This is a genomic window from Streptomyces sp. NPDC052107, assembly GCF_040680215.1.
GTDB lineage: Bacteria > Actinomycetota > Actinomycetes > Streptomycetales > Streptomycetaceae > Streptomyces.
Genome location: NZ_JBFAWG010000020.1, coordinates 1 through 54,988 on the forward strand (window position 1 = coordinate 1; position 54,988 = coordinate 54,988).

Annotated in this window: 56 protein-coding genes and 3 pseudogenes; 25 read left to right on the plus strand and 34 right to left on the minus strand. The window is 71.8% G+C overall.

Annotated features, from left to right (window positions below; all coding sequences use genetic code 11):
* On the minus strand, positions 1-641 hold a 641-nt coding region (locus AB0M27_RS22495; protein WP_365723643.1), incomplete at its 3' end, for a maltotransferase domain-containing protein.
* 107 nt (positions 642-748) lie between these two features.
* A complete protein-coding gene (locus AB0M27_RS22500) occupies positions 749-1,048 on the minus strand; it encodes a DUF5133 domain-containing protein (RefSeq protein WP_365723644.1) in 300 nt (99 codons plus the stop codon).
* 327 nt (positions 1,049-1,375) lie between these two features.
* On the opposite strand from AB0M27_RS22500, the gene AB0M27_RS22505 reads away from it, so the two are divergent.
* The gene (locus AB0M27_RS22505; RefSeq protein ID WP_365723645.1) at positions 1,376-1,915 is read left to right on the plus strand and encodes a pep a2; all 540 of its coding nucleotides are present in this window, start codon (positions 1,376-1,378) and stop codon (positions 1,913-1,915) included.
* Positions 1,912-4,056 (plus strand): glycogen debranching protein GlgX, encoded by a 2,145-nt coding sequence (glgX, locus tag AB0M27_RS22510; RefSeq protein WP_365723646.1) that lies wholly within the window; start codon positions 1,912-1,914, stop codon positions 4,054-4,056. The genes AB0M27_RS22505 and glgX overlap by 4 nt, the downstream gene beginning before the upstream one ends.
* Before the next feature lie 90 nt (positions 4,057-4,146).
* On the opposite strand, the gene AB0M27_RS22515 is transcribed toward glgX, so the two are convergent.
* The gene (locus AB0M27_RS22515; RefSeq protein ID WP_365723647.1) at positions 4,147-4,956 is read right to left on the minus strand and encodes a VOC family protein; all 810 of its coding nucleotides are present in this window, start codon (positions 4,954-4,956) and stop codon (positions 4,147-4,149) included.
* A gap of 128 nt (positions 4,957-5,084) precedes the next feature.
* On the opposite strand from AB0M27_RS22515, the gene AB0M27_RS22520 reads away from it, so the two are divergent.
* Entirely contained in the window at positions 5,085-5,399 is a 315-nt protein-coding gene (locus AB0M27_RS22520; protein WP_365723648.1) for an ANTAR domain-containing protein, read from the plus strand.
* 48 nt (positions 5,400-5,447) lie between these two features.
* On the opposite strand, the gene AB0M27_RS22525 is transcribed toward AB0M27_RS22520, so the two are convergent.
* Positions 5,448-6,239 carry an RNA polymerase sigma factor SigF gene (locus AB0M27_RS22525; protein ID WP_365723649.1) on the minus strand — a complete coding sequence of 264 codons (792 nt, stop codon included), beginning with the start codon at positions 6,237-6,239 and terminating at the stop codon, positions 5,448-5,450.
* A gap of 251 nt (positions 6,240-6,490) precedes the next feature.
* On the opposite strand from AB0M27_RS22525, the gene AB0M27_RS22530 reads away from it, so the two are divergent.
* From AB0M27_RS22530 to AB0M27_RS22545, 4 genes are all read left to right on the plus strand, one after another.
* Positions 6,491-6,976, plus strand: coding sequence for a MarR family transcriptional regulator (locus AB0M27_RS22530; RefSeq protein WP_365723650.1), 486 nt, complete (start codon positions 6,491-6,493; stop codon positions 6,974-6,976).
* A 782-nt stretch (positions 6,977-7,758) separates the two neighbouring features.
* Positions 7,759-8,613 (plus strand): ATP-binding cassette domain-containing protein, encoded by an 855-nt coding sequence (locus tag AB0M27_RS22535; protein ID WP_365723751.1) that lies wholly within the window; start codon positions 7,759-7,761, stop codon positions 8,611-8,613.
* Positions 8,573-9,433, plus strand: coding sequence for an ABC transporter permease (locus AB0M27_RS22540; protein WP_365723651.1), 861 nt, complete (start codon positions 8,573-8,575; stop codon positions 9,431-9,433). The genes AB0M27_RS22535 and AB0M27_RS22540 overlap by 41 nt, the downstream gene beginning before the upstream one ends.
* A gap of 190 nt (positions 9,434-9,623) precedes the next feature.
* Positions 9,624-10,148 carry a hypothetical protein gene (locus tag AB0M27_RS22545; RefSeq protein WP_365723652.1) on the plus strand — a complete coding sequence of 175 codons (525 nt, stop codon included), beginning with the start codon at positions 9,624-9,626 and terminating at the stop codon, positions 10,146-10,148.
* A 28-nt stretch (positions 10,149-10,176) separates the two neighbouring features.
* Here the strand turns inward: AB0M27_RS22545 and hemC are convergent, their stop codons facing one another.
* The 4 genes from hemC to AB0M27_RS22565 form a co-directional block, all read right to left on the minus strand.
* A complete protein-coding gene (hemC, locus tag AB0M27_RS22550) occupies positions 10,177-11,112 on the minus strand; it encodes a hydroxymethylbilane synthase (RefSeq protein WP_365723653.1) in 936 nt (311 codons plus the stop codon).
* Between the two features lie 141 nt (positions 11,113-11,253).
* Entirely contained in the window at positions 11,254-11,730 is a 477-nt protein-coding gene (locus tag AB0M27_RS22555; protein WP_365723654.1) for a GNAT family N-acetyltransferase, read from the minus strand.
* Positions 11,727-12,245 (minus strand): hypothetical protein, encoded by a 519-nt coding sequence (locus AB0M27_RS22560; protein WP_365723655.1) that lies wholly within the window; start codon positions 12,243-12,245, stop codon positions 11,727-11,729. Before AB0M27_RS22560 ends, AB0M27_RS22555 begins: the two co-directional genes overlap by 4 nt.
* An 85-nt stretch (positions 12,246-12,330) precedes the next feature.
* Positions 12,331-13,311, minus strand: coding sequence for an ATP-dependent DNA ligase (locus AB0M27_RS22565; RefSeq protein WP_365723752.1), 981 nt, complete (start codon positions 13,309-13,311; stop codon positions 12,331-12,333).
* A gap of 402 nt (positions 13,312-13,713) precedes the next feature.
* Here AB0M27_RS22565 and AB0M27_RS22570 point away from each other — a divergent pair.
* A pseudogene (locus AB0M27_RS22570) lies at positions 13,714-14,097 on the plus strand (TetR/AcrR family transcriptional regulator); the annotation flags it as partial.
* A gap of 11 nt (positions 14,098-14,108) precedes the next feature.
* On the opposite strand, the gene AB0M27_RS22575 reads toward AB0M27_RS22570, so the two are convergent.
* The 3 genes from AB0M27_RS22575 to AB0M27_RS22585 form a co-directional block, all read right to left on the minus strand.
* Complete coding sequence (locus tag AB0M27_RS22575) at positions 14,109-15,152, minus strand: alcohol dehydrogenase catalytic domain-containing protein (RefSeq protein ID WP_365723656.1); 1,044 nt, start codon at positions 15,150-15,152, stop codon at positions 14,109-14,111.
* A 267-nt stretch (positions 15,153-15,419) separates the two neighbouring features.
* Positions 15,420-16,934 carry a glycerol kinase GlpK gene (gene glpK / locus AB0M27_RS22580; RefSeq protein ID WP_365723657.1) on the minus strand — a complete coding sequence of 505 codons (1,515 nt, stop codon included), beginning with the start codon at positions 16,932-16,934 and terminating at the stop codon, positions 15,420-15,422.
* Positions 16,935-16,978: 44 nt separating this feature from the next.
* Positions 16,979-17,743 carry an IclR family transcriptional regulator gene (locus AB0M27_RS22585; protein ID WP_365723658.1) on the minus strand — a complete coding sequence of 255 codons (765 nt, stop codon included), beginning with the start codon at positions 17,741-17,743 and terminating at the stop codon, positions 16,979-16,981.
* A 175-nt stretch (positions 17,744-17,918) separates the two neighbouring features.
* On the opposite strand from AB0M27_RS22585, the gene AB0M27_RS22590 reads away from it, so the two are divergent.
* Positions 17,919-18,344, plus strand: a complete 426-nt coding sequence (locus AB0M27_RS22590) for an ATP-binding protein (protein ID WP_365723659.1) — start codon at positions 17,919-17,921, stop codon at positions 18,342-18,344.
* Positions 18,345-18,363: 19 nt separating this feature from the next.
* On the opposite strand, the gene AB0M27_RS22595 is transcribed toward AB0M27_RS22590, so the two are convergent.
* From AB0M27_RS22595 to AB0M27_RS22605, 3 genes are all read right to left on the minus strand, one after another.
* The gene (locus tag AB0M27_RS22595; protein ID WP_365723660.1) at positions 18,364-19,560 is read right to left on the minus strand and encodes a PP2C family protein-serine/threonine phosphatase; all 1,197 of its coding nucleotides are present in this window, start codon (positions 19,558-19,560) and stop codon (positions 18,364-18,366) included.
* Between the two features lie 97 nt (positions 19,561-19,657).
* Positions 19,658-20,416, minus strand: a complete 759-nt coding sequence (locus tag AB0M27_RS22600) for an IclR family transcriptional regulator (protein WP_365723661.1) — start codon at positions 20,414-20,416, stop codon at positions 19,658-19,660.
* A 230-nt stretch (positions 20,417-20,646) separates the two neighbouring features.
* Positions 20,647-21,450, minus strand: a complete 804-nt coding sequence (locus AB0M27_RS22605; protein ID WP_365723753.1) for an EamA family transporter — start codon at positions 21,448-21,450, stop codon at positions 20,647-20,649.
* Positions 21,451-21,605: 155 nt separating this feature from the next.
* Between AB0M27_RS22605 and AB0M27_RS22610 the strand changes: the two genes are divergently transcribed.
* The 4 genes and pseudogenes from AB0M27_RS22610 to AB0M27_RS22625 all read left to right on the plus strand — a co-directional run.
* Positions 21,606-22,463 carry a LysR family transcriptional regulator gene (locus tag AB0M27_RS22610; RefSeq protein WP_365723662.1) on the plus strand — a complete coding sequence of 286 codons (858 nt, stop codon included), beginning with the start codon at positions 21,606-21,608 and terminating at the stop codon, positions 22,461-22,463.
* A 98-nt stretch (positions 22,464-22,561) separates the two neighbouring features.
* Entirely contained in the window at positions 22,562-23,212 is a 651-nt protein-coding gene (locus AB0M27_RS22615) for a GntR family transcriptional regulator (protein ID WP_365723663.1), read from the plus strand.
* A gap of 102 nt (positions 23,213-23,314) precedes the next feature.
* Positions 23,315-24,067, plus strand: coding sequence for a PIG-L deacetylase family protein (locus tag AB0M27_RS22620; protein WP_365723664.1), 753 nt, complete (start codon positions 23,315-23,317; stop codon positions 24,065-24,067).
* Positions 24,064-24,552, plus strand: a pseudogene (locus AB0M27_RS22625) (4-carboxy-4-hydroxy-2-oxoadipate aldolase/oxaloacetate decarboxylase); the annotation flags it as partial. The gene AB0M27_RS22620 and the pseudogene AB0M27_RS22625, both read left to right, overlap by 4 nt.
* Positions 24,553-24,699: 147 nt before the next feature.
* Here AB0M27_RS22625 and AB0M27_RS22630 read toward each other — a convergent pair.
* The 3 genes from AB0M27_RS22630 to AB0M27_RS22640 all read right to left on the minus strand — a co-directional run bounded on the left by AB0M27_RS22630 (position 24,700) and on the right by AB0M27_RS22640 (position 26,838).
* Positions 24,700-25,473: an XRE family transcriptional regulator gene (locus tag AB0M27_RS22630; protein WP_365723665.1), complete on the minus strand. Its 774-nt coding sequence runs from the start codon at positions 25,471-25,473 to the stop codon at positions 24,700-24,702.
* 189 nt (positions 25,474-25,662) lie between these two features.
* Positions 25,663-26,304: a hypothetical protein gene (locus tag AB0M27_RS22635; RefSeq protein ID WP_365723666.1), complete on the minus strand. Its 642-nt coding sequence runs from the start codon at positions 26,302-26,304 to the stop codon at positions 25,663-25,665.
* Between the two features lie 246 nt (positions 26,305-26,550).
* Positions 26,551-26,838, minus strand: coding sequence for an antibiotic biosynthesis monooxygenase (locus tag AB0M27_RS22640; RefSeq protein WP_365723667.1), 288 nt, complete (start codon positions 26,836-26,838; stop codon positions 26,551-26,553).
* A 188-nt stretch (positions 26,839-27,026) separates the two neighbouring features.
* Here AB0M27_RS22640 and AB0M27_RS22645 point away from each other — a divergent pair, with 188 nt between their 5' ends.
* The 4 genes and pseudogenes from AB0M27_RS22645 to AB0M27_RS22660 form a co-directional block, all read left to right on the plus strand.
* Positions 27,027-27,551 (plus strand): MarR family transcriptional regulator, encoded by a 525-nt coding sequence (locus AB0M27_RS22645; protein ID WP_365723668.1) that lies wholly within the window; start codon positions 27,027-27,029, stop codon positions 27,549-27,551.
* 81 nt (positions 27,552-27,632) lie between these two features.
* Positions 27,633-28,013 (plus strand): hypothetical protein, encoded by a 381-nt coding sequence (locus AB0M27_RS22650; RefSeq protein WP_365723669.1) that lies wholly within the window; start codon positions 27,633-27,635, stop codon positions 28,011-28,013.
* Positions 28,010-28,477: a peroxiredoxin gene (locus AB0M27_RS22655; RefSeq protein WP_365723670.1), complete on the plus strand. Its 468-nt coding sequence runs from the start codon at positions 28,010-28,012 to the stop codon at positions 28,475-28,477. Before AB0M27_RS22650 ends, AB0M27_RS22655 begins: the two co-directional genes overlap by 4 nt.
* A gap of 214 nt (positions 28,478-28,691) precedes the next feature.
* Positions 28,692-28,910: pseudogene (locus tag AB0M27_RS22660) on the plus strand (ATP-binding protein); the annotation flags it as partial.
* 19 nt (positions 28,911-28,929) lie between these two features.
* Here AB0M27_RS22660 and AB0M27_RS22665 read toward each other — a convergent pair.
* From AB0M27_RS22665 to AB0M27_RS22680, 4 genes are all read right to left on the minus strand, one after another.
* Positions 28,930-29,364 (minus strand): cupin domain-containing protein, encoded by a 435-nt coding sequence (locus tag AB0M27_RS22665; protein ID WP_365723671.1) that lies wholly within the window; start codon positions 29,362-29,364, stop codon positions 28,930-28,932.
* Positions 29,365-29,471: 107 nt separating this feature from the next.
* Positions 29,472-29,747, minus strand: a complete 276-nt coding sequence (locus AB0M27_RS22670; RefSeq protein ID WP_365723672.1) for a hypothetical protein — start codon at positions 29,745-29,747, stop codon at positions 29,472-29,474.
* Positions 29,744-30,352, minus strand: a complete 609-nt coding sequence (locus AB0M27_RS22675; protein ID WP_365723673.1) for a DNA polymerase ligase N-terminal domain-containing protein — start codon at positions 30,350-30,352, stop codon at positions 29,744-29,746. The genes AB0M27_RS22670 and AB0M27_RS22675 overlap by 4 nt, the downstream gene beginning before the upstream one ends.
* Before the next feature lie 58 nt (positions 30,353-30,410).
* Positions 30,411-31,274, minus strand: coding sequence for an oxidoreductase (locus tag AB0M27_RS22680; protein ID WP_365723674.1), 864 nt, complete (start codon positions 31,272-31,274; stop codon positions 30,411-30,413).
* Between the two features lie 161 nt (positions 31,275-31,435).
* Here AB0M27_RS22680 and AB0M27_RS22685 point away from each other — a divergent pair, with 161 nt between their 5' ends.
* The gene (locus AB0M27_RS22685) at positions 31,436-32,311 is read left to right on the plus strand and encodes a helix-turn-helix transcriptional regulator (RefSeq protein ID WP_365723675.1); all 876 of its coding nucleotides are present in this window, start codon (positions 31,436-31,438) and stop codon (positions 32,309-32,311) included.
* Positions 32,312-32,324: 13 nt separating this feature from the next.
* Here the strand turns inward: AB0M27_RS22685 and AB0M27_RS22690 are convergent, their stop codons facing one another.
* Positions 32,325-33,155, minus strand: a complete 831-nt coding sequence (locus tag AB0M27_RS22690; RefSeq protein ID WP_365723676.1) for an aldo/keto reductase — start codon at positions 33,153-33,155, stop codon at positions 32,325-32,327.
* Between the two features lie 94 nt (positions 33,156-33,249).
* Here AB0M27_RS22690 and AB0M27_RS22695 point away from each other — a divergent pair, with 94 nt between their 5' ends.
* Positions 33,250-34,317: a LacI family DNA-binding transcriptional regulator gene (locus AB0M27_RS22695; RefSeq protein ID WP_365723754.1), complete on the plus strand. Its 1,068-nt coding sequence runs from the start codon at positions 33,250-33,252 to the stop codon at positions 34,315-34,317.
* Here the strand turns inward: AB0M27_RS22695 and AB0M27_RS22700 are convergent.
* Genes AB0M27_RS22700 through AB0M27_RS22715 form a run of 4 tightly spaced genes read right to left on the minus strand, consistent with a single transcriptional unit; the run spans position 34,280 to position 38,938 of the window.
* On the minus strand, positions 34,280-35,680 hold the full coding sequence (locus AB0M27_RS22700; RefSeq protein WP_365723677.1) for a glycoside hydrolase family 32 protein: 1,401 nt from the start codon (positions 35,678-35,680) through the stop codon (positions 34,280-34,282). The genes AB0M27_RS22695 and AB0M27_RS22700 overlap by 38 nt on opposite strands.
* Entirely contained in the window at positions 35,677-36,534 is an 858-nt protein-coding gene (locus AB0M27_RS22705; RefSeq protein ID WP_365723678.1) for a carbohydrate ABC transporter permease, read from the minus strand. The genes AB0M27_RS22700 and AB0M27_RS22705 overlap by 4 nt, the downstream gene beginning before the upstream one ends.
* A gap of 29 nt (positions 36,535-36,563) precedes the next feature.
* Positions 36,564-37,532 (minus strand): sugar ABC transporter permease, encoded by a 969-nt coding sequence (locus AB0M27_RS22710; protein ID WP_365723679.1) that lies wholly within the window; start codon positions 37,530-37,532, stop codon positions 36,564-36,566.
* Positions 37,529-38,938: an extracellular solute-binding protein gene (locus AB0M27_RS22715; protein WP_365723680.1), complete on the minus strand. Its 1,410-nt coding sequence runs from the start codon at positions 38,936-38,938 to the stop codon at positions 37,529-37,531. The genes AB0M27_RS22710 and AB0M27_RS22715 overlap by 4 nt, the downstream gene beginning before the upstream one ends.
* A 152-nt stretch (positions 38,939-39,090) precedes the next feature.
* Here AB0M27_RS22715 and AB0M27_RS22720 point away from each other — a divergent pair, with 152 nt between their 5' ends.
* Positions 39,091-40,653: a GH32 C-terminal domain-containing protein gene (locus AB0M27_RS22720; RefSeq protein ID WP_365723681.1), complete on the plus strand. Its 1,563-nt coding sequence runs from the start codon at positions 39,091-39,093 to the stop codon at positions 40,651-40,653.
* 55 nt (positions 40,654-40,708) lie between these two features.
* The gene (locus AB0M27_RS22725) at positions 40,709-41,704 is read left to right on the plus strand and encodes a TauD/TfdA family dioxygenase (protein ID WP_365723682.1); all 996 of its coding nucleotides are present in this window, start codon (positions 40,709-40,711) and stop codon (positions 41,702-41,704) included.
* A gap of 214 nt (positions 41,705-41,918) precedes the next feature.
* On the opposite strand, the gene AB0M27_RS22730 is transcribed toward AB0M27_RS22725, so the two are convergent.
* Positions 41,919-42,947: an LLM class flavin-dependent oxidoreductase gene (locus AB0M27_RS22730; protein WP_365723683.1), complete on the minus strand. Its 1,029-nt coding sequence runs from the start codon at positions 42,945-42,947 to the stop codon at positions 41,919-41,921.
* Between the two features lie 69 nt (positions 42,948-43,016).
* Complete coding sequence (locus AB0M27_RS22735; protein ID WP_365723684.1) at positions 43,017-44,519, minus strand: metallophosphoesterase; 1,503 nt, start codon at positions 44,517-44,519, stop codon at positions 43,017-43,019.
* A 152-nt stretch (positions 44,520-44,671) separates the two neighbouring features.
* Between AB0M27_RS22735 and AB0M27_RS22740 the strand changes: the two genes are divergently transcribed.
* Positions 44,672-44,959, plus strand: a complete 288-nt coding sequence (locus AB0M27_RS22740) for a DUF1905 domain-containing protein (RefSeq protein ID WP_365723685.1) — start codon at positions 44,672-44,674, stop codon at positions 44,957-44,959.
* 730 nt (positions 44,960-45,689) lie between these two features.
* Here the strand turns inward: AB0M27_RS22740 and AB0M27_RS22745 are convergent.
* The 3 genes from AB0M27_RS22745 to AB0M27_RS22755 all read right to left on the minus strand — a co-directional run bounded on the left by AB0M27_RS22745 (position 45,690) and on the right by AB0M27_RS22755 (position 47,604).
* Positions 45,690-46,430, minus strand: a complete 741-nt coding sequence (locus AB0M27_RS22745; RefSeq protein ID WP_365723686.1) for an SDR family oxidoreductase — start codon at positions 46,428-46,430, stop codon at positions 45,690-45,692.
* Positions 46,431-46,488: 58 nt separating this feature from the next.
* A complete protein-coding gene (locus AB0M27_RS22750; protein ID WP_365723687.1) occupies positions 46,489-46,845 on the minus strand; it encodes a hypothetical protein in 357 nt (118 codons plus the stop codon).
* Between the two features lie 147 nt (positions 46,846-46,992).
* The gene (locus tag AB0M27_RS22755; protein WP_365723688.1) at positions 46,993-47,604 is read right to left on the minus strand and encodes a hypothetical protein; all 612 of its coding nucleotides are present in this window, start codon (positions 47,602-47,604) and stop codon (positions 46,993-46,995) included.
* A 43-nt stretch (positions 47,605-47,647) separates the two neighbouring features.
* On the opposite strand from AB0M27_RS22755, the gene AB0M27_RS22760 reads away from it, so the two are divergent.
* Positions 47,648-49,153, plus strand: coding sequence for a prolyl oligopeptidase family serine peptidase (locus AB0M27_RS22760; protein WP_365723689.1), 1,506 nt, complete (start codon positions 47,648-47,650; stop codon positions 49,151-49,153).
* A 256-nt stretch (positions 49,154-49,409) separates the two neighbouring features.
* A complete protein-coding gene (locus AB0M27_RS22765) occupies positions 49,410-51,809 on the plus strand; it encodes a M4 family metallopeptidase (protein WP_365723690.1) in 2,400 nt (799 codons plus the stop codon).
* Positions 51,810-51,858: 49 nt separating this feature from the next.
* On the opposite strand, the gene AB0M27_RS22770 is transcribed toward AB0M27_RS22765, so the two are convergent.
* The 3 genes from AB0M27_RS22770 to AB0M27_RS22780 form a co-directional block, all read right to left on the minus strand.
* Entirely contained in the window at positions 51,859-53,058 is a 1,200-nt protein-coding gene (locus AB0M27_RS22770; RefSeq protein WP_365723691.1) for a glycoside hydrolase family 64 protein, read from the minus strand.
* A 152-nt stretch (positions 53,059-53,210) separates the two neighbouring features.
* Positions 53,211-53,966, minus strand: coding sequence for a dienelactone hydrolase family protein (locus tag AB0M27_RS22775; RefSeq protein ID WP_365723692.1), 756 nt, complete (start codon positions 53,964-53,966; stop codon positions 53,211-53,213).
* A gap of 117 nt (positions 53,967-54,083) precedes the next feature.
* Positions 54,084-54,704: an L-threonylcarbamoyladenylate synthase gene (locus tag AB0M27_RS22780; protein WP_365334728.1), complete on the minus strand. Its 621-nt coding sequence runs from the start codon at positions 54,702-54,704 to the stop codon at positions 54,084-54,086.
* A gap of 94 nt (positions 54,705-54,798) precedes the next feature.
* Here AB0M27_RS22780 and AB0M27_RS22785 point away from each other — a divergent pair, with 94 nt between their 5' ends.
* A complete protein-coding gene (locus AB0M27_RS22785) occupies positions 54,799-54,954 on the plus strand; it encodes a hypothetical protein (RefSeq protein WP_365723693.1) in 156 nt (51 codons plus the stop codon).
* Positions 54,955-54,988: the final 34 nt, after the last annotated feature.

Sequence of the window (54,988 nt, forward strand, 5' to 3'; positions counted from 1 at the left end):
GCCGTGCCCTCGGAGCGCGGGAAGAACTCGTACCAGGAGCCGTACAGGGCCCGCTCCCGCTCCACCAGCAGTGGCATCGAGTCGGAGGCGGTGACGAGTTCGCGCAACGGATAGCGGGTCAGCAGCGCGTCCACGTCGGGCGACAGGGCGGACTTCAGGCGCTCGTGCACCGACAGGGAGTCGTCGCCGAGGGCTTGTGCGGCGGCGAGGACAACGTTTCGCTCCGGGCCCTTCGGCACTCCGCCGGCCGCACGCTCGTACAACTCGGCGCCCTCCTCCAGCACCAGCCCGATGTCGATTCCGGCCGGCACCTTGACCGAGGCGGTGTGCCGCCAGGTCGCCAACGGATGGCTCCAGGCCTCTACCCGGAAGGTCCAGCGGCCCGTCGCGTCCGGGGTGACGTCCGCCCCCCACAGGTCACTGCCGGGGGACAGCTCCCGCATCGGCGTCCACGGGCCACGGCGGCCCTTCGGATCGCGCAGGACCACATTGGCACCCACGGCATCGTGCCCTTCACGGAACACGGTGGCCGTGACCCGGAAGGTCTCCCCGGCCACCGCTTTCGCCGGGCGCCTGCCGCACTCCACGGCCGGCCGGACGTCGCGTACCGGTACACGGCCGATGGCCGGGGTCCTGCGCATGTATCTCACCTCCGCCGTGCGCGAAGCCGGGCACCCGGCCCGGCTTCGCGATCCGAGAGGGGCCGACTCACGCCGGCCCCGAGGGGAACGCCTTGTACGGTGCCAGCTCAGGGGCTTGGCGCCGTGGAGCGCCGCTCCGATGACGGCGCTCTTCTGGCCGATCGGCGCGGCCGCGGCCGTCCGTCCTGCTCGCGCAGGTAGGTGACCAGATTCGTGCGCAGATAGCGTTCGGCGGCGTCCGCGGCCTCGCGGGCGCAGCGTTTGCCCATCAGCACGCACAGCGTGTAGCCCGAGTCCTCGAAGGTGACCCGGACCGTGCGGTCGTGGGGCGAGGCGAGCATGACGCGCTCCCACGCCCGGTAACGCCGCAACGCCCGGGCCACTTCGGCCTTGGCGGGTAGCAGCATTGCCCTCTTCACCTTCCACGCTCTCGACTGGGCGCGTTCCCGACGGTCGGGTGGTGTCCGCGCGCGGAAGGGCACGGCACCGTTACGGCGATCGAGGCTTTCACTTATGGTGCACGGACGACGACGCAGCGTCTTGTTGGATCTTCAACGAGGGATGTGTGTCGGGCCCTCGTGTTGCACGAATGGCGTAGTGCGGTCACCGTGGAGGTGACTCAGAAGCGATCAGCGCTCACGCTATGTGTCCGGGATCCCTCCCGGACGGGCATCCGGGACCTCTCCCGGGCGGGCGAGGGGAGCGAGAGCTTCGCCGGTGAGGAGCAAGCGACGATGAAGACCGCAGTGCCCTGCTACTACCACCTCGACGTGGAAGTCAGCCCGGAACGGGTGGGACAGGTCAGCCGCATCCTGGCCGCCCACCTCCGCTACTGGGACCTCGAGAACCTCACGGACCCCGTCTGCCGCGGCGCCGAACTGCTGCTGCGGGCGATCGACGAGCATGCGACGGACAAGCACACCTCCATCGAGATGTGGTGGAACGGCCAGCACCTCATCACCGCCTTCGCCGACGACGACCCGGACCTGCGCCCCGACCAGGACCTGCGAGCCTGCCTGGCGGACATCGCCGCCATGAGCGACGGCTGGGGCTGCTGCGCCTCGGACACCGGCAGCAAGATCATCTGGTTCTCGCAGCGGGCCCGCGCCGGTCAGCGCGTCCCGCTGGTGCCGACCGCCCCCGCGCCGACGCTGCGGCAGGGGCTGCAGGTGCCGCGCGAGACGCCGGTGGTGGTGCTGGCCGCGCCCGCGGGAGCCATGGACGACGTGCTCGCGGCGGCTGCTCCTGACGACGCCCTGGAGGGCAGCCGGTGACCGCCCGCAGGGGAAAGAAAGGGCTGCCCGTGTGGAGCGGGCAGCCCTACCCGTTGGGTGCCGCGTTCGACGGACAGGGCACCAACTTCGCCCTGTTCAGCGAGGTGGCCGAGCGGGTCGACCTGATCCTCGTCGACGAGGCCGGCACCGAGACCCCGGTCCGGCTGCACGAGGTCGACGGATTCGTCTGGCACGCCTATCTGCCCGGCATCGTGCCGGGCCAGCGCTACGGGTACCGGGTGCACGGCCCCTGGCAGCCCTCGCTCGGCCACCGGTGCAACCCGGCGAAGCTCCTGCTCGACCCGTACGCGCGCGCCGTGACCGGCCAGATCGACAACCACGCCTCCCTGTACGAACGCGATCCGGACGGCCCCGCCCCGTCCGACAGCGCCGGGCACTCCACGCTGGGCGTGGTCACCGACCCCCACTTCGACTGGGGCGACGACCGCCCGCCCCGGACGCCGTACTCGGACTCGGTGATCTACGAGACCCATGTGCGCGGCCTGACCCGCACCCACCCCGACGTCTCCGAGCGGCTGCGCGGCACTTACGCCGGCCTCGCCCACCCCGCCGTCATCGAGCACCTGACCTCGCTCGGCGTGACCGCGGTGGAGCTGATGCCGGTGCACCAGTTCGTGCAGGACGGCGTGCTGCAGGACCGGGGGCTGTCCAACTACTGGGGCTACAACACCATCGGCTTCTTCGCCCCGCACAACGCCTACGCCGCCTTCGGCTCCCTCGGCCAGCAGGTCAACGAGTTCAAGGCCATGGTGAAGGCGCTGCACGCGGCCGGCCTGGAAGTGATCCTCGACGTGGTCTACAACCACACGGCCGAGGGCAACGAGATGGGCCCCACGCTGTCCTTCCGGGGCATCGACAACGCCTCCTACTACCGCCTGGTCGACGGCGACTGGGCGCACTACTACGACACCACCGGCACCGGCAACAGCCTGCTGATGCGGCACCCTTACGTGCTCCAGCTGATCATGGACTCGCTGCGGTACTGGGTCACCGAGATGCATGTCGACGGCTTCCGCTTCGACCTCGCGGCCACGCTGGCCCGGCAGTTCCACGAGGTGGACCGGCTCTCGGCGTTCTTCGACCTGATCCAGCAGGACCCGGTGATCAGCCGCGTCAAGCTCATCGCCGAGCCCTGGGACGTGGGGGAGGGCGGCTACCAGGTCGGCAACTTCCCGCCCCTGTGGTCGGAGTGGAACGGCAAGTACCGGGACGCCGTACGGGACTTCTGGCGCGCCGAGCCCGGCTCGCTCGGCGAGTTCGCCTCCCGGCTGACCGGCTCCTCCGACCTGTACCAGCACAGCAGGCGCCGGCCGCGCGCGAGCGTCAACTTCGTCACTGCGCACGACGGTTTCACGCTGCGCGACCTGGTGTCGTACAACGACAAGCACAACGAGGCCAACGGCGAGGACAACCGGGACGGCGAGAGCCACAACCGGTCCTGGAACTGCGGTGTCGAGGGCGCCACCAAGGATCCGGCCGTCCTCGAACTGCGCGCCCGGCAGCAGCGCAACCTGCTGGCCACGCTGCTGCTGTCGCAGGGCATCCCGATGCTCTCCCACGGCGACGAACTCGGCCGCACGCAGCAGGGCAACAACAACGCCTACTGCCAGGACAACGAAATCTCCTGGGTCGACTGGGAGATGACGGATGAGCAGCGCAGCCTCACGGACTTCACCCGGCATCTGATCGCCCTGCGTGCCGCGCACCCCGTGCTGCGGCGCCGCCGCTTCTTCCGCGGCGAGACCGCGACCCACGCAAGGCAACCGCTGCCCGACCTGATGTGGCTCAGGCCCGACGCCCGCGAGATGACCGGCCGGGACTGGCAGCGCGAAGACGCGCACTCGGTAGGGGTGTTTCTCAACGGCGACGCCATCGCCGAACGCGACGCACACGGCCGCCGGATGGTCGACGACTCCTTCCTGCTGCTCGTCAACGGCTACTGGGAACAGGTCGACTTCCGCCTGCCCGACGACACCTTCGGCGAGCGCTGGACGACCCTGATCGACACCGCCGACCCGGACGGCATCCCCGACGAGCGCGAACGCAAGGCGGGCTCGAGGCTTCGCGTGGAGGCCCGGAGTCTGATCCTGCTGTCCAGACCGTCGCGGGTGGCGAGCTGACTGCCTGTCCGCGCGTCTGTCGCGGCCGGTCACGGGGTGCCGCTACGAAGCCGACGGCACTGCGGCTCCCCAAGAGGCGCGGGGTCGATATCAGCGAGCGTCGCGTGCCGTCACCGTGAACTGCGCGCCGTCGGCATCCCGCAGGATCGCCTCCGTCTCGTCCTCGCGCAACACGCTGCCACCGTGCTTCTCCGCCGCCCGGGCGCAGTCCGTGACGTCCGCGACGGTGAAGTGGATCTGCCAGTGCGGCCGTACGGAGGGATCCGGTGCCGACTCCACCGCGCCCGAGTCGATGCGCGCCACGATGTCGCCCTGGCTGCGCAGCACCACCTCGCCGCCCTCGTACTCCACCTCGCAACAGCCCGGCGTCCCGGACGCCCAGTCGAGGATCTCGCCGTAGAACATCGCGGCGTCGAAGGCGTCGCGGGTGTGCAGCCGGATGAAGGTGGGCGACGCCCGCCGCCAGGCCTCCCAGTTGGCGACCAGATCCCCCTGCCAGATGCCGAAGGTGGCCCCGTCCCGGTCGGCGAGCAGTGCGGCGCGTCCCGGCGGGAAGGACAGCGGTCCTACGGCCGCCGTACCGCCGCGCTCGCGGACCCGGGCCACCGCCACGTCGGCGTCCGGCACGGCGAAGTACGGCGTCCAGGCCACGGCCATCTGCCACATGGCCGCGACGGCGGCGATCCCGGCCACCGGCACGCCGTCCGCCAGGGCGATCCGAAAGTGCTCGCCGAGTTTCGCGCCGCGCCAGCGCCAGCCCAGGACGGCCGTGTAGAAGTCCTGGGTGGCCTCGAGGTCACGGCTGGTCAGGCTCACCCAGCACGGGGCACCGAAGACGGAGTGCGTGGAGACGACGTCTCGCTTCCGCGGTCCACCACTGACGGGTGCGTTGTGGTTCATGTCAGTCGCGTCCTGCTCTCGGGGCCGGGCGGCCACCGCTCTCGATCCAGTGTCCAACCGGAAGGGGGTCAGGTGCCTGTCGAGTACCCCCGGTGGCATCGCCGCAGGCAGGCGGGCACGATGGGGGCATGGGAGCGAACGAGCCCGACCGGCTCTCCCAGCTACAGGCCGAGGTCGACCAGATGAAGGAGGCCGTGATCTCCCACGCGGTCGTCGACCAGGCGATCGGGATGGTGGTGGCCCTGGGCAGGGTGACGCCGGACGAGGGCTGGGAGGTGCTGAGGGAGGTCTCCCAGCACACGAACATCAAGCTGCGCAACATCGCGGAGCTGATCCTCATCTGGGGCCGCCGGGGCGACATCCCGCCCGAGGTCTGCGCCGAACTGGAGGACGCCCTGGACCGGTACGGCCCCACGCAGGTGCCCGGGACCTCGGACGGGTGAGTCCCGGCGGGGGCGGGGGATGCGCCGGCGGCTTCAGCGGGCGCGGCTTCAGCGGGCCTCGGCGAGCAGTTCCTCGCGCAGCCGGTCGAAGCAGCTGCTGAGCAGCCGGGAGACGTGCATTTGCGAGATACCCAGCTGCTGGGCGATCCGGCTCTGTGTCATCCCGCGGAAGAACCGCAGGTAGAGGATGATGCGCTCGCGTTCCGGCAGTGCCGCGAGACATGGCTTGACGGCGGCCCGGTCGACCACGAGGTCGTATCCGGGGTCGGGGCTGCCCAGGGAGTCTCCGAGGGCGTAGCCGTCGGTGCCGGCCACCTCGGCGTCCAGGGACAGCGCGGAGAAACACTCCAGCGCCTCCATGCCGGTGCGCACCTCGTCCTCGCTGAGCCGCGTGTAGGCGGCGATCTCCGCCACGGTGGGCGGGCGCCCCGAGGTGTTCTGGGCCAGTTCCTTGCCGGCGGAGCGGACCCGGTTGCGCAGGTCCTGCACCCGGCGCGGCACGTGCAGGGTCCACATGTGGTCACGGAAGTGGCGCTTGATCTCACCGGTGATGGTGGGCACGGCATAGGCCTCGAAGGCACGGCCACGCCCGGGGTCGTAGTGGTCGACGGCCTTCACCAGACCGAGGGCGGCCACCTGGTACAGGTCCTCCAGAGTCTCCCCGCGGCCACGGAACCGCACGGCGATCCGCTCGGCCATGGGGAGCCACAGCTCGACCAGTTCATCGCGCAACGCCCGCCGCTCGGGGCCTTCGGGCAGCTGCGCGAGCCGCTCGAACGATTCCGCCGTGTCGGGGGCGTCGTCGTGGGGATGGGAGGTCGTGCTACCGATGACAGGCATGATGCGCACCTCTCTCAGCAGGTGCTGGGTGTACAGACACCGTGGGAGGCGCGCTCGGACCAGAAATAGGGGAAGCGGGGCGTGCGACAAGAAGCCGACTCCCACGGACGTGCCTACGGTCCGAAGCACTGCCCTTTGCTTTCCCATTCACGGACATAGCAAACCAATTAAGTACAAATGGGATGCGGGCAGGTCGATCTTTGATTTCCCCTTGGCGGCCTATATCTCTGTAGGAGAGGTAATCTTCTGGTGTGGAACCCGATACGGCGCAGCGAGCGGCAACGGAGTCCGAGACCTTCCCGGAGGAGCTGGCGGACACGCTGGTGCGCATCCAGCGGTTGATCCGCCGGAGGCTGCGCGGCGGTCTGGGCGTGCCCCGGCTGCGCGGTGCCGAGGTGGAACTGCTCCGGCTGGTCGAGTCCCGGCCCGGTATCGGCATCTCGGACGCGGCGAGGGCCCTGCACCTGGCGGGCAACTCCGTGTCGACCCTGGTCAACCAGCTGGTCCGGGGCGGATACCTGCTCCGCGAGACCGACCCCGCCGACCGGCGCGCGGCCCGGCTGCAGCTGACCGCGGCCGCCGAGAAGCGGCTCGGCGACTGGAAGCGGCGCCGTTCCGAACTGGTCGGCCGGCACGTGTCCCGCCTCGACGACACCGACCGCGAGGCCCTGCGCACGGCCCTCCCGGCACTGCGCAAACTGGCGGCCGGCCTGCACGAGGAGACCGAGGAAGCATGACGGAGACCGACGATCGTGACGGAGGTCCAGAGGCCGTGACGAGGGACAGCGCCGAAACCCCGGACAACGCTGCAGGCACCACGGACAGCTCCGCCGATGCCGTCGGCACTGCCGGCCGCTCCGGAACCTCCGTGGACACCTCCGGCACCCCTGGCGACGCCGTCGGCGCCATCCACAGCTCCGGCGATGCCGCGAACACCATCGACAGCTCGGGCAACTCGGTGGACACCGTCGGCACCCCCAGCGACTGCGTGAACACCGCCGACAGCCCCGACGCCTCGGCCCCAGCTGCCGACGCACCCGCCGAAGCCGTCAGTGTCGATGCGATTCCCGGCGTGCCCGCCGATGCTTCCGGTGAACCGGCTGCTGCTGTCGGCTTTGTGGGAACTGTCGGTGTGGCGCCCGAATCCGCCGCAGTCGCCGACGTACCCGCTGAACCCGTCGTCGTGGATGCGACGCCTGGTGCGTCCGCCGATGCTTCCGGTGAACCGGCTGCTGCTGTCGGCTTTGTGGGAACTGTCGGTGTGGCGCCCGAATCCGCCGCAGTCGCCGACGTACCCGCTGAACCCGTCGTCGTGGATGCGACGCCTGGCGTGCCCGCCGATGCTTCCGGCGCAGCGACCGCGGCCATTGGCTCTGCGGGAACCGTCGGCGCCGCTCCCGAAACCGCCGACGCCGTCAGTACTGCCGCCGAAGCCGCGCGCCCCACGACCCCGACCGCCCCCGGGGCCGACGCCGTTGCCGCGCGCCCCGCGGCCACGTCGGCTCCCGGGGCCGACGCCATGGGCGCGCGTTCCGCGGTCACCCCCGCCCTGGTCGCCGATGCCGTCAGCTGTACCCGGCTCGCCTATGCCTTCGGGGACACCAATGCCGTCGACGGGCTCGATCTGACCGTCCGTGAGGGGGAGGTGTTCGGGCTGCTCGGGCCCAACGGCGCCGGGAAGACCACCGCGATCCGCTGCATCACCACCCTGCTGCCCGTCCCCGCCGGCATGGTCGGCGTGTTCGGGCACGACGCGGCCAAGGAGCGGATGGCGGTGCGCCGGCTGCTCGGCTACGTCCCGCAGCAGCTGTCCGCCGACAGCGGGCTGACCGGCCGGGAGAACGTCGCCCTGTTCGCCCGGGTCTTCGACGTCCCCCGCCGCGAGCGTGCCGCACGGGTCGGCCAGGCGCTGGCCGCCGTCGGCCTCGCGGACTCCGCCGACCGGCTCGCCGGAACCTACTCCGGTGGCATGGTCCGCCGCCTGGAGCTGGCCCAGGCGCTGGTGAGCGCGCCCAGGCTGTTGATCCTCGACGAGCCGACCATCGGGCTCGACCCGATCGCCCGCACCGGCGTTTGGGAGCACATCAACGCCGTCCGCGCGGCCATCGGGATGACCGTCCTCGTCACCACCCACTACATGGACGAGGCCGACCAGTACTGCGACCGGGTCGGCCTGATGCACCGCGGCCGCATCCGCGCCCTCGGCACCCCGGCCGAGCTGCGCCGCGGCCTCGCCGAACGCCGGGGCACCGACACCCTGCCCACGCTGGAGGACGTCTTCCGCGACGTCGCCGGCAGCGGCCTCGACGCCCACTCCGGAGGAGGTTTCCGCGATGTCCGCAGCACCCGCCGCACCGCGCGCCGAGTCGGCTGACCGCGCCCCCGGCAGCGACACCGCTCTGCTGCTCAGCCCGCCCGTGCCGCGCGCCGGCTGGCGGCTGCTGCCCGCCCGGGTCGTCGCCATGTGCGCCGTGGAGCTGCAGAAGCTGCGGCACGACCGCACCGAGCTGTACACCCGTGCGGTCCAGCCCGCCCTGTGGCTGCTGATCTTCGGTCAGACCTTCACCCGGATCCGCGCGATTCCCACCGGCGGCGTCCCGTACATCGACTTCATGGCGCCCGGCATCATCGCCCAGTCGGCGATGTTCATCGCGATCTTCTACGGCATCCAGATCATCTGGGAACGTGACGCGGGCATCCTGAACAAGCTCCTCGTCACCCCGACCCCGCGCTCGGCACTGATCACCGGCAAGGCGTTCGCCGCCGGGGTGAAGTCGCTGATCCAGGCGATCGTCGTGATCGTCATCGCCGCCGTGCTCGGCGTCGCCCTCACCTGGAACCCGCTGAAGCTGGTCGGCGTCGCGTTCGCCGTCGTCCTCGCCTCGGCGTTCTTCTCCTGCCTGTCGATGACCATCGCCGGCATCGTGCTCAGCCGCGACCGCCTGATGGGCTTCGGCCAGGCGATCACCATGCCGCTGTTCTTCGGCTCCAACGCCCTGTACCCCGTCTCGGTGATGCCGGGCTGGCTCCAGGCCGTCAGCAAGGTCAACCCGCTGAGCTATCAGGTCGACGCTCTGCGTGGCCTGCTGCTCGGCACGCCCGCGCACCTCGGCACCGATTTCGCGGTCCTGGCGGTGGCCGCCGCGCTCGGCGTCACCGCGGCCTCCGCACTGCTCGGCCGACTGGCCCGGTGATCTTGCCGTGGACGTGATGTGCGGCACGCACCCGTACCCCCGCCGAAAGCGCCGCGAACGCATCCTTCCTGCGCAGCGCTTGATCACCGATCAAAGCGGGCGAACCCGCTGGCCATAGCGCATTCTGCTCATTTGACAGTGCGCTCGGCGCACAGATAGACAGCAGCTCTCGAAGGTCGAGAGGGGCACTGTGTACGAGCCGAACGTGGTCGGGGACTGGCACGAGTACGACGAGCATGCCGGTCTGCGGGTCCGCGTCCACCGTCTGGAGGCAGCCGAGCCGCCGCGCGGACGCGACGACGCCGCCGTCGGGCTGGCGTACTTCAGTGTCCGGGTGACGGTCGAGAACCGTGGCGCCCAGCACTACGGCATCCACCTGGAGGACGGCCAGATCGACGTCCGGGTCGGCCCGGACGGCGAGGGCGCGTTCATCGACTGGCGCAACTCGCAGTTCATCGAGGGCTTCGACGTCTACCCGCTGCGCCGGGCCACCGCCGTGATCTACGCCGCCGCCCCCGAGGCGGCCCTGGCCCACGTGGACGTGCAGGTGCAGCTGCGGGTGGAGGACGAGTGGGCCGACCGTCGGCTGTGGACCGGCGGCATCGGCGTCCTGGAGGCGACCACGGCGGCCGCTCCCGCGGCCGCGGGGCAGGGCAGCCTGGCCCACCAGGTCAGCGCCTTTCTGAAGGACCAGACGGAGCCCGGCACCGCCTGACGCGGGCGGCGCCGGCGGCGCCGTACGGTCAGTGCGGGATGCCGTCGATGATCTCCCGCGCGCCCTGCCGCAGCAGCGCCACCGCGACCGAGGTGCCGAGCGTGGCCGGATCGAGCCGTCCCGCCCACTCGTGGGCGTTCAGCCTGGTCTTGCCGTCCGGGGTGAACACACAGGCCCGGAGGGACAGTTCCCCGCCGCGGTCCACGCGCGCGTAGCCGGCGATCGGGCTGTTGCAGTGGCCCTGCAGCACATGCAGGAACATCCGCTCGGCCGTCGCCTCCCGATAGGTGTCCGGGTCGCCGAGCCCGCTGACGGTGTCGATCAGAGCGGTGTCGTCCTCCCGGCACTGCAGGGCGAGGATGCCCGCGCCGATCGGCGGCATCATCGTCTCGGTCGACAGCACCTCGCTGATCACGTCCGTGCGGCCGATCCGCTCCAGACCGGACACCGCCAGCAGCAGGGCGTCCGCGTCCCCGGCGGCCAGCTTCTCCAGCCGGCGGTTGGCGTTGCCGCGGAACGGCACACACTCCAGATGCGGGTGCGTGGCGGCCAGTTGGGCCACCCGGCGTACCGAGGAGGTGCCGATCCGGGTGCCGGCCGGCAGCTCGTCCAGGGTGAGCCCGCCCGGGTGGATCAGCGCGTCCCGGATGTCGTCCCGCTTCAGGAAGGCGGCGAACACGGTGCCGGCGGGCAGCGGCCGGTCGGCGGGCACGTCCTTGACGCAGTGCACCGCGAGATCGGCCTCCCCGGCCAGCAGGGCCGCGTCGACCTCCTTGGTGAACGCCCCCTTGCCCTCGACCTTTGACAGATCGCCGAGCCACTTGTCGCCGGTGGTCTTCACCGGCACCACCTCGGTGCGCACACCGGGGTGCAGCACGGCCAACTCGGCGCGGACCCGCTCGACTTGGGCCAGGGCCATGGGGGAGTCGCGGGAGACGATACGGATCAATTCCGGGACGGACATGGGGACACGATAGACCTTCGGACCCGACGCCCGGTCAGGGACCGGGTGGAACACCGCGGTCTTCTCGAAGGGCGCCGTCCCGAGACCCGTGGCCCCGAGGAGCCGCAGACACAGCTCCCGGGCGGCGGCCGGTTTCCCGGCTCAGGCGCCGGCTTCGCCGACCGGGAGGGTGTGGCGCAGCTTCTCCTTCGCGCGGGCGCCGAGCCGGTCGTAGAAACGGACCGCCCCCTCGTTCCAGGCGGGCGTCTGCCACTGCACCTGAGTGACGCCGAGCCTCCGGGCCTCGGCGACCACCGCCTCCATGAGCAGCGGGCCGAGGCCGAGGCCGCGGTGGCCGGGGGCCAGGAACAGGCAGTCCATGTGCAGATACTCCCGCCCGTCCCAGGTGGACAGTTCGGGCGCGCAGGTGGCGTAGCCGACGATCTCGCCGTCCGAGGCCTCGGCGACCAGGCAGCGCAGCCGCGGGGCCGGCGTGTCGAACAGCAGACCGGCCAGCCGGGCGGCGAGGTCCGGCACCGGCGGGGCGGCACGCTCGTACTCAGCGTGCTGGGCGGCCAGTTCGGCCACGCGCGGCAGATCGGCGCGGTGGGCGTGCCGCACCAGGGGAGTGCCGATCACCGGACCTCGCCATCCAGGGTGTCGGTGCTCCAGGCGGTCAGGCGCTCGGCGAGCGGGCCCTCGCCGTCCAGGACGTGCCGGGAGAACGCCTCCCGCTCGTGCGCCAGCAGCGCGGCCTCCCAGACGCACGGCGCGAGTCCCGCCCGGCCCGGCCGCAGCTCGGCCGGCCGCCCGGCCGGTCCGGTGAAGACGGCCAGGTCGGACATGTGTCCCTCGATCCAGCTGTGCACGAGGACGTAGTCGCCGTCGCCGCCCGCGTGCACGATCAGCACGGCAAGGCCCAGCGAGCCGCGTACCCGTCCCAGCGTCAGATGGCCCGCGGCCAGGTCCAGCGCCGTGTCCACGGCCTGCGGACCGACCGTACGGCCCGGCGCCTGCAGCGTGTACGCCTTGACGAGGTGACCGGCGGCTTCCCGGACACCCAACGCCCGGGCGGTACGGCCGTGATGCCCCTCGGCGAGGGCCAGCAGTCCGGACGCGTCGATCGCCGGGGGCAGCTCCACGTGAAGATCCATCCGGCCATGATGGGGGCTCGGTGCGGGGGCGTCCATGGCCCGGTGGTGGCGCACCGTAGGGCGGGCTGCGTACCGGCGTGTCTCCTCAGCCGGAGCCCTCCGGCAGGTCGGCCGCGGATTCCTCGGGGGTGAGGTCCGGGCGGAGCCGCAGCCAGGACGGCTGGCGCAGCAGTCCGGCCCGGGTACGGGTGCTGTAGCTGACCTCGCCGACCAGCCGGGGCAGCACCCAGCGGGCGCCCGGGGCGCGCGGCACCGGGTCGAAGGGGCACCGCTCGCTCGCCGTGTCCCGCAGTAGCGCGGCCAGCTCCGTCCGCTCGGCCTCGCTCCAGCCGGTGCCCACCCCGCCGACGTACCGCAGCCGGCCGCCCTGGTCGCGCTGTCCGACCAGCACCGCACCGGGCAGCCCGCTCAGCCGTCCTTTTCCCGGCAGCCAGCCGCCGACGATCACATCCTCCGCGCGCATGTTCCGGATCTTGATCCAGGCACGCGAGCGGACCCCGGGCTCGTACACCGAGTCCAGCCGCTTGCACACCAGCCCCTCCAGGCCGTGCTCCCTGGTCGCCGCGAGCGCCTCGGCGCCGTGCCCGGTCACCGCACCCGGAGTCGACCAGTACGGCCCGGCCAGGCCCAGCTCCGTCAGCCGGGCCCGCCGCCGTACGTACGGCTGCCGTAGCAGGGACTCCTCGAAGTACGGCACGTCGAACAGCACCAGATGCACCGGCACCTGGGCGGCCCGGCGTGCCGCCCGCGCGGGGGCGTGCGCGAGGCCCATCCGGCTCTGCAGCAGCTGGAAGTCGGCCCGGCCCTGTTCGTCGAGGGCCAGCACCTCGCCGTCCAGTACGGCGGGCGTGGTGCCCAGCGCGCCGCCGAGCGGCCGCAGTTCGGGATAGGCCGCGGTGATGTCCTCGCCCGAGCGGGCGCGCAGCAGCACGCTGCCGTCGCCGGGCAGATAGACCATCGCCCGCTGGCCGTCCTGCTTGGTCTCGTACGCCCACCGCTGGTCCTGGGCGGCGGGCGGCAAGGTGCCGGGAGTGGCGAGCATCGGCGCGATGAGCGGCAGGGGCACGGCGGTCACGGCTGAAGATCTCGACCGCTCCCGCCGCCCTCACGCCCCTGCGGCCACCGGTTCCCCTGAACGGGCCCGGGCCGCCGGGCCATGTCGCCGACACGGGCGGGCCCACACCGCCTGCGCATGCCGCGGAGACGGGCGGCGACGCCCGCCCTCCGGCGATGTGCGCTGTCGCTCAGCGGGCTTCGAGCCGCCACGACGGCCGCCGTCCAGCAAGCAGCCCGGCAATGGCACGGCAGACGGTCGCAGCAGAAAGCCGCGTGGGCGCGACCGCCGACCGGGCGAGCGGCGCCCGGCCCGTCGGTGCTCGCCGTGCGCCCGGGCCGGGCACCGGGCGAAGGGAATCGTGGCCGGGGGAGTGCGGCCGCACGGTCTCCTCCAGGCGGCCACGGGCCGGCCTTGCGCGACTGGGTCGACTGCCTGGTGCGCCCGGTGACCGAGCATCTGGCCGGGCTCGGCAGCCCGACCTGGTACGCCCGGTTCTGCGCCCAGGTCATGACCGACCCGGCGCTGCACGAGATCATGGTCGAGGAGTCCATGGCCTCGCCGGCGCTGCGGCAGGCGATCGAGGGGCTGAACCGCGTCCTTCCGGAACTGCCGTTCGAGGTCCGCGCCGAACGCGGCCAGATGGTCCGCCTGTTGATCCTGCACACCTGCGCCGAGCGGGAACGCTCCCTCGCCGAGGGCACGCCGACCCCGAGAGCCACCTGGTCGGAGGCGGCCACGGGCCTCACGGACGCGATCCTGGGCCTGTGGCTGGCCCCGGTCGGACCTGCTCGCTGAGCCCCCGGGCTTCACGCATCGAAGGTCACCACGACCTTCTCCGCCGCACCCGGCGTCAGCGCCAGCCGGAAGGCCCGGTCCGCCTCGGCGAACGGCACCCGGTGGCTGATCAGCCGCGAGAAGCGCTCGTGGTGCTCGACCAGTTGAGGCGTCACCTCGAAGATCTCCGTGGGATACCCCTGCGACGCGATCAGTGTCAGCTCGCTGCGCAGCATCCCGCCGAGGTCGTGCTCCCAACCCTTCTTCTGTACGGCCACCATGACCAGCCGGGCGCCCCACTTGGCCGCGCCGACCACGGTGTTGAAGACGGCCGCGGCGCCGGCGGCGTCGATGTAGACGTCGGTGTCCGGCCGAGGCAGGCCGAGCGCGTTGGCGCTCTGCCCGTGCAGTTGGGTCAGCCGGGCGGCCACGTCCCGCGCGCGCGAGTCGATCACCGCGTCCGCGCCGACGGCCAGGGCCTTCTCCAGCCGGTCCGGCAGCACATCCACCACGACCACGTGCCGCACACCCCGTAGCTTCAGCCAGATCGTGGCATCGAGCCCGATGGGCCCGGCGCCGAACACCACCACCTTCTCCGACGGCCGTGCCTCGGACCGGTTGACGCAGTGCAGGGCGACCGCCATCGGCTCGTTGAGCGAGGCCACGTCGAAGGGCACGGAGTCGGGGAACACCGCCACGCTCCGCCCCGCGACGGCGTTCTCGATCAGCAGGTACTCGCTCATGCCGCCGTGTCTGCCGCCGCAGCCGATGATCCCGGTGGGCGCGTCCTGTGGATCGACGACCACCCGGTCCCCGGCTTTCAGGCCCGTGACCTCCGCGCCGACCTCGACGATCTCCCCGGCCGGCTCGTGCCGCAGGGCCAACGGGACCGGTTCACCGCCCAGATGGGCGCGGGCCGGCATGCCGCCCATGTGCACAAAGGTGAGATCGGTGCCGCAGATGCCACATGCGCGGATCTTCACGAGCACGTCCTTCGGCCCGGGCTCGGGGCGCTCGACGTCCACCACCTCGATCTGCCCCGCGGCGCCGGTCTGTACGGACTTCATGGTGGCCATGGGGTGACTCGCTTTCGGGAGGTCGGGGCGGGCCGACTGGGGGAGGCGCCCAGGACCGGGGCCGGGCGGGGGCCCGGCCCCGGTCCTGGGGCGATGCCGCTCCCCGTCCCCACGGGACGCGGCGCAGGGGTGGCCTCCGCTCATGGCCACCCCGGCCGGCCAGCGGCTTGCTTGAGTTAGGCAAGCACATGTCTTACTTGAGTCAAGCAAGTGAATGCCCATCGCGCCACCGCCGTCCGGTGTTGTCGGCTCCCCTGCGGGGCCGTGTCAGGGGGAACGTGGCGGTCTGACCCAGCCCAGTGAGCGTTCGACGGCCCGCTGCCAGTTGTCGTACTCCGACTCCCGCAGTTCGGGGTCCATGTCGGGCAGCCACTGGGCGGCCCGGTGCCAGTTGCGGCGCAGCACTTCCAGATCGGGCCAGTAGCCGGCGGCGAGTCCGGCCGCGTAGGCGGCGCCCAGGGAAACCGTCTCGGCGACCATGGGCCGGACCACGGGCACGTCGAGCACGTCGGCCAGGAACTGCATGAGCAGGTTGTCCGCGGTCATGCCCCCGTCCACCTTGAGCTGCCGAAGGGAGACCGAGGAGTCGGCGTTCATGGCGTCGACGACCTCCCGGGTCTGCCATCCGGTGGCCTCCAGCACGGCGCGCGCCAGGTGCCCCTTGGTGATGTACGAGGTGAGGCCAACGATGACGCCGCGTGCGTCGTTGCGCCAGCGGGGCGCGAACAGACCCGAGAAGGCGGGCACGATGTAGCAGCCGCCGTTGTCCGCGACCGTCCGCGCGAGCGTCTCGATCTCCGGGGCGCTGCTGATCAGGCCCAGCCGGTCACGGAACCACTGGACGAGTGCGCCGGTGACGGCTATCGACCCTTCCAGGGCGTAGGCCGGCTGCTGGTCCCCGATCTTGTACGCGACGGTCGTGAGGAGCCCGTGCCGGGACCGCACCAGCTCGTTGCCGGTATTGAGCAGCAGGAAGCTGCCCGTTCCGTAGGTGCACTTGGCCTCGCCGGGGGAGAAGCAGGTCTGGCCGAAGAGGGCGGCCTGCTGGTCGCCGAGGGCCGCCGTGATGGAGACCCCGGGCAGCAGCGCGCGGGCTTCGCCGTACGCCTCCGCGGAGGACCGGATCTCGGGCAGCATCGCGCGGGGCACCCCGAAGAAGGCCAGCAGCTCGTCGTCCCAGGTGAGCGTGCGGATGTTCATCAGCATGGTGCGGCTGGCGTTGGTGGCGTCGGTGATGTGCAGGCCGCTGTCGGCGCCGCCGGTGAGATTCCAGATCAGCCAGCTCTCCATCGTGCCGAACAGGACCTCGCCGTCCTTGGCGCGCTGCTCGACCCCCTTGACGTGGTCGAACAGCCACCGGATCCGCAGCGCGGAGAAGTAGGTCGAGGGCGGCAGAGCGCACCGCTCCAGGAAGAACGCCTCCCCGGGGTGCTGCCTGAGGTCGTCGACGAGCGGTGCCGTGCGGGTGTCCTGCCACACGATCGCCCGGCCCAGTGGAGCGCCCGTCCGCCGGTCCCAGAGCACCGTCGTCTCACGTTGGTTGGCCAGGCCGATGGCGATGACCTGCTCCTTGCCGACACCGGTGTCGGACAGCGCCTCGGGCACGACGTGCCGCAGGTTGTGCCATATCTCCATGGCGTCGTGCTCGACCCAGCCGGGCCGGGGGAAGTGCTGCTGGTGTTCCTTCTGCGCGACCGAGACCAGCCGCCCACGGTGGTCGAACAGGATGCATCGGGTCGAGTTGGTGCCCTGATCGATGGACATTACATACCGTTCGGCCATGATCGGGTCTGCCTTCCGACGGATCGAGGGGCGGCTGTCCTGGCCTACCAGCGGGCGGCCCCCAGGTCTCTGGAGATCGCCCGTGAGGCTTCCCGGATCAGCGTGATCAGACTCGGGCGGGGGTGGCCGTGGCTGTCGCAGATCCGCTCGACCGGCCCGGACAGCCCGATGGCGCCGACGACGAGGCCGCCGTGCCCGCGGATCGGCGCGGCAAGTCCGGCCTCACCCATGGTCATTTCCTGTGTCTCGGCCGCCCACCCGACCTCCCTCACCTCCGCGAGCGCCCGGGCCAGCTGCTGGGGATCGACCAGGGTGTGCCGGGTGTACGCCTCCAGTCCCCCTTGGCCCGGCTCGACGCTGGCGGTCCCGTACGCCAGCAGTACCTTGCCGAGCGAGGAGGCGTGCAGGGGCAGCAGCGCGCCCACGTCCAGGGTCTGGAAGGTGTCGTCCGGCCGGAACACGTGGTGGACGACGAGGACGCTGCCCTCCAGCGGCGTTCCCAGGCGTACCGCCTCCCCACTGCGGGCGGCCAGGGCGTCGGCCCAGTTGAGCGAGCGCGAGCGCAGCTCGTTGACGTCGAGGTAACTGGTACCGAGGTGCAGCAGGGCGGCTCCGAGCTGGTACTTCCCGGTCGTCGCGTCCTGCTCCACGAAGTCCACGTGCTGGAGCGTGCGCAGAATGCCGTGGGCGGTGCCCTTCGCCAGCCCGAGCGAGGCCGCCACCTCACCGAGACCGAGTCGGCGGGGCCCGCCGGCGAGCAGACGCAGAATCGCCGCCGCCCGTTCGATCGACTGGACTGGGCCGGCCATGAATTGAGCCTATTACCCGCACGGACGCCGTGCCCGTGGGGCGAGGGACCGCGGGCGTTCGGTAATGCCGACCAGCATTCATTGACCGGCCCGATTTGTCTCCATAACGTGCTTGCCAGCCCGGAACACGCCGAAATGGTGGCGCTGGGCCGGTCGTACACCACCGGGAGAGAACATGGCGGCACAGCTCAAGACGCTGCTTCAGGCGGCATGCGAACACGTGTGTCCGGTGCCGCCCGCCGCCGGCGCCGTCTCAGCCGTACGCCATCGTGCGGCGGCGGTCCTCGCCGACTGGAGGGTCTGTCCGCACCTCGTCGACGACGCGCTGCTCATGGTGTCGGAGCTCGTCACCAACGCGATCGTGCACGCCCGGCCCCCGGCCGTGCTGCGGCTGTCGTGGGTGCTGGGCGACGGCGGCCGCACCCTGCGCATCGAGGTCAGCGACGCGGGACCCGCCTTTTCGACGGGTGGGTCCCTCGACGGCGTCGACCCCGACGAGCACGGCAGGGGAGAGGCGATCGTCCACGCCCTGGCGACCCGCCATGGCATACGCACCCACCTCGGCGGAGTCACCCGGTGGGCCGAGCTCATCGTGACCTAGACGGCCTGGAGCGGATGACCTAGAGCGCGGCCTCGCACCATGACGGCACGCACGCCGACTCGTCCGCCGTCGTCTTCCGGAGCAGGAGCAGGGCGGCGTCGTCGTGCAGCCGGCCGCCCACATGGGCCAGCAGTTCGTCGTGCAGCGCGGTCAGGGTGCGCGCCGGCTCGTCGCACACATGGCGGGCCACCCCTTCGGCCAGCGGATAGAAGGCACGCGTGTGATCCCGGGCCTCCGTGACCCCGTCGGTGTAGAGCAGCAGCTGGTCTCCCACCGCGAAGGGCAGTCGCTGCCGGCGGGGAACCTGGCCCGAGAGCGCCCGCAGCCCGAGGGGCGGCGCGGGATGATCGGACTCCACCGCCCCGACCTCTCCGGAGGCGGACACCAGCAGCGGCGGAGCATGCCCGCAGTTGACGATCTCCAGGTCTCCCGACCGGGGGAGTCCGGCTACCACGGCGGTGACGAAGTCGTCCGGACCGAGGTTGCGCGCCAGGCTCCGCTCGATCCTCGCGACGACGGCGAGCAGGTCGGGCTCGTCATAGGCGGCCTCGCGGAACACCCCGAGCACGAGGGCGGCGGTTCCCACGGCGGGCAGCCCCTTGCCGAGCACGTCGCCGACGATCAGCCTGATCCCGTGGGGCGTGGGCACCAGGGCGTAGAGGTCCCCGCCGATCCGCGCCTCCGCCGCCGCGGCGCTGTAGCGGACGGCCACCTGGAACGGGCCGACGGTGTCCGGGACCGGCTGGAGCAGGGCGTGCTGGGCGGCCTCGGCAACCGAGCGAACGGCCGCGAGGACCCGCTCACGACGGCCACGCAGCGCGCCGGCCAGGCCGCTCGCCGCCGTGACGGCCAGCAGGGCGGCGAGCACGGCCGCCAGTTCGCGGGCCGGCGCCTCGTACCCGATGCCCAGCGCCGCGCCCGTCGCCGTGGCGAAGAGACCCACCCACAGCACACCACGCGGCTCGTTGGTGGCGGCAGCCAGCGCGGGGCCGGTCGCCAGCAGCGGCAGCCAGATCAGTCCTCCGCCCAGGGCCGCGCCGACGAGAGCGACGACGGCGACGACGGCGACGACCAGCACCGGCAGCACCGAAAGCACGTGCGGTCCGGCGGCCGGCTGCCCGGCGGCGCGTCGGCGGAGTCCCCGGGCGCTGGCCGCTCGGTTCCTGAACAGCCGCATCGGCGCACGGTCGCCGTCATGGTGTCCGGTCTGGCTCATGGTTGGTCAGCAGTCCTCGTCCGTACGGGGCACACGCCCGGAATGTCCGTTTCATCAAGAAAACGGGCTGGGCGAGGCAGCCACAAGGAGCGGAATTTCAGATAGTGAGTGAGAGGCTCCTGGTCACCCGGCTCGCGACCGGGAGGAGTCGTGCCCGGATCTCCTGGAGTCGGGCCCGCCGCTCCGCCGGAAGGGAGACGCCGAGCGAGCCGGGCGTGCTGCCGCGGTAGACGGGAACGGCGACGCACACGGTGCCGAGCGCGTACTCCTCCAGGTCCGTGACGGCCGGTGCCAAGGGGGGCGCCTCGATCCTGCGGAGCAGCTCCGGAAGACTGGTGATCGTCCGTGGTGTGAGTTCGGCGAGCTGGTGCCTGGACAGATAGTCCCTGCGGGCGTCCTCGTCCAGCTCACGCAGCACGGACTTGCCCAGCGCGGTGGCGTGTCCGGCATCCTCGAAACCCACCCAGAGATCCACCCGGGGCATACGGGGGCTGTCCACGATCTCGGCCACCCTGATCTCGCCCTCCTCGTAGAACGTGAGGTAGGCGGCGCTGGACAGCTCGTCGCGCAGGGCGGCCAGCGTGGGGCGCACGCGGCTGAGCAGCGTCTGCGTGCGGCCCGCCGTGTGGAGGGAGTCCAGCTTGTCGCCCAGGATGAAGCCGCCGTCGTCCAGCTTTCGTACGTATCCGTCGTGCACGAGGGTGCGCAGCAGGTGGTAGGCGGTGGCCAGCGGCAGCCCCGTCTCGCGTGCCAGCTGTTTCGCCGGCGCGCCGTTCTCGTGCGCGCTCACCGCCTCCAGCAGACGGAAGGCCCGCTGCACGGAGGTGATGAGCGTGGGGCCGTCCTGAGCACCCATAGGACCAGACTGCGCCGGACGGCTGGCCCGGGCAAGGCTCAGGTTGGGGTCACCCCGCGGGGTGGCGAGGCCGGCGCCCACGGGCTGGCCCCGCATGGTGAGCGACCACCCGGCCGCCGTCCTCGACCCGCGGGAAAACGGCCCAGGACCACCCGCTTCGCCCGCTCTCCCGCCCGTCGGCGCGCGGACGGACGGCGGGCGGGCGACGGGAGCGACCCGTGCGGTCGTCCTCAGCGGTGCGTGCTCGCGACACTGACCGCGTTCGCGGCCACCACCGCTCCGATCCCCACCCACTCCGGCACTCCCGGACTCTGCCCCAGCACCACCCAGCCGACCACCGCCGCCAGCACCGGATTGACGCTCATGAAGAGACCGAAGGTCTGGGCGGGCACCTTGCGCAGCGTGAGCAGATCGGCGAGGTACGGCACGGCGGACGACAGCACACCCGCCGCCACCGCGCACAGCAGGGCCCCGGCCGTCGGCGGATGCCGTACGGCGAGGACGATCCCGATCGGCAGGAAGGTCAGCGCCGACACGCACGCGGCCGCGGCCGACCCCTGCGCGCCCGGGATGCGCCGCCCGATGATCCGGTTGAGCAGGATGTACGAGGCCCAGCAGCAGGCGGCCACCAGGCCCAGGCCCATGCCCAGGTAGTCGGTGGACGGCTGGGGGCGCATCAGCACCACGACTCCGGTCCCGGCCAGTGCCGCGCACCCGGCGTCCAGCCGGCGGCGCGAGGCGGCCAGCGCGATGCCGAGCGGGCCCAGGAACTCCAGGGTCACCGCCAGCCCCAAGCCGATCCGGTCGATCGCGCTGTACAGGGTCAGGTTCATGGTGCCGAACACCACGGCCAGCAGCAGCACCGGCCACCACTGGCGCCGGGTGAAGTCGCGCAGGCGTGGCCGGCCGACGGCCACCAGGACCAGCGCGGCCACGTACTGGCGCACCGCCACCACGCCGAGCGGACCGAGGACCGGGAAGGCGAGCGCGCCGATCGCCGCGCCGGTCTGGTTGGACAGGCCGCTGCCGAACATGGTCGCCACGCCGGCCAGCCGCCCCGGCGCGGGGCTTTGGACCACGGGGGACGCCGTCGCGGTGGGGTGTCCGAGAACTCGTCGCATGGGAGGAGCGTCCGCCCGTCCGGCGCTTGCGCAAAATGCATGGGCCCCACCCTCTATACGCTGAGCGTATGGATGAGGTCGAGCTCCGGCAGCTGCGCTGTCTCGTCGCCATCGTCGACGAGGGCACCTTCACGGACGCGGCGATCGCCCTCGGGGTGTCCCAGGCGGCCGTCTCCCGCACCCTGGCCGGGCTCGAAAGAGCCCTGGGCGTACGGCTGTTGCGGCGTACCTCGCGTGAGGTGACCCCGACGGCGACCGGGCTGCGGGTGGTGGCGCAGGCCCGGCGGGTGCTGGCGGACGTCGCCGCCCTGGTCCAGGAGGCCACCTCGGGGCACACCCGGCTGCGGATCGGCTACGCATGGTCGGCCGTCGGCCGCCACACCGTCGCCTTCCAGCGGCGCTGGACCGCCGCCCACCCCGGGATCGATCTGCATCTCGTCCGCGTCAACACGGCGTCCGCCGGTCTCGCCGAAGGCGCTTGCGACCTCGCGGTGGTGCGCAGGCCGCTGGAGGACCGGCGGTTCGACACCGCCATCGTGGGCCTGGAGCGGCGCCTGTGCGCGATGGCCGCCGACGATCCGCTGGCCCGCCGCCGGTCCGTACGGCTCGCCGAACTGACCGGCCGCACCCTCTGGGTGGACCGGCGCACCGGCACCACCACCCCCGAGCTGTGGCCGCCGGACTCCCGCCCCGCCGTCGAGGAGACGCACGACGTCGACGACTGGCTCACCGTCATCGCCGCCGGACGCGGCATCGGCGTCACCGCCGAGTCGACCGCGAACCAGTACCCACGACCCGGCGTCGTCTACCGGCCGGTCCGGGACGCCGAACCCGTCGCCGTACGGCTCGCCTGGTGGCACGACGACCCGCACCCGGCCCTCCAGGCGGTCCAGGAACTGCTCGGCGAGCTGTACCGCGCGAACTGAGGGACCGGAGCGACGGGACCGAAAAGCGCAAACAAAATTGTTGACAATGTTGTCTGGCTAGATTTAGGTTCCACAGGCACTCACTCAGGGAGGGCACGATGCCGCAGGAAGCCCGTCCGACCACCGGAGAGCAGGCCAAGCAGCATGCGTTCGCGCAGCTGCGGCAGGCGATCCTGCACGGCGAGATGGCGCCGGCCCAGCGGCTGGTGGAGAACGAACTCGCCGAGCAGTTCGGTGTGACGCGGGCCAGCATCCGTGCGGCGTTGATCGATCTGGAGGCGCAGGGACTGGTCGAGAGGATCCGCAACCGCGGTTCGCGGGTGCGGGTGGTGACCGTGGAGGAAGCGGTCGCCATCACGGAGTGCCGCATGGTCCTGGAGGGACTGTGTGCGGCCAAGGCCGCCGTGGCGGCCAGTGATGGGCAGCTGACCGAGCTGGCCGACCTCGGCACGGCGATGGAGAAGGCCGTCGCAGACGGCGAGCCGGTCACGTACTCCGACCTCAACCACCAGCTCCACGACCGGATCCGGGTCATCTCCGGGCAGCAGACCGCGGTCGAGCTGCTGGAGCGGCTGAACGCCCAACTGGTCCGCCACCGCTTCCAGTTGGCGCTGCGGCCGGGGCGTCCGCAGCAATCCCTGAACGAGCACCTGGCGATGATCGAGGCGATCAGGGCCAGGGATCCGCAGGCGGCCGAAGCGGCCGCCCGCGCCCACCTCGCCAGCGTGATCGAGGCGCTCCAGGACTGAGCGCGCGGGACGCGGGGCCGGCGCGCACCTGTCCACCGAGGCGCGGGCGCCACAGAGACGCATGTCTGCGGCGCGCCGGGCCCGACAAGGGAGAACTCCGCCATGAACCACCCCAACGCGCCCGCACACCCACCCCGTTCGACCCTCGTCGTCACCGCGCACGCCGGGGACTTCGTGTGGCGCGCGGGCGGCGCCATCGCCCTGGCCGCGGCGCGCGGCGACGAGGTCACCATCGCCTGTCTGACCTTCGGTGAGCGCGGTGAGTCCGCCAAGGCGTGGCGCGAGGGGAAGAACCTTGAGGAGATCAAGGCGATACGGCGGGACGAGGCCGAGCAGGCCGCCGCCACCCTCGGCGCCGAGGTCCGCTTCTTCGACGCCGGCGACTACCCCCTCGTTGCCACCGCCGAACTGACCGACCAGCTCGTCGCCGTCTACCGGGAGACCCAGCCCGACGTCGTCCTCACCCACCCGGTGCAGGACCCGTACAACGGCGACCACCCCGCCGCCAACCGCATGGCCCTGGAGGCCCGTGTCCTCGCCCAGGCCATCGGCTACCCCGGACCCGGCGAGATCATCGGCGCCCCGCCGGTCTTCTGCTTCGAGCCCCACCAGCCCGAGATGAGCGGCTTCAGGCCCGAAGTCCTGCTCGACATCACCGAGGTGTGGGAGACCAAGCGCAAGGCGATGGAGTGCCTCGGCGCCCAGCAGCACCTGTGGGACTACTACACCGACCTCGCCGTCCGCCGCGGAGTCCAGCTCAGGCGCAACGCCGGACCCTACCTGGGCCTGCCGCACAAGACCATGGCCGAGGCCTACATGCGCCCCTACCCGCAGGTCACGAAGGAACTGGCATGAGCGGCGTGATCGTCACCGACCCACCCAAGGCCGAGGCGCAGGACGTCGACGCCCTCGCCGGGTACGGCGTCGCCACCGTCCATGAGGCCATGGGCCGCACCGGCCTGCTCCCGTCGTATCTCCGCCCGATCCAGCAGGGCGTCCGGGTCGCCGGCACCGCCGTCACCGTGCTGTCCTGGCCCGGCGACAACCTGATGATCCACGCCGCCGTCGAGCAGTGCGGCGAGGGCGACATCCTGGTCGTCACCACCACCTCGCCGTCCACCGACGGCATGTTCGGCGAACTGTTCGCCACCGCGCTGAAGCGGCGCGGGGTGCGCGGCCTGGTCATCGACGCGGGCGTCCGCGACACCCAGGAACTGCGCGAACTCGGCTTCCCCGCCTGGTCGGCGGCCGTCTGCGCGCAAGGCACCGTGAAGGCGACCGGTGGCTCGGTCAACGTCCCCGTCGCCGTCGGCGGCCAGGTCGTCCGCCCCGGTGACGTGTTCGGCGTCGCCGCCCTGCGCTCCTCGCGGCGCCCCGAGCACAGCGGCACCGGGCAGCGGCTCGTCACGGCCGGCTGACCCGGCCCCGCCCCGCGCTCGGCGCCGCACCCCGTCCAGGGGGTACGGCGCCGTACGGGTTTCACGGTGTCACCTCTGTGCGTCGGGCTCCACGTCCAGGCCCGTGCAGGCCAGCTCCCCGGCCACCTCCGCACACGCCTCCACGCCTCGCGGCGAGGACACCGAGAGCATCGGGCTGCTGACACCGGTGGAGTCGTCCGCCGGGTAACCGGCCGACATCACGTCCTGGCCTACGCGTACCGACACCTCACGGGCCCTGGGCGAGCGAAGCCACACCTCGGACCAGGCGGTCCCGCAGGCCGGTGACCAGCGCAGCCGGACGGTGTAGGCGGGACCGGTGACCGTGCTCGTGGTCCGCGCGTCCCGGGCACACACCGAGGCGTCGGGCAACTCGCCCTGACAGGACCGTCCGTGACAGCGGTGCACCTCCGGCAGCGTTCGCGCGGCGGGCGCGGCACCCGGCCGCCCGGAGAAGGCGACAGCGGCGGCCACCGCCGTCGCTGTGCCGAACAGCGCGAACACCGACAGCGGAAGCCACGACGGGAGCCGCCCGAAACACCGCTTTCGACCGCGCTGCTCGGGCACGACAGCGGGCGGCGAGATGTCGGCCGCGTCCCACAGTGTCAGCGCGGCCTCGGGATCGGCGCCGGCGAGCCGGCAGAGCGCCTCCACGGCCGGCCTCGGCGGCGGTGTGCCGCCGGACAGATAGCGGTGCCACGCGGACTTGCTGTACGGGGTGCGCGCGGCCAGCGCCGCCAGGCTCAGCCCCGTACGGTCCTTCAGCTCGCGCAGTCCCGCCACCAGTGCCTCGTCCGGCGTGGTCGATGCTTGGGGGTGCCGCATCGTGCGTCCTCGACTCCCGTTCCGCTATGGGCGGTTTCGCCCCTGTTGTCGGAATGGATTCCCGCGAGGACGGCGACTGGAACACGCGGTGAGGTATGAGCAAGGTGAGCTGTGGGCGTACCGAAGGCCCGTTCGGGGGTCGTCGAACGGGCCTTCGGCGGCTGGGTGGTGCTGCGGTGTGACGTGCCGTCAGCACCAGGGGAGCGTGCGGTCGGTGCGGACGTAGTGGGCCGAGACATAGCCCGCGTGGTGCCGCAGCCGGTACCAGGTGCGGTTGCCGTACACCGCGGAGCCGCGCGTCTTGCAGACGAGCATCAGGTGGCGGCCCGTGCTGCGATGGCCGACGATCCGGTAGCCGGTGCCCGGGCCGGAGCGGACGTTGAGCTGGGCGTGGCGGGTGGCGACTCGGCCGGTGACGGGCAGGACGTGACGGTACGTCAACGGGTCTGCCATGAACCGGCAGTGCAGGCGGTGCGCGGCGAGGCGGTACGCGGCGGCGTGCGCGGCGAGACGGTAGGCTCCCGTCCGTGGCATGAAGCGGTACGCAGCTCGCCGGGCCGTGAGGCGGTGGATCCGGTGCACTGGGCGGGTGTGGTGCGTACGGAGGTGGACGCGGTGGTGCCGGCGGTGGGTGACGTACCGGCGGTGGTGGACGCGCCGGCCGGTGCGGTGGGTGCGGTGCTGGGCGCGGTGGCCGTGGTGCTGGGTGGTGGCGTTGGGAACCGGGCGCGGTGCGGCGGCGCTCGCCGTGGTGACGCCGGCCGCCGTGGGCAGGAACGCGAGCACCGCCACCGTGGCCAGCAGTCCGCTTTTGAGGGTCCGTCGGATCATGGAAGCCTCCGGCTGTCGTTCTCGTGACCACGAGCAGTGATCACGACAGCCAGGGTTTCCGTGGCGCGCCGTCGCAATGCCGTTCCGGTGTCCCCAGGGACGGCCGGGACGTCCCGCGGGACGGGCGCTCGCGGCGCAGGTGGGCTCATCCGGTCCGCGGCGCGGAGGCGTCCCGCCGTCCCGGGCCGTCTCCGCGCACGTCCGGCTGACGTGTCCCGAGGGGCGCGCCCCAGGCGTCCGCGGCGGTCAGAGCGTCTCGGCGAAGGTGATGGTCCGCTCCTTCAGCAGCGGGAACACCGTCCCCCGGATCAGCTCCGCGAAGTGGTCCGTCTCCTTGTGCGCCTCGAAGCCGGCGCGGTCCGTGTAGCGCTCGTACAGCACGAACGCCCCCGGCCGGTCGACGACCTCGTGTGCCTCGTAGGCGAGGTTCGCGGGCTCCGACGGGACCAGTTCGCGCATCCTCCGCAGCGCGTCACGCACGGTGTCGGCGTCGGCGGGGGCGCACTGGTACTGGGCTACGACGGCGAAGGCCATGGCATTCCTCCGGTGTTCCAAAGGCGGGTGGACTCGCCGATTCCAGCACGCTCCTGCTGTGGGGCGGTCCGTACGACACGCGGCCGTACGACACGTGGCCATGTCCGCGTATGGCCGGCCGCCGAGGGGGCCGAGAGCGAGGGGTGGAACTTACTTGACTTACGCAACGAGCTGGTAAACTGACGGATATGCCCACGGAATCGCTGTCCGACCTGCCCGTCGCGTCCCCGGAGGTCAACGAGATAGAGGGCGCCCTGACGCGCCTCACCTACCTCGGCACCCGGGCCCGGCAGCACGAGCGGCTGATGGCGCTGGCCGGCGTGCCCCTGGACCGGGCCGCGGTGGCCCTGCTGCGGCAGATCGCCGACTCCGAACCGCTGCGTCCGGGGGAGCTGGCACAGCGCTTGGGTGTGGAGGCCTCCCACGTGACGCGGACCGTGCAGCAACTGCAGAAGGCCGGATACGTCACGCGAGTCCCGGACCCCGTGGACCGGCGCGCCCAGCGGATCCGGCTGACCGACGCGGGCCGGGAAGCCGTCGAGCGGGTCCGCGAGGCCGGGGCCCGGGGGATGCAACTCGCCCTCGCCGACTGGCGGCCCGAGGATCTGCGGCAGATGGCGACCCTGTTCCACCGCATGGTCGACGACTTCCTCGCGTACTCGACCGACGAGGACTCCGGCCGGGAGACGGACGACACCGTCGCCACGGCGTGACGGCCGACGTCCTGCGACAATGGGCCACCCCAGCGCCTACCGTCGAGTAATATCCGGCGGCAGGCCATCAGAGGAGGAACCGTGTCCCGGTCCGAACGCTCACCCCTGCTGCTCGCCGGCCTGCTGGCCGCGGCAGGGGTCGCCCACTTCGCGGCACCGCGCTCCTTCGACGCGGTCGTACCGCGTGCGCTGCCGGGCTCGCCCCGGGCTTGGACGTACGGCAGCGGCTTCGTGGAGCTTGCTCTGGCGGCCGGGATGGCCGCACCCCGGACACGCGCGGTCGCCGCGAAGGCGGCCGCGGCCTTCTTCGTCGGGGTGTTCCCGGCGAACGTGCAGATGGCCGTGGACTGGCGGCACCGGCCCGCGCCGCTGCGGACGGCCGCCCTCGCGCGGCTGCCGCTGCAGGTGCCGCTGGTGCTGTGGGCCCGGGGAGTCGCCCGGAACGAGAAGGGACAGTCATGACGGAACGCATCGAGGTCGGGGACAAGGCCGAGGACTTCGCCCTGCCCGACGAGACCGGCACCACCCGCCGGCTCACCGAGCTGCTGGCCGACGGGCCGGTGGTCCTCTTCTTCTACCCGGCCGCCCTCACCCCCGGCTGCACTGCCGAGGCCTGCCACTTCCGCGACCTGGCCGCCGAGTTCGCCGCCGTCGGTGCCCGGCCCGTCGGCATCAGCGGCGACACCGTGGACAAGCAGCAGGAGTTCGCCGGCCGGCACCGCCTCGGCATGCCGCTGCTCTCCGACGCCGACGGCGCGGTCCGCGAGCGGTTCGGCGTCAAGCGCGGCTTCTCCCTCGCCCCCACCAAACGCGTCACCTTCGTGATCGCCGAGGACCGCACAGTGCTGGAGATCGTCCGCAGCGAGCTGCGCATGAACACCCACGCCGACCGGGCTCTCGCCGCCCTGCGCGCCCACCAGGGCTGAACGGCCCCCGCCCCGCAGGGCGCACAGGAACATCCGCGCGCTTGATGTGCCGGACCAATCGGAACATCCTTGGGCGTATGAGGCATGACGCCGCCGTGGCGATCATCGGCGCCCTGGGTACGGTGACCGGGTGGAGCGAGGGCGCGCGGCGGCTCACGGGCCACCCGGCCGAGGACGTCGTGGGCCGGCCCGCGGCCGGGCTGCTCGCCGGGGCGGCGATCCGCCCATCCAGCTCCGGCTGATCCGCGACCGCGCGCTCATCTGCGAGGTCTCCGACGCCAGTTCCACCTCACCGCACCTGCGCCGGGCGCACGCCTACGACGAGGGCGGCCGCGGACTGCTGCTGGTCGCCCAGCTCACCCAGCGCTGGGGAAGCCGGCAGACGGGCCGGGGCAAGACGATCTGGGCCGAGCAGGCGCTGCCCTGCACCTGACCGCCCGCCCCGGCACCGATCACTGGAACGGGCAGCCCGGGTTCGGCGCGTCCTCCGAGAACGGGGCGCCGTGCGGCAGCACGTAGAGCACATCGAGCACGAGCGGGGTGTCGCCGAGGTTCCGCCCGATGTGGACATGGTCCGCACCGGCCGGCTCCTGGATCGTCGCGCCCCTGCGGTACACGCCGTCCGAGGCGCAGCCGGAGTCGAAGTGGCTGAGGGTGCCCTGTCTCACCACGCCGTACAGCGGCCCGTCGTGGTAGTGCCAGCCGGTGCTCTGGCCGGGCGGGACGGTGATCTCCCGCAGGGTGTAGTCGGTGTCGCCGATGGTGGTCTGGCTGATGATCCGGGCCGTCACACCGGGCCCCGGCGGGGTCGCCTGCGCGGTGCCGCAGGTCAGAACGGTGGCGACGGTCAGCGCGCCGGTGACGGCGGCACGGAGGGCGGTACGCATGCGGGACCCTTTCGGGAGGCGAGCGGCGTGTCGCCGTGAACATAAGGGCACCGCAGACGAGTTGGGGGCGGAACCCGATGATCCGTATGCCTACGTGATCTCCGGTGTCAGGCCGCCGCGCGCTCGCGGACCACGTGCCGTGGCCGTTTGTCCTCGCGCAGTCCCAGGTAGCGGGGATGCCGCAGCATCCCGTCCCGGGTCCACTCGGTGAAGGCGATCTGCGCGACCAGCTTCCGTTCGAACAGCCAGCCCTCGCCGAAGTCCCGGCGGTCGCTCAGCGTGGCCAGCATCGGGGCCGCGGCGAGCTCCGCGCCCGGCCCGGCCGGACGCAGCAGCTCCCGCCGGCCGGCATCGCGTCCAGCGGACCCGGCACCGCCCCTCACTCCTCGCCGTCGGCCGCGACCTGCGCGAGGGTGCGTCCGGTGCGCACCGAGCGGGCCCGCCGGGGATCCGGGGTGCCGTGCCCGGCCGGTCGCGCCCGCCCCTTGCGCACCAGCAGCCAGGCCTCCTGTTCACCCTGGTCTCCCCGGAAGCGGGTCAGGGCGTACTCGCCGCGCAGTTTGCTGCCGTGCAGCCGGAAGGTGGCGTGCCCGCGCTCCAGCGACTCCGCGAAATCCACCGGGCGCCCCTTGCGGTCGTGGCTGAGCGGCTCGTACGTGCCGTTGTCCCAGACGATCACCGTTCCGCCGCCGTACTCGCCCTTCGGGATCACTCCCTCGAACTCCTCGTACTCCAGCGGATGGTCCTCGGTGGGCACGGCCATCCGCTTGTCCCCGGGATCCGTGGACGGGCCCTTCGGGATCGACCACGACTTCAGGACGTCCTCGACCTGGAGCCGGAAGTCGAAGTGCATCCGGCTGGCGTCGTGGATCTGCACCACGAAATGCGGCTCGTCACCCCCGGCCCGGGGCCCCTGCCCCGACGGCTCGCGGGTCCGCTCGAAGTCGCGCTTGCCGCGGTACGTCCGCAGCCGGTCCTCCGCTGCCACCTGCGGCTCCTTCCGTACGTCCGCCCCACGGCCCGCCGAGTACCCCGGAGCGCGCCGTTCAGCCCGCGATGCCGTGCAGCTCGGCGACCGCGTCGTCCGGCAGCACCAGGGACGCGGCGGCGATGTTCTCCCGCAGGTGCTCCGGCGAGGAGGTGCCGGGGATCAGCGCGATGTTCGGCGACCGGCGCAGCAGCCAGGCCAGCGCCACCTGCTGCGGCGAGGACCCCAGCCGAACGGCGACCTTCGCCAGCGTCTCGGACTGCAGCGGGCTGAAGCCACCGAGCGGGAAGTACGGCACGAAGGCGATGTTCTCGGCCGCCGTGCGCTCCACCAGGGCGTCGTCCTGCCGGTTGGCCAGGTTGTACAGGTTCTGCACGGTCACGACGGGCGCGATCGCCAGCGCCTCGTCCAGCTGCGCCGCGGTCACCGTGCTCAGCCCCAGATGCCGGATCAGCCCCCGCTCCCGCAGCTCGGCCAGCGCGCCGAACTGCTCGGCCAGGGAGTCGTCGTTCGGGGCGTCCACGCCACCCACCCGCAGATTGACGACGTCCAGCGACTCCACGTCCAGGTTCCGCAGGTTGTCGTACACCTGCGCCTTCAGGTCCTCCGGGTGCCGGGACAGGATCCAGCTGCCGTCGGTTCCCCGGCGGGCGCCGACCTTGGTGACGATGTGCAGCTCCTCGGGGTAGGGGTGCAGCGCCTCCCGGATGAGCTCGTTGACGACCACGGGCCCGTAGAAGTCGGCGGTGTCGATGTGCGTGATGCCCGCCTCGACCACCGCACGGAGCACCGCCACGGCCCGGTCACGGTCCTTCGGCGGACCGAAGACGTGCGGCCCGGCCAGCTGCATGGCGCCGTAGCCGACGCGGGTCAGGGTCAGGCCCTCGGCCGGGGTGAGGGTGCCGCCGAGCTGTGCAGTCATGTCGTACCTCTCCAGATGATGCTCAGGATGTCCGGGCCACCGGTCCCGCCGGCGGCCTCGCTCTCAACCCTGCGCCCGTCGCGCCCGCCGTTGCAGTACCTCGTCGATCCTGGGAGTGACAGGGCCAGTCACCGCCGGCCGGGCCGCCGTACGGTGGGGCCATGGACCGAACGAACGCGCTCGGCGAGTTCCTGCGCGCCCGCCGGGCGCTGGTGCGGCCCGAGGACGTGGGGCTGCCCGGCGGAGGGCTGCGCCGGGTGCCGGGGCTGCGCCGTGAGGAGGTCGCGATGCTGGCCGGCATCAGCTCCGACTACTACCTGCGGCTGGAGCAGGGCCGCGACCGCAACCCGTCCGTGCAGGTCCTCCAGGCCATCGCCGGCGTGCTGCGGCTCGACGCCGACGCCACCGCCCACCTCGTCGGCCTCGCCCAGGACCGGCCCGGCCCCGGCGTACGCTCCGTGCGCCGCACCCAGCAGGTCCCGGCCGGCCTGCTCCAGCTCATCGACGGCTGGCCGCACAACCCCGCCTACGTCCAGAACCGCTACACCGACTGCCTCGCCGCCAACGCCCTCGCCACCGCGCTCACCCCGAACTACCGGCGCGGCGTCAACCTCCTGCGGGCCGTCTTCCTCGACCCGGCCGAGCGCGAGCTGCGCCGGGACTGGGAGGACCTCACCGAGGAGGGCGTGGCCGTACTGCGCTCCGAGGCGGGGGCGGACGCGGACGACCCGCGGCTGCGGGACCTGGTCGGTGAGCTGTCCCTGCGCAGCGAACGCTTCCGCACCCTGTGGGCCCGGCACGAGGTACGACCCCGCCGCGGCCGGGTGAGCCACCTGACCCATCCGCAGGTCGGCGACCTCGACCTGCGGTCGGAGAAGCTGTCCGTGGACGGCACCGACGGACTCACCCTGGTGGTCTTCCACGCCGAGCCCGGCAGCCGCAGCGCCGAACTGCTGGACATCCTCGGCAGCCTCGCCGCGCCGTCCGGCCACGGAGCCCGGCCGGACAGCGCGCAGGAACGGATCGAGGAGCAGTAGGGCCGTCGCCGGTTCAGAACTCCTCGTGCCTCTCTGGGTCCCCGCCGAGCCGCCGCGGGGAGCGGTGCCCGATGGCCGCCAGCTGGTCGGAGTCCAGCTCGAACCCGAAGACGTCCAGGTTGGCGCGCTGCCTGCCCGGGTCGGCCGACTTCGGGATGGGCAGCGCGCCGACCTGGAGGTGCCAGCGCAGCAGCACCTGCCCCGGGGTCACCCCGTGCGCCGTGGAGACCTCGGCGACCGCGGGATCGTCCAGCAGGGCGGTGCCCCGGCCCAGCGGGCTCCAGCTCTCGGTGACGATGCCCTTGTCGGCGTGGAAGGCGCGCAGCTCCTCCTGCGGGAACAGCGGGTGCAGCTCGATCTGGTTCACCGACGGCAGCACCCCGGTCTCCTTCTCCAGCCGCGTGATGTGCTCCGGAGTGAAGTTCGAGACGCCGATCGAGCGGACCAGCCCGTCCTCGCGCAGCTTGATCATCGCCTTCCAGGAGTCGGCGTACTTGCCGACCCGGGGATTCGGCCAGTGGATCAGATACAGGTCCACGTACTCCAGGCCGAGCCGCCGCCGGGACTCCTCGAAGGAGGCCAGGGTCTCCTCGTAGCCGTGGTGGCGGCCGGGCAGCTTGGTGGTCACGACCACCTCCTCACGGGGCACGCCGCTGCCCGCTACGGCCCGCCCGACACCGGTTTCGTTCCGGTAGTTCGTCGCGGTGTCCACCAGCCGGTAGCCCAGGTCGAGCGCGGAGCGTACGGCCTGCTCGGCGGCCGTGTCGTCCAGCGGCCAGGTGCCGAGGCCGATGGCGGGGATCGTCGTACCGTCGTTGAGCGTGTGCGCCGGAATGCCGTTCACGATGGGACCTTCCCTCGACTGTGTCGTCCTCCCAGCCTCACGGATAGGGTGAGCGGTGATCAACCGGGCGGGTGGGGAGAGGGCAGCGGACGGCATGGGCGGCGGCGCGGACAGCAACGGCGTGGGCGGCGGCGGACGGCCCACCTCGCGGGATGTCGCGCGGCTCGCCGGCGTCTCGCACACCGCCGTGTCCTTCGTCTTCAACGGCCGCGCCGAGGGCAACCTCTCGCCCGCCACCCAGGAGCGCATCCGCCAGGCCGCCGCCCAGCTCGGCTACCGGCCCGACCCGGTCGCCCGCGGCCTGCGCCGCCGCCGTACGGCCGTGATCGGGCTGGTCACCGACGAGATCGCCTCCTCCCCGTTCGCCGGGCGGCTGCTGCGCGGCGCCATGGAGACCGCCTGGTCCAGTGACCACCTCGTGCTCACCGTGGACTCCGGCGGCGACCCGGCCAAGGAGGACGCGGCGGTCGCCGAACTCCTCGACCGGCGCGTCGACGGCATCGTCTACGCGGCCATGTCCCTGCGCCGGGTCCGGGTCCCCGAGGGCCTGCACCGCACCCACTCCGTGCTCGCCAACTGCCTACCCGAGGACGACTCGCTGCCCGCCGTCATCCCGGCCGAGCGGGCCGGCGGGCGCACGGCCGCGCGGCTGCTGCTGGAGGCCGGGCACCGCCGGCTCGCCGTGGTCGGCGGGCAGGACGACATCGCCTCTGTGGAGCGGCTGCGCGGCTTCCGGGACGCGCTGCGCGCCGAGGGCGTCACCGTGCCCAAGGAGTGGGTCGTACGCACTGGAGGCGAGATCACCAGCGGCCACGAGGGCGCCACCAGGCTGCTCGACGGCATCGACCCGGACCGCCGGCCCACCGGCGTCTTCTGCTACAACGACCGGGTCGCGGCAGGCGTGCTGCATGCCGCGACCCGGCTCGGGATCGCCGTACCCGGCGAGCTGTCGGTGGTCGGCTACGACGACCAGGAACACATGGCCGCCTTCCTCACCCCGGCCCTGACCACGGTCGCGCTGCCGCACCGGGCGATGGGCGAGGCGGCGGCCCAGTTGCTGCTGGACGCCATCGACACCGGACGCACCCCGCCCGCCACGGTACGGCGGCTGGCCTGCCCCGTGGTCAGCCGCGCCTCGGTGGGTCCTGCTCCCACGCACTGACCTCGGCGTCCCCGGCGATCTCCAGCTCGGCGACGTCGTCCGGGCGCCGATAGACCCGCTCGGTCACCGCCGCCCGGTCCTCGGCGAAGAGTTCGAGGAGCGAGCCGTCCACGAGGATCCTGACGGTGAGGGCCGGCTGGGGCGGCACGCGCACCGTGAGCCGAGCCGACTCCTCAACTCCCGTGCGGGGCCAGCCGCTGCGGTCCAGGACGACCGTGCCCGCCGCCGGGTCCAGCCGGACCGTGAGCGCCCGGTCCGCCGCCCGCAGCAGGGTGACCGTGGTGGCGCCGCGCGCGGTCACGGTCAGGTCGTACGACACCGGGAGCGGCACCCGGCCCGGTGCGGTCGCGAACGGCTCGGGGGCGCGCAGGAGTTCCAGCTCCGGGGCCGGCTCGACCCGTAGGGTGCCGTCCGCACGGACGTCGACCACCCTCGGCGCGGTGAGCGTGCCCGCCCAGCCCGCCGCCAGCACCTCCGAGGTCTCCCGTGGCTCCCAGGACCATCCCCACATCAGGGCGCGGTCGTCGTCCTGACGGACGGCGGGGGCGTAGAAGTCCCGGCCCTGGTCGAGCCGGCCGCCGGCGCGGGGGGTGAACCACAATCCGCCGTCCGCGTCGGCCTCCAGACGACCCGTCAGGTACGCCGTCGAGCAGGGAGTCCCGTCCCACAGGGACACCACGAGCACGTGTTCGCCGCCGCTCGTCCCGAACAGCTGCGGGCACTCCCAGCCGACCGCCTTGTCACCGAACGCGGCGGCGGCGACCGGGTCGTGGCCGTCCAGCAGGACGCCGGCGAACCGCCACGCGGTCAGCTCCTCGCAGTCGTACAGCAGGACCGACGGAGTGCCGTCGGCGTGGCCCGCGCCGACAAGCGCCCAGCGCCGCCCGGCGTGCCGGAACAGGAACGGGTCGCGGAACATCACCACGTCCAGCCCGGCCGGCGGTGCCGTGACCACGGGTTCGGGCAGGGCGTGCCACTCGACGAGCCGTTCGTCGGCGGGGTCCGCGGCGCGGGCCAGGCAGATGGTGCCGAGGCCGGTGTGGGTGTGGTCGACGCCCGTGTACACGGCCGTGGGAACGCCGTCGTCGTCCACCACACAGCCCGACCAGCAGCCCGCCTCGTCGGGGCCACCCGGTGTCGGGGTCAGGGCGATCGGATGGTGCTCCCAGTGCACCAGGTCGGGGCTGGAGACGTGCCCCCAGTGGATGTTGGTGTGCACCGGAGCGGCCGGATTGTGCTGGTAGAAGAGGTGATGGCGGCCATGCCAGCGGAAGGGGCCGTTGGGGTCGTTGATCCATCCCGCGGGCGGGCGGACCCGGAAGCGGGGCGCGATCGGGTCCGGGGTGGGGCGTGCGAGGCTCAACGGTTGACTCCTGCGGAGGTGATGCCCTCGCGGAGAGGGCGCTGACCGACGACGAACACGGCGACGGCGGGGATCATCGAGAGCACGACACCGGCGAGGACGACGGAGATGGAGCCGGTGCCGAGATTGCCCTGCAGGGAGACCAGGCCCAGCGGGAGCGTGTAGTTCTGGCCCGAGGTCTCCAGGATCAGCGGGCGGAAGAACTCGTTCCAGTGGTAGTTGAAGGCGAGTACGCCGACGATCGCCAGGCCTGGAGTGGCCAGCGGCGCATACACGGACCGGAAGATCCGCCAGGGCCCGGCGCCGTCCAGCATCGCGGCCTCGCCGAGGTCCTTCGGCATGCCGAGGAAGTACTGGCGCATCAGAAAGGTGCCGAACGCGGTCGGGAACGCCGGAATGATCAGACCGAGGAGCGTGTCGGTCAGTCCCATCGACTTGAGCACCAGGAACACCGGGACGATGGTGACCTGGAGGGGGACCATCATGGTCGCCAGGACCAGACCGAACAGCGGCTTCTTGAACCGGAAGTCGAGCCGGGCGAACGCGTAACCGGCGAGCCCCGCGGTGATCATCTGGCCGACCGCGATCAGTGCGGTCACCAGGGTCGAGTTGAGCGCCAGAAGCCACACGTCGATCTGGTCGAAGACACCGCGATAGGCGGCCGTGCTCGGATGGGTCGGAACGATCTGCGGCGGCAGGTTGAACGAGTCCGCCGGAGTGCGCAGCGAAGTGGAGACGGTCCAGACGACCGGACCGAGCGTGAGCAGGGCGCACACGGTCAGCCCGGCGATCCGCGCCCACGGTCCGATCGCGTACCGGGCGCGGCTGAGGGTCGGGGTCGCCTGGCTCGTCATGGTTGCTTGGCTCAAGGGGATCACCCGGCTCACTGGTAGTGGACGAAACGCCGGCTGAGCCGGAACTGGACGGCGGTCACCGCCATGATCAGCAGGAACAGCAGCACGCCCACGGCCGACGCCTCGCCGAACCGCAGCTGCTCGAAGGCCTTCTCGTAGATGACCATCACGACCGTGCGCGTGGAGTCGCCGGGCCCGCCGTCGGTGAGCACATACGGCTGCTCGAAGACCTGCAGGGCGTTGATGATGCCGACCACCGAGGCCACCAGCAGGGTGGGGGAGAGCAACGGGAGGGTGATGGCGAGGTGCTTGCGCAGCCCGGTCGCGCCGTCGAGAGCGGCCGCCTCGTGGATCTCCTTCGGGATGTTGTTCAGCCCGCCCACGAACAGCAGGAACGAGAAACCGAACTGCTGCCAGACGTACACGATGATCACGGTGGCCATCGCGCCGTGCTCGGAGGTCAGCCAGGGCACGGGAGTGATCCCGAACAACCCGATCAGCCAGTTGACCACTCCGAAGTCCTGGTTGAACAGATACTTCATCACGACCGAGATGGACGCCGCCGACAGCACGAGCGGGAAGAAGAACGCCGAGCGGAAGACCGAGCGGAGCCACACCGGCATCCGGCCGTTCAGCGTGAGGGCTAGCGACAGCGCGATCAGCAGCTGCGCGGCGACCGCGAACACCATGAAGACGAGCGTGTTGCGAAAGGACACCAACACGGTCGAATCAGTGAACACATCACGGTAGTTGGCGGTTCCGGCGAAACCGGGCGAGTCGATCACGTTCCAGTGGAACAGGCTCAACAGGACCGAGCCGAAGATCGGTACGACCGTGAAGACCACGATCCCGACCACGGTCGGGGCCAGGAACAGCGCCGCCAGCAGCCGTGTGCCCCGCTCGCGCGCCGCTCGCCGCACGCCCCCCGCGCGCGGGGTCGCGGCCCGGGGCGGGACGGTGCCGATCCGGGTGTCCGTCGTGTCTTTCGTGTCCGTCATACATCACGCTCCATGGCCTTCTCCAGATCGCCCTGCATCCGCCGCAGCGCGGGCCCGACCGAGCGCCGGCTCGCCAGCGCCGTCCCGGTGTGCTTGAGCAGCACCTGGGTCACCTCGGCGACCTGCGGCGGGGCCGGTATGGGGCCGGTGTCGGGGAATTTGTCGAGGGTGTCGTAGAAGACCCGCCAGTGCGCCGGGCCGGTCTCCCGGTAGCGGGCCGCCGTCAGCATCGACCGGCGGGCCGGGGTGGTCTGGTTGGTCGAGAACAGCCCGGTCAGGGTCTCCAGCCGGGCCGAGTACTTGATGAACTCCCAGGCCGCGTCCTGCTTCTTCGACGTGCGCAGCAGCGCATAGCCCGCCGCGCCGAACTGGTGCCGCTGGGTGTGCCGGCGCGGGAAGTACCGCACGTCGAACGCGTCGTCGCGCATGCCGGCCAGATGCAGACCGCCCGCCCAGAAGCCGCCGGCGGGTGTGATGCCGACCCGGCCGGTGGAGAACACGCCGATGAGGTTCTGGCCGTTGCCGCCCTCGGGCCGGGTGCACAACCCCTCCTGGATCAGGGCCGCGAGATAGTCGTACGCCTCCTCGACCCGGGCGTTCGTGGCCTGCGGAGTCGTCCAGCGGAAGCCGCCCCCGCGTCCCTGCCGCCGGGCCGCCGGATAGAAGGCGTCCCACAGCCAGCCGCCGCCGGGCGCCCTGGACTCGGTGAGCAGGTTGGTGCCGTTCGCGAACAGCCAGGGCACCACCCCGCCCCACAGCCGGTTCGTCCAGAAGTACGGCGTGAAGTGCGCGTCGTTGGCCTTCTTCATCCGGCGCAGCAGCGCGGTGAAGTCGTCCCGGGTCCAGTCGTCCGCCGGGAGGTCCGCGCCCGCCCGCTCCAGCACCCGGGTGTTGAGGTACATGTCGGCCGCGTTGAACTCGATGGGCAGCTGATACAGGCTGCCCTCGTACATCATCGACTCCACCAGCGAGGGATGGACGTCGGCGAAGTACTCCTTCAGCTCCGCCGCGTCGCGCTTCACCCAGTGGTCCAGCGGCACGCCCAGGTGCCGGGCGAACAACTGCACCCCCTCGGTGGCCACATAGACCAGGTCGGGCGCGGTGCCCGCGGCGATCTGCGTGAGGATCTTGGCGAAGAAGTCCGACCAGTCCACGGCCTGCACCGCGTTGATGCGGACCTTGATGTCGGGGTGCAGCCTGCGAAAGCCCGTGACCAGGGCGCGGATTCCGGCCGGGGAGAACGCGGAGCCCAGGGTCGCGACGACCAGTGAGCCGTCGTCGCGGCCCGGAATGTCGGTCCCGGTGAGGCGGTCCCAGCTCGCGGCGGTACCGGCGAGGGCCGCGGCCCCCGCGCCGTAGGCGCCGTACCGCAGCAGTGCGCGGCGGGAGAGGTGCGAGTCGGTCATCCAAAGTGCCTAACTCGTGTTAGTCAAGGTGAGATGCCCCAGATGATGAGAAGCGTGTTACGTCCCTGTCAAGGTGTGGGAACGCTTGACCTTTAACGAGTTAGGTCGCACAGTCCTGGTGCCATGAACCGTCGCGAGAGGACCGATGCGTGATGCGTGGCCCCACCAGAAGAGCCCTGTTCGCCGCGACCGCCGCCGGAGCCGGCGCGGCGCTGCTGCCCGCGGCGCCCGCCGGGGCGGGGCCGATGCCGAAGCCCAAGCCGGCCCGGGACTGCCTGAGTTACCGGGCCGGCTACCACTTCACGGTCCCCGACCAGTGGAAGAACGACCCCCAGCGCCCGGTCTGGATCGACGGCGAGTACCACTACTACTACCTCTACAACGCCGACTACCTCGACGGCGACGAGGTGGGCACCGCCTGGCGCCTGGCCACCAGCACCGACCTGGTCTCCTTCACCGACCGGGGGATCGCCGTACCCAAGGACACCACCGTCAACGGCGATGTCTGGTCGGGCTCGGCGGTGGTCGACAGCGGCGACACGGCCGGTTTCGGCGCGGGCGCGGTGGTCGCCGTCGTCACGATGTCACCCGGCGGCGGCACCGACCACCAGGAGCAGTTCCTGTACTACTCCACCGACGGCGGCCGGACCTTCACCAACCACGGCACGGCCCCCGTACTGGCCGGCCCGGGCGTGGGGGCCGATTTCCGTGACCCGAAGGTGATCCGCGACGACGACCACGACCGCTGGGTGATGGCGCTCGCCGAACGGAACAAGATCGGCTTCTACCACTCGGCCGACCTCAAGTCCTGGACCTACGCGGGCGGTTACGTCCAGGACGGCATCGGTGTGCTGGAGTGTCCCGACCTGTTCCGGATCACCGCTGACGACGGCACGACCAAGTGGGTCCTGGGCGCGAGCGCGGACGGCACGGGGGCCGGGCAGCCCAACACGTACGCCTACTGGACCGGTTCCTTCGACGGTGGTGAGTTCGCCGCCGACTCCGCCGACCCGCAGTGGCTCGACCACGGCTGGGACTGGTACGCGGCGGTCACCTTCGAGAAACGGCGGGCGGACGGCTCATCGGACCCCGCCGCGCGGTACGCCCTGGGCTGGCTCAACAACTGGGCCTACGCGCACACCACACCCACGATCGACGCGGACGGCTTCGACGGTACGGACTCCGTGGTCCGCGAGATCACGCTGAAGAAGTCCGCCTCCGGCGGCTACTACCTGGCCTCCCGGCCGGTCGCCGCACTCGACTCCCATGTCTCCCGCACGGTGAACCTCGGTGACCTGACCGTCGACGGCAGCCGCCTCGTCGACTACACCGGCGTTTCCTACGAACTGACGACAGAGATCACATGGTCCCAACTCGCCGGAGCGGGCGTTCAGTTGCGCCGCTCACCCGACGGCGGGCGGCACATCGACGCCGGGGTCTGGGGCGACTACGCCTTCCTCAACCGGCGCGGCACCGTGGGCCCGGACACCAGCGGCAACCGGCAGGAGAGCCGCAGCCCCTTCGACCCGAGCGCCGGCCGGGTGAAGCTGCGCATCCTGGTGGACCGCACCTCCGTCGAGATGTTCGTGGACGACGGCCGGTACGTGCACTCCAGCGAGGTGTTCCCGTACCTGGTGGACGACCGGCTGGCGCTGTTCGCGGCCGGCGGTACGGCGGTGTTCCGGAACACGGTCGTCCGGGAGTTCGCCGTGTGAGACCCGGGGTGCCAGGATCGATGCGGAGCCGGTTCGGACGAGCATCGGAGCGCGCATGACGACACACAGGGCCACCGCGGAGCAGACGGAGCGGGTCGAGGGCGTGGAGATGAAGGTTCCAGGCGTGGAGGTGAAGCCGGTCGCCGGGCACATCGGGGCCGAGATCACCGGCGTCGACCTCGCCGGGCCGCTCGACGACGCCGTGGTGGTCCTGATCCGGCAGGCCGTGCTGCGCTGGAAGGTGGTCTTCTTCCGCGGGCAGGACCTGGACCACGCCGGGCACGTCGCCTTCGCCCGCCGGTTCGGTGAGCCGGTGGTGCTGCCCCGCCGCGGTCCGCACTCGCCGCCGGACTTCCCGGAGGTCGAGACGACGGCCGACCGGCTGGAACTGGCCGGACGCTACGGCATGGAGCACGACGAGTGGCTGCACCGCCGCCGGCACACTCTGCTGCGCGGCTGGCACTGCGACTACGGGACGCGTATCGACCCGCCGGCCGCGACCATCCTGTGCGCCGAGACCGTCCCGCCCTACGGCGGGGACACCACCTGGGCCAACCTGGCCGCCGCCTACGCCGGTCTGTCCGCGCCGGTCCGGGCCTTCGTGGACGGACTGCGCGCCGAGCACCGGCTCGGCGTGGGCTACCAGCCCCGGCCGGGAGACGACGCCTACGTCCGTCACCTCATGGACCACCAGGTCGTCTCCGAGCATCCCTTGGTGCGGGTGCACCCGGAGACGGGGGAGCGGGTGCTGTCCGTCGACGGTTACTACGTGGAGGAGATCGTCGGCCTCTCCCGTCCGGAGAGCACGGCGATCCTGGAGATGCTGGTGGAGCAGGCGGTCCGCCCCGAGTACACCGTCCGCTTCCGCTGGGAGCCGGGCAGCGTCGCCTTCTGGGACAACCGGGCCACCATCCACCTCGCCCCCAGCGACAACGCCCACCTGGGCTTTCCCCGGATCATGCACCGGGTGATGCTCGCGGGGGACGTACCGGTGGGGGTGGACGGCAAGCCCTCGGATGCGGTGGTGGGCACGGAGCCGGGCCGCTGGTGAACGGTGGACGGGCGGCGGCGCGGGTGCGCCGGGCACGTAGCCGGCCGGCGGACGCGGCCCGAGGCTCTCGTCCGCCCGGCGTGTCGGCAGCTCCGGGTGGCCCGGCCTGGAGCAGGGCGGGGCAGACCACGACCGCGACGACGGCGACGAGTGCGACGAGGCTCGCCCACATCTCGCGCGGGCCCGTTGTCTGCTCGTTCATCGAACTCGGAGTTCAGCCCGCCGGCCGCCACCCCAGGGCGGGGCCCAGTTTCGTCGCCATGTCTGTCAGGATCTGTACGTAGTCCTCGTGCTCGAAGGTGAACGGCAGCGCGAACGCCACCTCGTCCACCTCCCGGAACGCGGCGTGCGCGCGCAGCCGTTCGGCGATCTCCTCGGACGTGCCGACCAGGTCCGGGGCGAACAGCAGTCGGCCCGGCCCCTGCGGGGAGGCCGTACGCGGCAGGCGCTGCGCCGCGTAGGCCTCGTACTTGGCGCGCTGCTCCGGACTCGCGGAGTCCGTGGGTATCACGACCAGGCCGTGCGAGACCCGGGCCGCCTCGCCGTCGGGGTGACGGGCGCGGAACTCCCGGACGAGGGCCAGCTGGATCTCGGCGAAGTCCCAGGGCCCGTCCGGGTCTTCCGCCTTGACCACGCTGCTGGTCAGGAAGTTCATGCCGTGCTCGCCCGCCCAGCGCGCCGAGCGGAGGCTGCCGCCGCCGTACCACATCCGCCGGCCGAGCCCGGGGGAGTGCGGCTGGACAACGTCGGAGAAGACCTCGAAGCCCTCGACCCCGCTGAAGTCGCTCGCGGGCTTACCCCGCACCAGGTCCAGCAGCCGCCGCACCCGCTCGTAGCCGAAGTCCTCGGCGTCGGCCGTGTCCGGGTACAGGGCGTCCTTGACCTGCTCGAAGTGCATCGGCGGCCCCACGCTGACACCCGGGTTCAGCCGGCCCCCGGACAGGACGTCCACCGTCGCCAGGTCCTCGGCGAGGCGCAGCGGGTTCTCCCAGCCGAGCGGGGTCACCGCGGTGCCCAGCTCGATACGGCGGGTGCGCTGGGAGGCGGCGGCGAGGACGGCGACCGGGGAGGAGATGCCGTACTGCAGATGGCGGTGGCGCAGCCAGGCGCTGTCGAAGCCGAGCCGCTCACCCAGCTCGATGATCTCCAGCGTGGATTCATGACCATGGCCCGGCCGCGCGGGGTCGAACAGGCCGATGGTGAGGAAACCCAGCTTGCGCAGCGGGCGGGCGGTGGGCGGCACGGGCTCCTCCAGCGGTCGTACGTCGGTTCCCTCCGAAGATTCTGGCAGGTGAGTGTGACAACCGTGTGATCACTTCAGCGGGATGACGATCTCGTCCTCGACCGGCGGATCGACTTCCTGCGCCCGGTTGCCGGTCGCGGCGAAGCAGCGCAGCCGGACCGTCTCCGCAGTGACGTCCAGCCGCAGGAAGCTCTTGAAGAACGGCGGGCTGTAGGTGGCCGAGCCGGGCGAGAACAGCTGGGTGTAGACCTTGCGCACGGGCAGCCGGAACCGGGACGTACGGTCCGGGCGGCCACCGGTGCCGAGGAGGCTCGCGACCAGCCGGGTGCGCCGGGTGATCCGGGCCTCGGGGCCCGGCTTGCGGCCCGGCTCGATGCCGAGGCGTTCGGCGACGACCGCCGTCGCCTCCGTCTCGGTCAGGGTGAAGAAGCGGCGCAGCCGCAGCCGGCGGCCGTACAGGCGGCTGTAGAAGGCCAGGGAGTCGCCGCGCAGCGGATAGCAGCGGAAGTCCCGCTCGGTGACACCCGCGACCGAGATCCGCGGGATGGTGTGCGTGGCGTGCATGAACGCCCCGCCGCCGCCCGCCACCACGTACTGGATGGTCCGGCCGTCCACGTCGACCGGGTAGCGCTGGTAGTTGTGGATGTCGCCGCCGATCGCGGCCACATAGTGGTGCTCCGGGTCCCGGACGATGTCGTCCACCGTCCCCCCGCCCTCGATCGCGCACGGGTGGTGCTCGCCGTCGACGTACAGCGGCGACCCGGTGATCAGGATCTTCGGCCGCGGTCCCCGGGACACCTCGCGCAGCCAGGCACCCTGTTCGGCGTCGATCGTGCCCAGCAGACCGGTGTCGATGCCGACGATCCGCAGCGGACCCGCGTCGATCGCCCAGTACGGCCCCGGCTGCACGGCCTGCCGGCCGGGTGCCGCCCGCAGGCTCCGCGCGGCGGCGAGCCGTCGCTCGTCGGTCGGCCGGGGCCGGTGCCACAGCAGGGCCCGCCACCAGGCGCGGCCGAACGGACGCGGCCGGGGCTCGGGTTCGAGCGGTGGGGTGTCGGCGCAGAAGACCCGCATGAAGGCGCCCAGGTCCTCGTACCAGTCGTGGTTGCCCGGTATCGCGTATATCGGCGCCGGATAGTCCTGGTAGGGCCGGAAGAACTTGCTGCCGTAGTCGTCGGCTGCGCCGACCGGATAGATCACATCGCTCGCGATCACCGCGAAGTCCGTGCCCTGACCGGCCTTCAGGAACCCTGGCACGACGGCGTATTGCGAGTCGTCCCCCTCGCCGGTGTCCCCGATGACCATGAAGGAGAACCGGTCCGCGGTGTCCCGCTCGATCACCTTGTCCGCGGGCGCCCCGGCCGCCGCCCGGCGGGCCACCCAGCGGCTGCGGGTACGACCGGTCGGGTCGCCGAACCAGGACGCCAGCACGCCGTTGCGGGCGGCCCACAAGGTCCGTGGACTCAGCCACGACAGCTTCTCGACGTGGTCCGGCATCAGCTGCTTGTAGGTACCGGGCTCGGCCGAGCCCCAGCCGGCGCCCTGTGCGGTATCGCGTGAGGAGTCAGACACGCGGTGCACGGTAACAACGAACCGGTCGGCGGCGGTTGGCGGGACCCGGCGTACATGAGCGCTGCACAGGTCGTTCACCACCGGTCCCCGAACAGCCGGGGCGCCTCAGGTGCGCCGGTACGCTGGGGAGCCGTTGCAGAAGGGGGCAGGCGATGGAACTCGCCTTCGCCGGACGGGTCGTGGAGTGGCGGGGTCCGGCGCCGTACTACTTCGTCGCCGTGCCGGACGCGGAGTGCGCCGACATCCGTGACGTGGCCGCGCTGGCCAGTTACGGCTGGGGCGTGATCCCGGTCGAGGCCAGAATCGGCGGCACGGACTTCACCACGTCCCTCTTCCCCAAGGACGGCGGGTATCTGCTGCCGCTCAAGAGTGCCGTGCGCCGGCCGGAGGGACTCGCACCGGGTGACGAGGTGAGCGTCGCGATGACCGTACGTCTGTGATACCCGGGGGCGGACCCCGGACGCGTGACCTGCCCGGTCCGTCGCTCCTCGTAGCTCCGTGCGACGTCGAGCTGAAGAGCTGTGGATCGCCAGGTGACCGGTTCGAGCCGGGCATGGAGCGGCGATTCGGCGCCGGCCCAGGCCGACCAGGCGTTCCGCCAGGCGTACAGAGTGCCGTACGCCCAGGTGCCCCCGTCACCGGCCCACTCGCCGCGTTCGGCCTTCGCCCGCCGTTCGCGCTCGGCGCGTTGGAAGTCGTTGGCGAGCGCCGCCACGTAGCCGTGCAGGCTCCGGGCGCTGCCTACCCCTCGTCCTGGCCGGAGCCGGAATCGGCGAGCACACAGGTGTGACCGGCTACCGCCGTGCGCGCGCCGTCCAGCAGCCACGCCGGTCTCCGCCAGCCGGGCTCCCCGGGCGCCTGCCTGGGTACCGCGACGCCTCCGCTGCTCCGGGGGCCGAGCAGCCGGGCCCAGCCCCGCAGGAAGTCGTGGACGGTCCGGTTGTGCCACGTGAGAACGGCGGGCCGCGCGGCGGATGATCCGGTGCATGCCCTCGCAGTCGCCGGCCAGGAACCACAGGTAGGCAGCGAGGTCCTGACGCGAGCGGACGTCGTGCCAGGACTGGCTGCTCGGGGAGGCGGACACGTCGTGAGGCCAGGGGCGGTGAGGGCCTTTGTCGAGTTGCGGGGGCGGGGCCGGGGGCCGGTGCGCCGGCCGGTGCCGGGCGGTCGTCAGGTCAGGTTCAAACCGCCGTCCAGCAGGATGACTTCACCGGTGAGATAGTCGCTGGCGATCACGGAAGCCACCAGGCCGGCCACGTCGGCGGGCAGGGCCGGGCGGCGCATGGGGGCGCGGTCGCGCCACAGTTCGTGCGCCTGTGTCCAGTTCTTCGTCATGGGCGTGTCCACGAGCCCCGGCGCCACCGCGTTGACCCGCACGCCGGGCGCGAGCGCGGCCGCGAGCAGCCGGGTGACATGGTTCAGCGCCGCCTTGCTCGCCGCGTACGGCACGGACGAGCCCTTGGGGCGCACGCCGGCGTGACTCGTGATGTTCACGATGCCGCCGCCCCCGGGGGACTCGCGCAGGGCCGGAAGGGCCGCGGTGCACAGGACCCAGGGCGCGATCAGGTTGACCTCCAGCAACTGTCGCCAGTCCGCGGGTGTCGCCGCGGCCAGGTCGTCGTGCGGGATCGGCCAACTGATGCCGGCGTTGTTCACCAGCACGTCCAGCCGGCCATACCGGTCGAGCGCCGCCTGCACCAGCCCGCGGGCCTCCTCCTCGACGCCCAGGTCCGCCCGCACATACACACCGCCCAGCTCGCCGGCCAGCGCCTCCCCGGCCGCGGTGCTGCGCCGGGAATGGACGACCACCCGCATACCGTCGGCCGCCAGCCTCCGCGCGACGGCTTCCCCGATACCCGACGTCGATCCGGTGACCAGGGCGACGCGCCGGTCGTCTCGCTCGATCCTCATGATCGTGATCATGCCACGGCTCCGCGTCCGAAGCCGTGCCCCGGAGTTCCCTTCGGTCTCAGCCCGGGTCGTACGGCGGCGACGGCCGGTTCCAGACAGCGTCGAACCGGCCGACGATCCCCCGGAGTTCGCGGGCACTTCGGGGCGATACGGCCCGCATCACGGTGTCGAGGAGAGCGCGGGCTTCGAGGGCGTTGGGTTCGCAGCAGTACCAGTACGGGTTGCCCCACTCGTAGTCCCGCCACAGCTCGCGTTCGGGACGGTGGACGTAGTCCTGCCACAGACGCAGGGCCGCGCCGACGTCTCCTGGCTGGAGATAGTTGCGGGTGCGTTCGAGGTGGCGGATCTCGAACAGCACGCGGGACGGAAAGCCGTCGATGTCCGTTCTCGCGCTTCGTGTCCGGCGGTCGGGCATCTGGCTCCGGACGTGTCCCGGCCGTCTACGCGGCACAGGCCTTTCGGTCGATCGTCATGGCGTACATGGTGCCACGCTCTCGAACGCCATGGGCTTGTCTTTCACATGTGCCTTGGGAGACACGCCGCTGTGGTCATGGTCGGTCCGTCACTCCAGGGACACCACCGTGCCGCGGGCACGGTCCGCATTTGCCAGGAACGAGACCGGCACCCCGGCAAGGATCAGCCCGACGACCAAGAATAGCGCCCCGGACGTGATCACGCCGAAGCCGATCCAGGACGCCATCTCTGGACCGCCGCTCGAGCCAAGCTGAGAATCGAATATGTGTACGAGCTCGATCGTGAGGGAAGAGACCCGTACGTGCGCCCCGATCTCCTCCCCGCCCAACTCGTCCGCACGGCCCGCTTCACCCGTGGTGTCCCCGGCCGGTTCATCGTGACCGCGGACGGCGGAACCGTGCTGTATCTGCGGGGTCGTACGGGGGACGACCCCGCTGCCTGCCTCTGGCGGCTCGAACTCGACTCCGGTGTGGAGCGGTTGCTGGCCGATCCGGTGCGGCTGCTCGGTGCCGGGCGCAGGCCGCGCGGGATCGAGAGGTACGCCACCGCCGAGGTCACCGGAGTCGTCGTCTTCACGCTGGGCGGTGAGCTGTGGACCGTGCCGATGCGCGGCGGCGAACCCCGACGGCTGCCGGCCGCACGCCCCGCCACCGATCCGCGCCCCGATCCCACCGGCCGTCGTATCGCTTACCTCTGCCACGGTGGGCTCCGCGTCATCGGAGCGGATGGGAAGTCTCCGGCGCGTGCGGCGCTGGTTCAGCACCGACCCGGCCGCGCCGGACAGCCCGCCGACGGTCCATCACCACGCCTTCGCCGGCACGCCGAGCCCCGACGTCACCCTCTGGTTGGCGCCGATCGAGCCCAACGACCCTCTCATGCCGGTCCGTTGGGACCGCGACGCCTTCGAGTACGTCGTCGGCGCCGGCTGGGACGCGCACGGTCCCTTCGCCGTGGTGCAGTCCCGTGACCAGCGCACCGTCCGGCTGCTCGGCATCGACCCGGCGGACGGCCGTACGACGGTCCTGCACGAACAACGGGACGCCCGCTGGGTGGAATTGGTGCCGGGCCTGCCGGCCCGCACCGCCTCCGGCATCGCCCTCGCCCACGCGGACCTGCGGGGCACCCGGCACCTCACGGCCGACGGCGAACCGGTCACGCCGCCGGGCCGTCAGGTGCGTGCCGTCCTCGGCGTCGACGGGGACGAGGTGCTGTTCACGGCGTCCGACGAACCCACCGAGGTCGATCTGTGGTCCTGGCGGCCGGGGACCGAACCGCGCCGGCGCAGCGCCGGCCCGGGGCTGCACGGGGGAGCGCTGCGCGGCGGCACCCTCGTCCGGACCAGGGCCGACACCGCCGGCCCGACCCCGGTCGCCGAGGTGCTGCGTGCCGGGCGGAGGGCCGTGGCCGTCCCGTCGTACGCGGAGCCGCCCGTGCTCGGCGTACGCAGGACCATGTTGCGGCTCGGCCCGCGGGAGTTGCGGGCCGCCCTCTACCTGCCCTCCTGGCACCGGCCGGCGGAAGACGGCCCGCTTCCGGTGCTGCTCGACCCCTACGGCGGCGCGGGCGGTCAGCGGGTCACCGCGGCCCATGACTGGAAGACGCTGGTGTCGCAGTGGTTCGCCGAGCAGGGCTTCGCGGTGCTCGTGACCGACGGCCGGGGCACCCCGGGGCGCGGGCCGGACTGGGAACGCGAGGCGTACGGCGATCTGTTCGGGCCCGCGCTCGACGACCAGGTGAGCGCGCTGCGGGCGGCCGCCCGCGCGCACCCCGTGCTCGACCTGCGCAGGGTCGGCATCCGCGGCTGGTCGTTCAGCGGCTCGCTCGCCGTGCTCGCCGTGCTGCGCCGCCCGGACGTCTTCCGCGCCGCCGTGGCCGGCGCGGGCGTGACCGACCAGCGACTCTACGACGCCCACTGGCGCGAGCGGTTCCTCGGTCACCCGGAGGCCTACCCCGAGCGGTACGAGGCCAACTCCCTGCTCCGCGAGGCGCCCCGGCTCACCCGTCCCCTGCTGCTCGTCCACGGACTCGCGGACCCCAAGGTTCCGCCCGCCCACACCCTCCGGCTGTCCGACGCCCTGCTCGCCGCGGGCCGGCCGCACGAGGTGCTGCTCCTGCCCGGCGCGGGGCACCAGCCTCTCGGCACCGACGTCACGCACGACCTGCTGCGGCACCAGGCGCGTTTCCTGCAACGCCACTTGGCAGCGGCTCCACCGGATCCCGGACCTCTCCACTCACCGGACGCCCGGTAGGCGGAACAACGCCGTACGACCGCGCGTGAGCTGCCGCGGCCGGCGCACCCGCACCCACCGGCATAGGGAAAACCCTCGAATGACCTCCAGGTGACTGACATGCGCGGGACAAGGCTGGAATCCTTCCTCCACGCACTGCACATCCCCGGTGTGTTCACGGATCACGGTCCCGCACAGCTCAGCTCACCCGGGCAGCAGACCTGTCTGCCCGTCTGTCACCGGTCGCGACCCGGCGGCCGCAGCAGGAGGAGTACGAGTGAGACCCCACAGACGCCTTCCCCACAAGCGTGCCACGGTCGGAGCCGCCCTGGTCTCCACCGCGGCCTTGCTCACCCTCGGCATGCAGGCCACTCCGGCCATCGCCAAGCCTGCCGCTCCCCACCCCAGCCCGCTGCGCACCGGCGGCCTGGAGGCCAAGCTCAGCCCGGCCCAGCACCAGGCACTGATCAAGAGCGCCCAGCAGCAGACCGCCGCGACCGCCCGCACCCTGGGGCTCGGTGCGAAGGAGAAGCTGGTCGTCAAGGACGTCGTCAAGGACAACGACGGCACCCTGCACACCCGGTACGAGCGCACGTATGCCGGCCTGCCCGTCCTCGGTGGCGACCTCGTCGTGCACACCCCGCCCGCCTCCCTGGCCGCGGGCACCGTGAGCACCACCTACAACAACAAGCACAGGATCAAGGTCGCCTCCACCACCGCGACCCTCACCAAGTCGGCCGCCGAGTCCAAGGCGCTGAAGGCCGCCAAGTCCCTGGCCAAGAAGCCCACCACCGACAGCGCCCGTAAGGTGATCTGGGCCGGAACCGGCACCCCGAAGCTCGCCTGGGAGACGGTGATCGGCGGGTTCCAGGACGACGGCACGCCCAGCAAGCTGCACGTCATCACCGACGCCACCACCGGCAAGGAGCTGCACCGGTACCAGGCGATCGAGACCGGCGTCGGCAACACCCGGTACAGCGGGCAGGTCACGCTGACCACGACCCAGTCGGGTTCGACGTACACCCTGAACGACGGGACGCGCGGCGGCCACAAGACGTACAACCTGAACCACGGCACCTCGGGCACCGGGACCCTGTTCTCGCAGAGCAACGACACCTGGGGCGACGGCACCAACTCCAACGCCGCCACCGCGGGCGCCGACGCCCACTACGGCGCGCAGGAGACCTGGGACTTCTACAAGAACACCTTCGGCCGCAGCGGCATCCGCAACGACGGCGTCGCGGCCTACAGCCGCGTCCACTACAGCAGCAACTACGTCAACGCCTTCTGGGACGACAGCTGCTTCTGCATGACCTACGGCGACGGCTCCGCCAACAACGACCCGCTGACCTCGCTGGACGTGGCCGGCCACGAGATGAGCCACGGCGTCACCTCCAACACCGCCGGCCTGGACTACACCGGTGAGTCCGGCGGCCTGAACGAGGCCACCAGCGACATCTTCGGCACCGGCGTGGAGTTCTACGCCAACAACAGCTCCGACGTCGGTGACTACCTCATCGGCGAGAAGATCGACATCAACGGCAACGGCACCCCGCTGCGCTACATGGACAAGCCGAGCAAGGACGGCGGCTCGGCGGACAGCTGGTACTCCGGCGTCGGCAACCTCGACGTGCACTACTCCTCCGGCCCGGCGAACCACATGTTCTACCTGCTGTCCGAGGGCAGCGGTACCAAGGTCATCAACGGCGTGACCTACAACAGCCCGACGTCGGACGGCGTCGCCGTCACCGGCATCGGCCGGGCCGCCGCGCTGCAGATCTGGTACAAGGCGCTGACGACGTACATGACGTCGAGCACCAACTATGCGGGCGCCCGCACCGCCGCCCTGAACGCGGCCACCGCGCTGTACGGGGCCAACTCCGCCCAGTACGCCGGAGTCGCCAACGCCTTCGCCGGCATCAACGTCGGCAGCCATGTCACCCCGCCGGGCAACGGGGTGACGGTCACCAACCCGGGCAACCAGAACTCCACCGTCGGTACCGCTGTCAGCCTCCAGGTCCAGGCGAGCAGCACCAACAGCGGCGCCCTGACCTACAGTGCCTCCGGTCTGCCCGCGGGCCTGTCGATCAACAGCTCCACCGGCCTGATCACCGGCACGCCCACCACGGCGGGCACCTACAACACCACGGTGACGGTGACCGACTCCACCGGTGCCACCGGCACCGCGACCTTCACCTGGACGGTCAGCACCAGTGGTGGCGGCTGCACCTCGACCCAGCTGCTGAGCAACCCCGGCTTCGAGTCCGGAAGCACCGGCTGGACCGCCACCAGCGGCGTCATCACCAACGACACCGGTGAGGCGGCCCACGGCGGCTCGTACAAGGCCTGGCTCGACGGCTACGGCACCACCCACACCGACACGCTGTCGCAGTCGGTGTCGATCCCCGCGGGCTGCAAGGCGACCCTGACCTTCTACTTGCACATCGACACCGCGGAGACCACCACCAGCACCCAGTACGACAAGCTGACGGTGACCGCGGGTTCGAATACCCTCGCGACCTACTCGAACCTCAACAAGGCCTCCGGCTACAGCCAGAAGACCTTCGACCTGTCCTCGCTGGCGGGCCAGACGGTCACCTTGAAGTTCAACGGCGTGGAGGACTCCTCGCTGCAGACCAGCTTCGTCGTGGACGACACCGCCCTGACGACCGGCTGAGTGTTCACCCGACGCGGCCCCGCACCGAGCGGTGCGGGGCCGTGGCATGTCAGCTCAGCGGATCCAGCGTCAGATACGCCTGCTGCGGGCTGCCGTCGTGGACCAGCGACTCCTGGTTGCCGACGTCGTCGAAGGCGAACGCGTAGGCCTTTCCGTCGGCCATCTGCGCATGGACCGCACGCGCGTACTGGTTGGTCACCGGGTCCTGGTAGAAGGCGGCCGCGGAGGTGTCCGGCTGGTTCGGGTTGACCAGCAGGGTCGAGCGGTTGAAGCCGGCGCACAGCGTACGGGAGATGGGGCCCCGCACATTGTCGTTGGGTGCGTCGAGCAGCTTGTGGCAGCCGAAGACACTGTCCGCGTCCGGCTTCTGGAAGCCGGTGACGACCGCGCCCGAGGCGTTCGTGAAGTTCATGACGTTCCCCGACACCCGGCCGTAGTACTTGGTGCCCGGCTGGTCGGCGAACGGCGTGACGGTCAGCGTCGACGTCGTGTACTTCTGCCAGACCCGGTTGACGTAGTCGTCCATGACGCTCGCCGGCAGCGCGCCGGTCTCCACCCCGTACAGGGGCGACAGGGCGCGCAGCACCGTACCGTCGGAGCGGGTCTGGATCAGTCCGGCCCAGCCGCCCGACCGGCTGCGCAGCGTGTCGAAGAAGCCGTTGTACCCACCGGACTTCAGGTGCCCGGTGCTGCTCACGCTGCCGTCGGAGCGCTGCACGCCGACCGCGTACGGCGCCGAGAACATGTCCACCTGGGTGCTGTTCAGCCACAGTCCCGAGTCGTTGAGGGTGTACTCGGACCAGTTGAACAGGATGTTCCGGTTGGGGTCGGAGGGGTTCTGCACGGCCGGCTGCACCAGGCCGCCGGTGGTCAGCCGGAAGTCGAGCCTCTGGCCGTAGGAGAAGTAGATCCGGCCGGAGAACTTCGGTATCCGGATGGTCTTCGACTGTCCGGGGGCCGGGCCGGCGATCGCCGCGTCCGGGGCGGGCGCCGGCGGGTTGCCGCCCGCCGGCCAGGCATGGAAGCCCCCGTTCGCGTCGGCCCAGCCCTGCTGCCCGGAGGACAGCTGGGTGCCGAGGTCGTAGACGTAGACGGGTTCGGAGCGGCCCGAGTTGTTGGTGATCTTCAGCGGGATGGTGTCCGGTACGGCGGCGCCGGCGTGGTCCGGGGCACCGAGGACGAGCACTCCGCCGACCAGGGCCGCGGCGGCGGCCAGGGGCAGCGCGGGGCGGGTGAGTTGATGCGGCACTCTCTTGCCTCCGTGTGGGGTCGGGGTCGTACGGATATTGGTCCGTACCTGTTTGAGAGCGCTCTCAGACTCGTACCGAGACGCGTGCATGTCAATGCAATGAGCGGACCGGCCCACGGCGCCCGCCGTGTGGCGGGCGCCGTGGGCCGGCGTCAGAACGTGCGGTCGAGCAGGTCGAGCAGGGCCGCCCAGTGCCGCTCGTCGGCCTTGTGGTCGTACGCGTTCGTGTCCGCCTGCGTGTAGCCGTGCCGGGCGCCGGGGTAGACCTCGCAGGTGTGCCGGACCCCGGCTTCGGTCAGGGCCTTCTCGAAGCGCTCGATCTGCTCCGGGGGCAGCGACCGGTCGTTGTCGGCGTGTCCGAAGTACAGCTCCGCGGTGATGTCCGGAGCGCCCAGGTGCGGGCTGGCCGGCTCGTCGGTGGCCAGGCCGCCGCCGTGGAAGCCGGCCGCCGCCGCGACCCGGTCCGGGTACGCGGCCGCCGTCCGCAGGGTCAGACGGGCGCCCATGCAGTAACCGGTCACCGCGACCGGCCCGTCGTTGACCAGTGGGCTGTCGGCCAGCCATCGCAGATAGGCGCCCGCGTCCCGCTTGATCAGGTCCGGGGTCAGCGAGGACACGACCGGGCCGAGTCGCTCCCAGAGGGTCGGATCGGCGGCCGGGTCGATGAACTCTGGCAGCTCGACGACCGGGGTGCGGCCGAGGCGGTAGAAGACGTTCGGCACCAGCACGGTGTAGCCGGCGACGGCCAGCCGGTCGGCCATCGACCTCAGGTGCGGCCGCAGGCCGTAGGCGTCCTGGTAGAACAGCACGCCCGGACGCGGGCGGCCGTCGGCGGGATGGGCGAGGTAGGCGTCGGCGACGCCGTCCTCGGTCGTGATGTCGAGATCGGTTGCCTGGACATCGGTCATGGTGGGCAGGCCTCCCTGGGGGACATGGGCGTCGGGCGGGGATGGCCCCTCGACGCCACGGCTACGGCCCATGCTGTCATGCAAGATCCGTATCCCCGCACCGGGAGTGCCCCGCGCTCACTCGAAACGGCTGGTGTCCCCGGCGCCCCGCCGCACGATCTCCGCCTCACCGCTGGAGAAGTCCACGACCGTCGTCGGCTCGGTACCGCAGTCGCCGGAGTCGACCACCGCGTCCACCACGTGGTCGAGCCGGTCCTTGATCTCCCAGCCCTGCGTCAGCGGCTCCTCCTCGTCCGGCAGCAGCAGCGTGCTGGACAGCAGCGGCTCGCCCAGCTCCGCCAGCAGCGCCTGGGTGACCACATGGTCGGGGATGCGTACGCCCACGGTCTTCTTCTTCGGGTGCAGCAGCTTGCGCGGCACCTCGCGGGTGGCCGGCAGGATGAAGGTGTAGCTGCCCGGCGTCGACGCCTTCACGGCCCGGAACACGTCCTTGTCCACCAGTACGAACTGGCCGAGCTGCGCGAAGTCCCGGCACATCAGGGTGAAGTGGTGCCGGTCGTCCAGTTGGCGGATGGAACGGATCCGGTCCATGCCGTCCCGGCTGCCCAGCCGGCAGCCCAGCGCGTAACAGGAGTCGGTCGGGTATGCGATGAGTGCTTCCGAGCGCACCGCGTCGGCGATCTGGGCGATGCTGCGCGGCTGCGGGTTCTCGGGGTGCACGTCGAAGTACTTCGCCATTCACCGAGCTTATGCCGTCAGCGGGCGGTGGGCGTGCATCGCAGGCCCGTGGGGACTTCGGCATAGGTATGGCTTCATACCTGTTCCCGCTGTCATGCCCGGATCCGGCGCTCCCCGGCGCGACGTCGGCAGCGTCGCCTCGGCGCTCGCCGACGCCCTGCCCATGCCGCACCGTGCCCCGCACCGGCGGGTCGCCCGCGACTACCCGCACCCCAAGCCGTCCGGGGCCTCCCCCCGGCCCTGGACGTGACATCTCCGCCGGCGGCCCACCCCCGGGCCAGCCG

Excerpts from the sequence above, each read along its gene's own strand:
- AB0M27_RS22605 (WP_365723753.1), bottom strand. The coding sequence starts at position 21,450 with ATGTTCGGCAGCGGCCTGTCCAACCAGACCGGCGCGGCGATCGGCGCG.
- AB0M27_RS22505 (WP_365723645.1), top strand. The coding sequence starts at position 1,376 with ATGAAGACCGCAGTGCCCTGCTACTACCACCTCGACGTGGAAGTCAGC.
- AB0M27_RS22750 (WP_365723687.1), bottom strand. The coding sequence starts at position 46,845 with ATGCCCGACCGCCGGACACGAAGCGCGAGAACGGACATCGACGGCTTT.
- hemC (WP_365723653.1), bottom strand. The coding sequence starts at position 11,112 with ATGTCCGTCCCGGAATTGATCCGTATCGTCTCCCGCGACTCCCCCATG.
- AB0M27_RS22645 (WP_365723668.1), top strand. The coding sequence starts at position 27,027 with ATGCCCACGGAATCGCTGTCCGACCTGCCCGTCGCGTCCCCGGAGGTC.
- AB0M27_RS22535 (WP_365723751.1), top strand. The coding sequence starts at position 7,759 with ATGGGCGCGCGTTCCGCGGTCACCCCCGCCCTGGTCGCCGATGCCGTC.
- AB0M27_RS22585 (WP_365723658.1), bottom strand. The coding sequence starts at position 17,743 with ATGGCCGGCCCAGTCCAGTCGATCGAACGGGCGGCGGCGATTCTGCGT.
- AB0M27_RS22695 (WP_365723754.1), top strand. The coding sequence starts at position 33,250 with ATGGGCGGCGGCGCGGACAGCAACGGCGTGGGCGGCGGCGGACGGCCC.
- AB0M27_RS22540 (WP_365723651.1), top strand. The coding sequence starts at position 8,573 with ATGTCCGCAGCACCCGCCGCACCGCGCGCCGAGTCGGCTGACCGCGCC.
- AB0M27_RS22595 (WP_365723660.1), bottom strand. The coding sequence starts at position 19,560 with ATGAGCCAGACCGGACACCATGACGGCGACCGTGCGCCGATGCGGCTG.
- AB0M27_RS22500 (WP_365723644.1), bottom strand. The coding sequence starts at position 1,048 with ATGCTGCTACCCGCCAAGGCCGAAGTGGCCCGGGCGTTGCGGCGTTAC.
- AB0M27_RS22720 (WP_365723681.1), top strand. The coding sequence starts at position 39,091 with ATGCGTGGCCCCACCAGAAGAGCCCTGTTCGCCGCGACCGCCGCCGGA.
- AB0M27_RS22715 (WP_365723680.1), bottom strand. The coding sequence starts at position 38,938 with ATGACCGACTCGCACCTCTCCCGCCGCGCACTGCTGCGGTACGGCGCC.
- AB0M27_RS22615 (WP_365723663.1), top strand. The coding sequence starts at position 22,562 with ATGCCGCAGGAAGCCCGTCCGACCACCGGAGAGCAGGCCAAGCAGCAT.
- AB0M27_RS22600 (WP_365723661.1), bottom strand. The coding sequence starts at position 20,416 with ATGGGTGCTCAGGACGGCCCCACGCTCATCACCTCCGTGCAGCGGGCC.
- AB0M27_RS22640 (WP_365723667.1), bottom strand. The coding sequence starts at position 26,838 with ATGGCCTTCGCCGTCGTAGCCCAGTACCAGTGCGCCCCCGCCGACGCC.
- AB0M27_RS22745 (WP_365723686.1), bottom strand. The coding sequence starts at position 46,430 with ATGAGGATCGAGCGAGACGACCGGCGCGTCGCCCTGGTCACCGGATCG.
- AB0M27_RS22705 (WP_365723678.1), bottom strand. The coding sequence starts at position 36,534 with ATGACGAGCCAGGCGACCCCGACCCTCAGCCGCGCCCGGTACGCGATC.
- AB0M27_RS22725 (WP_365723682.1), top strand. The coding sequence starts at position 40,709 with ATGACGACACACAGGGCCACCGCGGAGCAGACGGAGCGGGTCGAGGGC.
- AB0M27_RS22740 (WP_365723685.1), top strand. The coding sequence starts at position 44,672 with ATGGAACTCGCCTTCGCCGGACGGGTCGTGGAGTGGCGGGGTCCGGCG.
- AB0M27_RS22665 (WP_365723671.1), bottom strand. The coding sequence starts at position 29,364 with ATGCGTACCGCCCTCCGTGCCGCCGTCACCGGCGCGCTGACCGTCGCC.
- AB0M27_RS22590 (WP_365723659.1), top strand. The coding sequence starts at position 17,919 with ATGGCGGCACAGCTCAAGACGCTGCTTCAGGCGGCATGCGAACACGTG.
- AB0M27_RS22780 (WP_365334728.1), bottom strand. The coding sequence starts at position 54,704 with ATGGCGAAGTACTTCGACGTGCACCCCGAGAACCCGCAGCCGCGCAGC.
- AB0M27_RS22610 (WP_365723662.1), top strand. The coding sequence starts at position 21,606 with ATGGATGAGGTCGAGCTCCGGCAGCTGCGCTGTCTCGTCGCCATCGTC.
- glpK (WP_365723657.1), bottom strand. The coding sequence starts at position 16,934 with ATGGCCGAACGGTATGTAATGTCCATCGATCAGGGCACCAACTCGACC.
- AB0M27_RS22560 (WP_365723655.1), bottom strand. The coding sequence starts at position 12,245 with ATGGATCTTCACGTGGAGCTGCCCCCGGCGATCGACGCGTCCGGACTG.
- AB0M27_RS22575 (WP_365723656.1), bottom strand. The coding sequence starts at position 15,152 with ATGGCCACCATGAAGTCCGTACAGACCGGCGCCGCGGGGCAGATCGAG.
- AB0M27_RS22655 (WP_365723670.1), top strand. The coding sequence starts at position 28,010 with ATGACGGAACGCATCGAGGTCGGGGACAAGGCCGAGGACTTCGCCCTG.
- AB0M27_RS22785 (WP_365723693.1), top strand. The coding sequence starts at position 54,799 with ATGCCCGGATCCGGCGCTCCCCGGCGCGACGTCGGCAGCGTCGCCTCG.
- AB0M27_RS22620 (WP_365723664.1), top strand. The coding sequence starts at position 23,315 with ATGAACCACCCCAACGCGCCCGCACACCCACCCCGTTCGACCCTCGTC.
- AB0M27_RS22635 (WP_365723666.1), bottom strand. The coding sequence starts at position 26,304 with ATGATCCGACGGACCCTCAAAAGCGGACTGCTGGCCACGGTGGCGGTG.
- AB0M27_RS22710 (WP_365723679.1), bottom strand. The coding sequence starts at position 37,532 with ATGACGGACACGAAAGACACGACGGACACCCGGATCGGCACCGTCCCG.
- AB0M27_RS22525 (WP_365723649.1), bottom strand. The coding sequence starts at position 6,239 with ATGCCTGTCATCGGTAGCACGACCTCCCATCCCCACGACGACGCCCCC.
- AB0M27_RS22680 (WP_365723674.1), bottom strand. The coding sequence starts at position 31,274 with ATGACTGCACAGCTCGGCGGCACCCTCACCCCGGCCGAGGGCCTGACC.
- AB0M27_RS22775 (WP_365723692.1), bottom strand. The coding sequence starts at position 53,966 with ATGACCGATGTCCAGGCAACCGATCTCGACATCACGACCGAGGACGGC.
- AB0M27_RS22685 (WP_365723675.1), top strand. The coding sequence starts at position 31,436 with ATGGACCGAACGAACGCGCTCGGCGAGTTCCTGCGCGCCCGCCGGGCG.
- AB0M27_RS22630 (WP_365723665.1), bottom strand. The coding sequence starts at position 25,473 with ATGCGGCACCCCCAAGCATCGACCACGCCGGACGAGGCACTGGTGGCG.
- AB0M27_RS22520 (WP_365723648.1), top strand. The coding sequence starts at position 5,085 with ATGGGAGCGAACGAGCCCGACCGGCTCTCCCAGCTACAGGCCGAGGTC.
- AB0M27_RS22515 (WP_365723647.1), bottom strand. The coding sequence starts at position 4,956 with ATGAACCACAACGCACCCGTCAGTGGTGGACCGCGGAAGCGAGACGTC.